Source organism: Thermodesulfobacteriota bacterium, assembly GCA_026415035.1.
In the GTDB taxonomy this organism is placed as follows: Bacteria; Desulfobacterota; BSN033; order BSN033; family UBA1163; genus RBG-16-49-23.
The window spans coordinates 1683-59353 of the sequence record JAOAHX010000019.1; the positions used below are offsets into that span (position 1 = coordinate 1683).

Genomic DNA, 57671 nt, shown 5'->3' on the forward strand with positions numbered 1-57671 from the left:
CAGGCGGCGACCAGCCAGCTTTCCTTCGGGTCAATCTGATATTCCGGTTCAAGGCGCCCGCTACGGATCAGTCTGTAAAAAAACTCGTGGGGAAAGAGACGTTCTCCCCTCCGGTCTGCCTGAAACCACTCTTCCCTTAGATAGGACTCGAGGCGTTTGATAGCTTCCTCGGGGATACAAGTATCCGTGACCCGATTTAAACCCCTCTCGAGCAACTCCAGCTCCTCCTGGGGAGAGAGGGAGCGGTAATGAGGGATCCGTACATAGGAATGGTGGGCGATTAGATTGAAGGCCTCCTCTTCCAGATTGGCGCCGGTGCAGCAGAGGCCATGGACCTTCCCTTTGCGGATCCCCTCGGCCAGGGAGACGCCAATCTCGGCCGTGCTCATCGCCCCTGCCATGGCCACCATCATGTAACCTCCCTGCTCGAGATGGAGGAGGTAGGCCTTGGCCGCATCGAGGAGGGCAGCCGAATTGAAATGGCGGAAATGGCGAATCATAAAAGAAGAGAGCGGTCCGTGATCCATCTTCACTCCCCTTAGGAAACTTTTTTCCCCAAAACGCAGTAGAAACCGGGCTCATCGATAAACCGTTCGACCTTCAATCCAAATCTCTGAAACATCGAACGCATGGAAGGCTCCTCGGGAAGATGATCGTGCATGACCGGCGGACAGGAAGCATGGTGTTTCTTAATCCCTTCGGACGATTCGAAGTGGGCAATAGCCAAAAACCCTCCAGGTTTCAGGATCCGAGAAAACCTCTCCATGGCCTTTTCCTTGTCATGAAAATGGGGGAAGGAGGAGAAGCAGATGATCGCATCGCAAGAGGCCTCCTCCACCGAGGTCTCCTCTGCCTCTTCGACGAGGAATCGGAGGTTGGCTTCCGGATGGAGCCTCCGGTTCACTTCGATCATCTTTTCCGAGTAGTCCAGTTCGATGAGGAGGCCCTTCGAAGTGATCCGTTCGAGGACGTAGGGGACCAGCACGCCGGTTCCACACCCGACATCAAGCACTCGATCCCCTGGCCTCAGAGGCAGAAGGGAGAAGAGCCGCTTAAAGTTCTCTTCATGCTTGTCGTAGCGCCCTGTTGAAGGGTCCTTATACCACATGTCCATCCACTTTTCGGCCTGCTCATCGAAGAATTGCTTTCGATTCAAATAGATTTCATCTGGAGTCATGTTGATCGAGTTCGCTCCTTTCCTTAAGTTTTCCCAAGCGGCGCTTGGGCGAAAAGAGATAGGCAGCAGCGAAAAGGGTTGTGGCCATAAGGACCACGGCCGCTCCGGACGGTAGGTCGAAGAGATAAGAAACGATAAGCCCTGAAACACAGGCGCCGATTCCAGAGGCCGCGGAAAGGATGAAAAAGTGTTTTAAATTATAGGTCAACTGAAGGGCCGTGGCCCCTGGCTGCACCAGCAGGGCGAAAATAAGAAGCCCGCCCACGGTCGTGAGGTTGGAGGACACCACCGCTCCCGTTAGAAAGAGAAGGGCATAATAAATCACCCTTTCCGGCACACCACTGGATTGGGCAAGTCGTCGTTGGAAGAGCACAGAACGGATTTCCTTAAAAAAGAGGAGGACAAACGAAACGAGGATCAGCGTTATGAGGCCCATGATGATCAAGTCGGATCCAGAGAGGCTCAGCAGACTTCCCCACATCAGATTGAGGGCGCTTGCCTTCGTCCTCGTGAGGACCCCCAGGGCAAGAAAGGCAAGCCCCATCAAAAAAGAAAAGAGGATGCCGAGGACATTTTCAAGGGCGATGTCCGTGCGGTCAGACAGGGGGCCGAGCACTGCCGCAACGATCAGGCACAGGGCCAAACCGCTTAGGAAAGGATCGAAATGGAGAAGCATCCCAAGGACGGCGCCTGCAAAAGCTGCATGAGACATGGAGACGCCAATCAGGGGCATCTTCAGAAGCACTACAAAAACAGAGAGAAGGGAACAGCTCAAACCGCAGAGCACACATGCGATGGCCGCACGCTGGAAAGGGATAACCGAAAACATTTCGATCAAATCATCAACCATAAGAAACGAATCTTTTCCCGTTCCGCTCAAACGTCTCCAAAGGATACTGGAACAACCGGCTCAGGGTCTCCCCGGACAACGCCCTGTGGATATCGCCATCAAAAACGATTCTGCCTTGATGAAGCAGCACGGCCCGGTTCACTGAGGTCGGCATCATATTAAAATCGTGCGTGACGAAGAGAAGGGTAAGGGCCTCCCGTCGGTGGATTTCGTCGATAAGGTTGAGGACTTCCTTCTGGACGGCGATGTCGAGGTTGACCGTTGGCTCATCCATGAGAAGAAGATCCGGCTCCTGAAGGATGGCTCGCGCCAGGGAAACCTTCTGCCGCTCTCCTCCTGAGAGTTGCCCCAAGGGTCGCTGGGCGAGATGGCTCATTCGCATCAACTCCAACATTGCCATGGCCTTCTCTTTCTCCCACCTTCCGGGAGAGCGAAAAAGGCCCAATCTCCCAGCGGCACCGGTCAGGACGGCCTCCAAGGCTGAGATCGGAAAGGCCGGTTCGACCTGAAATCCTTGCGGAACGTAAGCGATCCGAAGACGGGTTTTGAGGGACCGACGGTGGGTTTCAGCTTTCCCGAAGAGCTTGAGTGTCCCCTCGAACCGCTCGAATCCTGCGATGACGTTCAGGAAGGTGGTCTTCCCGGCACCGTTTGGTCCGATGATTCCCAGGGACTCGTGTGGAGAAATCTCCAACGAGATCCGGTCCAAAAGGATTCGGTTGGCCTTCCGGACCGTAACGTCCTTCAGCTCGAGGACGCTCTCTCTTTCCATAACCTCCTCAAAAAGGGTTTTCCCCCCTCCCTTTCAGGGTCGAAAGGAGAATCTCCACATTCTCCTGGAGGGTGGCAAGGTAACCCTTCTCCGAAGGAAAATTGGTCAAGACGACATGGGGAACCCCCAATGCCTCGGCGATCCCCTTGCCCGCCTCCGGTCCGGACTGAAGGTTATCCACGACCGCGACGGCCTTCTGTTCCCTCCCGATTTTGGAAAGACGGATCACTTCTCGGGCCGAGATCGATTCTGGCCTTCCATATTCTCCCACCACCCGGAACCCCATCCATTCCAGGAACCCTTTTTGCATGGAGGATGCGATCATCGCTTTTCCGGCCACGCCGGCAGTTTTCATCTTTTCCGTGAGAGCCCGCGATACCTCTTTGACTCGAAGTATCACCTCCCCTTTCCTTTTCAGGATCTCTTCCCGATCTTCCGGGAAATGCGCGACCAGCCCCTCGGCCAAAACCTCCAGCCCAAAGAGGTAAGCGTCGGGAACCATCCAGTTGCGGCCTCCCGTCTCTACCCACAACTGCGCCCTTTTACCCGAACTGACCTTGTGGAAAAAAGACATCCCCTTGAAGGAGATCAGGAGGTCTGCTTTTCCTATTTTTTCAATATCGGAGAGTTTCATATCATAGTGGCCCGGGCACTGGTCGGGCGGAAGGATGGCCTCGACGGCATACCGAATCTGCGGCAAGAGGGAGGCCGCCATGCTCGAAAGGATCGTATCGGAGGTGACGACCCAACGCCTTCCCTCTCGATCGCCTCCTTTCGAAGAAAGGGCGAAGGAGATGTCGGAAGATCCCACAAGGAACGCCAAACTCAATGTTAAAAGGGCCCACCTCTTCGAAAACGGCATTGACAATCCCTCCTTCACCTCAAGAGGAAGCCTCTTGGAAGCCCCCAGATGGCGATATCCCGATGCTCGGAAAGATCCGGTTTCCTCTCCTATTTGAACTTCAGGACCATCCCCGCAAAGGCGGTGATCCCGGGCATGGGGTAGCCTTTGTTATATTCATATTCTTTGTCCAAAAGGTTATTGACGGCTAAAAAGATTTCCGAATCGCGCAACCAGAGGGGTTGGAAATGGAAACGGTAGCTCAAACGGGCGTTGACCAGTGTGATGTCGTCCAATTTGTCGATCCGCGTTAGCGGAGTGAAGTTCAGAGTTCCACTCCTTCGGACCGTACCCTGATAGAGGTCCCTGAGGTGCTGCATATCCATATAGAGCTTGAAATGATCGAGAAAGGTCCACGCCACTCCAGCCTGAAATTGAAACCCAGGGGTGTAAGGGAGATGTTCCTGGGTGACGCCATTATTCCCGGTCGCTCTTGCTTTTAACCAGGTGGCGGCGGCGAAGAGCTCGAGATTTTTGAAAGGCGTCGTGGTACTGGTAAGTTCGAGGCCACGAATCTTGTATTGACCGATCGGGTCGTTCCATAGGGTCGGAATGGGCCCAAACATATAGGCCTGGAAACGGTCTTTCCCTTTGTCGTAGAAGGCGGTGGCTCCCAAGGTCACGATCTTAGGCCACGTGTAGCTGAGGCCCCCTTCGAAATGATTGACCACCTCCGGCTTTATCGTCTCCCAGTACTGCCTGGGATTGGTCACCGTGGAAGTGCTGACCACCAGGTTCATGACCGCTACGGGGGTGGGATAGATGACCCCTCTGGAGTACTGGAGATTGAGGCGAAGATCCTTATATCCGGTGACCACGCCGGCCTGGGAGGAGGGTTTGTCCCGAAACTCGTCGTGTTCAAAATACCGGAAGCCTACCGAGGGGATGAGATAGAACCCATCCAACCGTCCGACCATCTGGCTCACGGCCAAGTAGGGCGAGACAAGCAGGGTGTCGGGAAAATCCCACGTTCTCTTTGCCTGTCCGCCATTGATACCTGGCACGGCCCTTCCGGTGAAGGTTCGCTGAGTATTTTTCAATTCGGTGAAGTCGAGGTCTGTCCCGAGGATCATCTCCCCCCCAGGCCAGAGTTGGAGTCTTTCCCTTCCACGAACTCCGTATAGGGAGATTTCCTGTCTCGACCAGAGGCCGCCCGTACCCTGGCCATATCGACGGCCATTCGTTAACTCCTGGATGAGGTCAAAATCCGTCTCATTCCAGTAGGCCTTGAGATAACCCTGGAACTGTTTATACTCGTGATTCAGGGTCAAGGTGGTCAGGAAGTTTTCAGTGTCAAAACGTTCGGCCATGGGCCAACTTACGCCGTTGGTCGGCGTGGGTTTGACGTCCGGCATGGGAGCTTCGGTTTTACTCCTCACATAATTGGCCAGGAGTCTGAGATTCCATTCTTTGTTGAGTTGATAACCGGTGTTGGCATAGTAGCTCTGCTGCTGCCCTCTGTCCCTGTCGTGCCGGCCCTCGACTTCTGCCCAACGCTGGGGATTGCGATGCCCTTCGGTGTCCACCAAACTCTGAGACAGGTAGACATCAAAAGGTCCTTTTTTAAACCCCCCTGAGAGGCTCTCATAAAAGGTATAATAACTTCCCCCGCTGAAATGGAGAACAATTTCATGGCCCTCCTTCTTCAAATATTTTGGAAGAACATTAACCAAGGCATAGCCGCTTCCGAATTGATGGAGCTGGGGACTCTTGTAAATCTCCATCCCCCCGATGGTGGAGATGGCGATGCTATCCCCCAAGACCTGGCCGAAGATGGCCCCATAGCGAGGCACCCCATCAAATTCGATGGGAAAGTCCGCGCCCGGGTGACTGGCCCCCCGGCCACGAATATAAAGGCTGTGGCTGGTTTGGGTTCCCAAAAGATTCCAGCCGCGGAACATGACCCCTGGGACATTGCGCATCGTCGGCTGGAAATCATAAGTGTTCTGTTCCTTGATCTGTTCTTCGGTCACCAGATTGTACTGGGTGCCATACCGGGTATTCACTGGAGTGACAGGATTGCTGTAAGGCGTGCCGATGACCAGGATTTCCTCCAGCACGGTTTTCTCTTCTTTCTTTTCAACCTCCTGGGTCATTCCAGGGACGGCGGCGAGCAGGAAGAGGATACATAGCAAAAAGATTATTAAAAAGCTCTTTTTTAAGCCTTTTAAGGGCCTCCTCCTCTGCCGATCATTTTCGATACCGCGCGCTTCTGGGACCATGGTTTCAGCCTTTCTTTTCATGATATCCCCCCTTTGGTTTTTTTCTCCTTTCGCAGGAGGGATGAGGTCTTCTTGACCCATTTGGGAAGCAAATAAAAAAAGCCACCAAAGGATATCCCCTTCCTGGGGTGCGCCTTCGTGGCTCCTATCCTGCCTTCAATGGCCAAGGATCGATTTCCGATCCCTTTGGTCACGAATGGCGAAAACTGTCTTCGTTCAAGCCCGTGCGTTTTTCTTGGCCTGAATCAATTCCGTTAGAAACTCCGACCTCAAGCCCTCGACCGTGTAGTAATCCGCCTCAAGATACGTGGCGAGCTGCTGGGCGAGATCGGTTCTCATAAACCCTTTTTTATCCTCCGTATCGACCACGACAATATCGGTACGGGGATTGCCTCTGAGACAAGCGGCTACCTTTTTTATTTCGTCTCCCACCGGCAAATCGGTCAACGCCTGGTTCGCCCTTCCATCCGTGATGAGCACCAGAAGCGTCCTCGTCTCAGGAGCTTTGATCTCCATCCGACGAATCAGTTTGTAAGCCTCGAGGAGTCCGGCTGAGAGAGGGGTTTTCCCTCCAACGGGTAATTCCGTCAATTTCTTCAAAGAGAAGTTTAGGCTTTTGGTGGGGGGGAGGACCAGTTCAGCCCTGTCTCTTCGGAAGACGATCAACGAGACTTGATCTCTCTTCTGATAACAATCCATGAGCAGGGAGAGGATCGCCCCTTTCGTCTCCACCATCCTCCTGCGGGCAGCCATCGAACCCGAACCGTCCAGGACGAAGACCACCAGATGGCCCATCTTTCTCTCCCTTTGCTTGAACCGCAGATCTTCCTCGTGGATCACCAATCTATCCTTCCTCCCCCTCATGGCCTGAAAGGGCGTGGAGGCCCGGATCGTAGCATCGATGGCAATATCGTCCTTTCCCCTGAATAGGCTTTTAAGGTAACGCCCCCCTTTATCCTTTACCCGGGTCTTTGTCCTTCTACCCGAGGCCATCCGATAGATCCTGTCCTTTCTAAAAGACATCCTGCGGATTTTGAAGGCATGGCCTACCTCGAAGACCTCCTCTTTCGGTCTCAACTCCACCCCTTGAACGCTGGTGTTTTGGAGCCCCTCTGATTCTGGCTGCTCTGATCTGGTCGACTCAGGAGTTCGGCCAGGATCCTCTGAAGACCCCTGTCTTTCGTGTACCTCTGGGGGGCGCTCCTTCTGAGCCGGAGGGGGTTCTTCGACGGGTTTCATCTGTTCCAGCATTCTTACCCTGTGTGTCAGGACGAGGGGTAGGACTTCATCTACCCCTTCCTGGGTTACCTCCGGGTGTCCACAATAGGCGGCATAAGCTCGAGCGGCATAGGTCAGGTAAATATCGCCCCTGTGTCCGGGAAGAAGATTCTGCCTGCAGAGGTCAGCAATATATTCCTTCAAAGGATCGGAGATGGCAATTTGTGCAAGAGCGTTCCGAGCCGAGGCGATCTTGTGTTTGAGATGATGGTCGGGGGAAGCTTGACGGAGATGAGGCTGGAGGTCTATGCCTCCGGCCTTCCTGATGACTTCCATTCTCTGTTTTGCATCTCTCAAGCCCTGCCAGATCACACACATTCCAAATCGGTCCAGGAGGTGAGGAGATAGGTTCCCTTCCTCCGGATTCATGCTTGCGATTAGAACGAATCTGGAAGGATACTTCAAAGCAAATCCCTCCCTCTCGATGATGACTTCGCCCTTATCTTGAGCCGCCATGAGAAGAGGGAGTATTTCCGGCGGAAGCAGGTTGATGTCATCCACGTAGACCACTCCTCCGTGGGCTTTGCAGAGGAGCCCTTTCTGTAAGACTCTTTTTCCGGAGGACAGGGTCTTTTCAATGTCGATGCCGCCCATCAATCGGTCTTCGGTTATATTCAGAGGGAGTTCGACGAAGGGGGTGTCCTCGGGAAGCAACTCCTTAAAAAGCCTTGCAAGGGTCGATTTACCGCTTCCTTTCTCTCCGATGAAGAGGACCCCACCGCATCGGAAATCGATGGCATTCAGAATCAGAGATAGCTTGGCATCCGGATGTCCTACGAACTCGCTAAATCTCATCGCCCCATTTGAGAGAGGACGGCTTGAACCTGTTCGTTCCCCTTTTCGATTTCCTCGAAAGGAAGTCTTTTCAACCGATGGCGAAGGGACAACTGGGCCGCCTCCCTGATCTCCTCCGAGTCGATCGTCCTCTTTCCTTTAAAAGCTGAGAGGGCCCTTGCCGATTTCATGATGACGATGTCGGCCCTGTGGCCATCCAGATTCAAGGCCGAGGTGACCCCGACGATCTTTTCAAGAACGTCCTCCGTCACGTTGACGGCGTTTAAATTCTCCTTTGCGCTCATAATCTTTTGAGAGAGGGCTTTTTGTTCTGCCTCCCAGGCCCTGAAAAAGTCCGCCGGCCTGGAATCGAACTCAGCCCTTCTTCGCAATATCTCCATCCTCAACGCCTTGTCCTGAATCGATCTGACCTCGACACATAAACCGAATCGGTCCAGAAGCTGGGGTCTCAGCTCTCCCTCTTCCGGGTTCATCGTCCCGACCAGGATGAATTTCGAAGGATGGGTAAAAGAAACGCCCTCTCTTTCCACGGTATTGACGCCCATGGCCGCCGAGTCGAGCAGGAGATCTACGATATGGTCTTCGAGCAGGTTGACCTCATCGACATAGAGGAAATTCCTGTTGGCTCCGGCTAAAATCCCGGGTTCGAACCTCTTCTCCCCCTTCTTCAAGGCATGCTCGATGTCGAGGGACCCCACCAATCTGTCCTCTGTAACTCCGAGGGGGAGCTCCACCACCCTCATCTTTTTCTTCTCATAGTGGAGATGGCCCTCTGTCTGGATCTTCTCCTGACAGCTCTGGCAGAGGCCCTCCTTCGGATGGCAGTTAAAGGGACAATCTTTCACCCCCTCCATCTCTGGCAGAAGGTCTGCCAGCGCCCTGACCGCGGTGCTTTTCGCCGTTCCCTTCTCTCCCATGATCAGGATGCCCCCGATCGAAGGGTCGATCACATTCAAGATCAATCCTGTCTTCATCTCCTCCTGGCCGACGATGGCCGTGAAAGGGAAAATCATCCTAAGATCTCCTCCATCTTCTTCTTCCAGTACCCGACCTCCTCGGGAGTCAGAATATCGATATTTCCTCCCTGGAAGTCGCCTTTCACTTCTCCCATCCTTTCCTCTACCCAGCCTTCTATCTCCACATAGATCTGTTTCAGGGCCTCTTTTATGTCCGGCGAAGGTTCCCAGAGCCCCCGCTCCGCGGCCTCGATCAACCTTCTGGCGATCTCCTCAAGGGCCCAGGGATTGTTCTGTTCAAAGAACCTTCGATTCTCCTCATCCATCAGGAAGGTTCGAGCCACATCATCAAAAATCGCCCCATCCACGGCTCTGGAGGTTGCTTGCCATCCGTAGAGGCGACCGATTCTCTTGCTGATCTCACTTGCCCCTTTGTAACCATGTTCTTTCATCCCTTCGATCCACTTGGGGTTCAGCAGCTTGGCCCGGGCAACCCGGCGGATCTCCTCGGAGAGGGTCCGGATGGCAATCTCATTTGGGTCGCGGGTGTCCCCGTAATAATTCTTGATCTCCCTTCCTGAGATGACCTTGGCGGCATTGATCATCCCTCCATGGGCCCCGAAATAACAGCAGCAGCCGGTCAGGTCATACTCATCCGTGACCGTTTTGTTGAAGGTCAGGTCAACGAGCTTCAGGTTTTCTTTGAGGCTTTGATGGGCCGACTCTCCGAAGACCTCCTTGCCGTAAGCATATCCGTTCCAGTAGAGGAAGACATCGGCCAGGTCCTTTTCGGTCTTCCAGGCAGAGGCATAGACCGCGAGCTGGGTTCCTGCCTGATACGTGCCCGGCATGCTGCCAAAGATACGATAGGTCGCTTTCCTCATCGCCTCCGGATCGGGCTTTTCCCTCTCCAGCCTCTCCAAGGTGTGTTTACGGATGAAATTGAGGGAGGCCGGTTCTTCCAGGGCTGCCACCGTTTGGACGATTTCGTCCAGCAGTTCGATGACGTTGGGGAAATTATCCCGGGTGATCCCTGACACCCTCACCGTGATGTCGATCCGAGGCCGACCCAGTTGATCGAGGGGGATGATCTCAAATCCCTTCACCCTTCCACTTCCCTCCCAGAGGGGTCTTGCGCCCATCAGGGCCATCATCTGGGCCATCCCCTCTCCATTGGCCCACATGAGGTCAGAGCACTGCCAGTAAAAGGCAATCGTTTCAGGATAGGTTCCCTCTTCGTCCAGATACTTCTGGAGGGTTTTTTCCGCGAGGGATCGCCCGATCTCCCATGCGGCACGAGAAGGGAGGGTTTTGGGATCAAGGCCGTAGAAGTTTCTGCCCGTCGGCAACACATCGGGTCTCCCCCGGGTGATGAGTCCGGAGGGACCGGGTTCGATATAGCGGCCGTTCATTCCCGAGAGCAGGGCACCGACTTCATCCGAGTCGATAATCCTCTGGCGAATCTCGTCGATCTGGGATTGGACCTTCCTTAAGGTGCCGCGATCTGTTTCTGTGATCGGGAATCGATCGGCGAGAGCGACCCATAGGTCTCTACCCCTGACGATGTAATCCCTGCAAAGGTCTCTCGCGATCGTCTCGGCCTTCTCAGCCACGGCCTCTCCTTCCAATGGGGAAGCGCAGGAGACGATCTTCTGAACCACCGATCGGAGAGAATCTTCCCGGGTGTCATACCGGAGGATCGCATAGATGAAATCCGCGCACTCCTCCCCTTCGGGTACTCTTCCAAAGATATGCATGCCTTTTGGAATGTAGGTCTTCTTCAGAAGAGAGAGCTTTTCATGAATCTCCTGAACCTGCTCATCGAAATTGTCGTGGGTCAGGGGTGCCCCATCGAGAAGATTCAGTTGGGTTACCTTATTCATGATCATATGCATCAGGGTGTGCGATTTGTAGGGATCGCTTTGTTTGAAGCGATGGTATTCCTCAAGAAGTTTGTCAACCTCTAAGAGATCCCCATACAGATCGCCCTGGGTCATCACGGTCTGCATATGGTCGACGAGGACCGCATTGCTTCTTCTTTTGGCGATGATCCCTTCCGGAGGATTGTCGGCGTTATAGATGTAGAGGTGAGGAACGGAATCGATCCCGATGTCCGGGAAACAGCCCGAGGATAGACCGGTCCCCTTGCCGGGAAGAAATTCGAGATTGCCATGGGTACCCACATGGATGAGGACATCTGCTCCGAAATCTCTTGAAAGCCATTTATAGGTTGCCACGTACTGGTGGGGTGGGGGCACGGAGGGGTCGTGGAGGATCTTACAGACCTCCCCGTCGCATCGGGCCCCTGCACAGCCCCGCTTCGGTTGAACGCAGACCACCGCGTTTCCGTAACGGATCCCTGTCACCACGATCTTTCCATCATGCACCATCGCAGGAGGGATCCCATTCTTCCTTTCTCCGGGAGGATTCCCCCAGGCTTCGATCATCCGCCTCTGGGTCGTTTCGGGCAATTCATTGAACCATTGTAGGTATCGTTCGTTTTCGAGGAGCGCCAGAGCTCCGCCTTTTTCGACGATCTCCTCCACCGTTGTCCATCGGAATTCCGAAATGGCCTTCTTCGACATGATCTCGTCGATCAGGGCCTTTCCGTTTTCCGGTGGGAGAACCTGATATCCCTCGGCGGCCATCCTCTTTAAGAGATCGGATACAGACTCGAGGGTGTCGAGATGGGCCCCTCCTCCCACGGTCGCCTCCACACTGGCACATGGATTGTTATGGAGGATGAAGGCCACCCTCTTTTCACGGTTCGGTTTTTTTCGAAGGGCGATCCATCGGGAGACCCTCTTGGCCAATTTTTCGACGCGGTCCTCGATGGCTTCATAGGTATCCCCCATGGAATCCTCTACCCCTCGAATGGCTCCGACCAAAATAGGTTCGATCACCCCTTCAAATTCAGGCATGGCCACGCTCCAGCCCACCTGCGATCCGAGCCCTTCTCCATCGGCAAGCCATTGTTCCTTGCTTTTGTAATAGGAGATCACGGGGCAGAAAAGCGGCACGCCCATCTTCTTTAAAAGGGAGACCCCGGAAGGGGTTTCTGATTCCTTGAGGCCTCCCCGAGTGCTGGCGAGGAAGAAGGAGGTCAATTTGATGACCCCCTCGACCCTTGGGGACCGGTCTTTCAAGAAGAACCGCTCCATCACCTCCACGCCGCTCAAGTTTCCGAGATTCTGGTCCTTCAACGAGTAAAGAAAGACAGGGATCACGCCCAATCCCTGTTCTTCGAGCTTCGATACGAGAGAGCGCTCCACCTCCATATTGTTATTCACCCAGTTGGATCGAGAGTAGAGGACCCCTACGAAGGATTCGGGAAGGAAAGAGAGATATCCCCGATAGGCGGAGAGGTATTGATCGGTGTCCTCAAAGGCCGTTTCCATCCCCGGATGAAAAATGCCCTGCCAGGGGACTTCTTCCGGCCCTTCAAAATCCATCTTTTCCCCAAAGAGAAGACGGAGAAGATATTTGAACATATTGACCATGTTCTTCTTGCCGCCAAAGAGGAGATAACGATATACCTGGACCACCATTTCCGGATGGACATTCGAGAAGGCGCCGAAGGAAGGATCACTGCCGATCACGATGAGAGGGACCCTCTCTCGGGCCGGACGGAGGATTTCTTCGATCTCCTCCCAAAAAACATCATGCGTCCGGTAGAGGAGAATCAGGTCGACCTTTTCGACTTCTCCGGCGATCTTTTTGATCCACTCTCTGTTCTTGCTGATCTGTTTTGTCGAAAAACCCAAAAGGTGAAGGCCAAGGTCTTCGGCGGCCTCTTGAAGAAGAGGCAGATAAGAGGCCCACATGAGGGTCAAGACTTTCATGTCCGGTCTCCTCGCAAGGTCATTCATGGTACCTCCTGATGAGATAAGAGCCGTAGGCGAAGAAGACAAAAGCAAAGACCAAGAGGGCTATGAGGGAGACCCCCCCCTCCTGGTCGAGGGCAGTCTTTCTCATGAGGATATTGGTGTGGGTCAGGGGCATCAGATAGAGGATGGGTTTAAGGTAAAAAGGCAATTCATGGACCGGGAAGAAAGTGCCACTGAAAAAGGACATGGGAAGGATGAGAAAGTTGGAATAGGTCGATGTATCCTCATGCGATTTGGTGAGCATTCCGGTGATGATTCCGAGGCTGGCGAACAGAAAGCAGTTGAGGAGTAAAGTGGCCAGGAAGAGGAGGCTCACGGTGAACCGGGCCGAGGAAAGCAAACCCGCAAACAAGGTCAACAAGGATGCGAAGAGGCCCTTGGTCATCCCCGCTAAGACCTCACCCACCATCACCGAGGAGGGCCGGATCGGGGCCTGGATGAAGATCTGAAAGGTCTTGAAATAGAGCCGGTTCAGATTGAGGCTGCTGGCCACCCAAGTATAAGAATTGCTCATAGAGCTCATGGCGACAAGCCCGGGGATCAGGAAATCGAGATAGTTCGCGTTTCCCATCCGGACGCTTCGGCCCAAGCCGAGGCCGAAGGCGATCAGGTAGATCACGGGGATGACCATGGCGGAAAAGAGGTATCCCAATCGAAAGAGCTTCCTCCGGAAAAGGAGCATCTCCCGGAGGTAGATGGGATACCACTCCAAAAATCGGTTCATTCGAGCCGTTCTCCGGTCAACTTCACGAAGAGGTCCTCCAGATTGGCCTTCCGGATGGTGACGTTATTTTCCAGACGGCCGGCCAGGGCATGAGCGTCCGACCGGCTCTGGCAGAGATGCTGTACCAGATGGCCGTTCCCATCCACATATTCCACCACGTAAGGGCCGATTTTGGCCTTGAGATTCTCCGGGCTGTCAAGGGCGATCAGCTCCCCTTTCGACAGGATGGCCACACGCTGGCAGAGGGCCTCGGCCTCCTCGATATAATGGGTGGTGAGGACGACGGTGCGTCCGTCGATCCGGGCCTTCCGGATGAGGTCCCACATCTGGCGCCGGATCTGAGGATCGAGGCCGATGGAGGGTTCGTCTAAAAAGAGGACCTTGGGATTCGTCATCAAGGCCCTTGCGAGCAACAGACGCCTCTGCATCCCCCCAGAGAAATGGGAGACGAGGGAATCTCTCCGATCCACCAACCCCACCAGTTTTAAAAATTGGTCGATCCGGTTCCGGAGGTCTTCCACCCGATGGAGCATCCCGTAGATGAGAAGGTTCTCATGGGCCGTAAGTTCCTTGTCGAGATTGTTCTCTTGGGGCATCACCCCGATGATCTTTTTCAATTCCGCCCCATCCCGCTGCACATCGAAGCCTTCGATCCGGCAAACCCCCGAATCGGGCTTGGCCAGCGTGGTCAGACAGCGGATGAGGGTCGTCTTCCCCGCTCCGTTGGGACCCAGAAGACCGAAGACCTCACCCTTTTTGATCTCGAGGGAGAGACGGTGGAGGGCCTTTACCTGTCCATAATGTTTGGTGAGATCTCTCACTTCGATCATGCCTCGACCCTCGGATAGATGACCTTCGTTCCATTCCAATCGATGATGGAGACATCGATTCCGTAGACTTCGTGCAAACTCTTCTCGTTGATCACGGCATGGGGTTTGCCGTTGGCCAAAACCGTGCCATGATTCATCAAAATCACTTCATCGGAAAAGAGCACGGCCAGGTTTGGATCATGGAGGGTCATCAGGATGGTCAACCTCTGTTCCCGGGCCAGCTCTCTCACCTTCTTTAAGACGTTCACCTGGTTCCTGAAATCGAGGTGGGTGGTAGGCTCGTCCAGCAAAAGAATGGGGGCTTGCTGGGAAAGGGCTCGGGCGATGAGGACGAGTTGCCGCTCCCCCCCGCTGATTTTAGTATAAGGCCGTTCGCGGAGATGAACAATCCCAACCATCTCAAGGGATGCTTCACAAATCCTGTAGTCCTTGGGTGAAGGAGAGGAAAAGAGCCCGAGATGGGAAGCCCTTCCCATCAAGACCACATCCATGACCGAATAGGGAAATGGGGGATCATGTTCCTGTGGCACGACCCCGAAGATCCTCGCCCTCTCCGTGGTGGAGACCCTTGAGATATCCTTCTTTTCCAATAAGATTTCACCCTTCTGGGGTCTCCACAATCCCATCAGGCACTTAAAAAGGGTCGTCTTTCCCGATCCATTCGGTCCGAGGATGGCTGTGATGGTTCCTCCATTCACCCTGAATTCAACTTGCCGCAAAATATCTGGGTCTCTCTTCTGGTGTCTGAAATAGAGATTCCGAACCTCTAACATCTGCGACCTACTTGCCCCAGCTCTCTTTCCCCCCTCGTTTCATCAGATAGATGAAGAAGGGAGCGCCGAGGATGGCGGTGATGATTCCCACTGGAATATCGAAATTGGTGAGATTCCTTGCGATCGTATCTGCAAGGATCATGAAGGCCGCTCCTCCGGCCATGCTGAGGGGGACCAGGGTCCGATGATCAGGGCCGGTCAACATCCTGATCAGATGGGGGACCATCAACCCCACCCATCCGATAATCCCGCTCACCGAAACAGCCACGCTCACCGCCAGCGAGGAGGCCCCGATAAAGATGATCCTCTCACGCTTCACGTTGACCCCGAGCGTTTTGGCCTCCACCTCTCCCATGCTCATCACATTGAGTCTCCACCTCATCAAAAAGAGGGGGAGGAGACCTCCCAGAATCCCTATTCCGGCAACCTTGACCAGCTTCCAGTTGGCAAGGGAGAAACTGCCCATGAGCCAGAAGACAATGCTTTGGAGTTTGTGAGGATCGACGAGAAACTTGATAATGGAGACCATGGCGGTAAAAAAGGCGGAGATGATGACACCCGAGAGGATAAGGGGAAGCCTTGAAACCTCCCCCTGGGCTTTGGCGATGGTGTAGGTGAGCAGGACAGAGAGGATAGCGAAGAAAAAAGACATCAGCTGGATGGGCCACTCGACAAAGAATCCGACAGAGAGAGCACATCCAAGAGCCGCGCCGGCCGAGATGCCGAGAATGAAGGGATCGACCAGGGGATTCCGGAAGATGCCCTGAAGGGTGACTCCGGAGCCTGAAAGGGCGATCCCCACCAATCCCGCGAGGATCACCCGGGGGACCCTGATGTCGAGAAGAATCGCCTTTTCTGGAAGATCTCCAGGAAGGGAATGGGAACCCAATTGGGTCATAAAAATCTTTATAACATCGATGGTGGCGATATGAAAAGGGCCTATAAAAAGGGCGATCCATCCCGCGATCAAAGGCGAGAGGAGGATGGATAAATGAACAAGCCTCCTATTCATCAAATTTATTTAACCTCGCATAGGGGACGCCAAAGACCTTTTTATGAAACTCGTCAGAGACCCGCTCTGGGTCGACCTCCTGAAAACGTTCAGGGTAGACCTTCTTGGCCATCCAGAGGGCAACCGGCGCAAGGCGGGGCGACCACGTGGACCAATCCGGAGCCTTATACACCCTTTTCTCTTTTACTGCCTTGATGGTTCTCCACTGGGGATTGTTCAGAATGTCGGAGCTTTGGTACCTTGCATTCCCCCAGATGAAGATGACGTCAGGATCCCATCCGATGATCCTTTCCAAGGAAACATCCACATTTCTTTGAGGGATGGAGGAGGCGGGATTGGCTCCCCCGATCATCATGAAGATGTCGTTGGTGAGCCCGATCGCCCCTGCGATTGAGGTCGGCCTTCCCCCAAGCCACAAAACCTTCCTCCGCTGGTTGACGGGGATATTCGAAACCCTCTCCCTCACCAGCCTGAAGATCTCCTCCATCCGTCCGATGGTCTCTTCGATTCGTCCCTCTTTTTTAAAGAGCCTTCCATGGAGCCTCATCACCTCGTATAATTCCGCAAGGGTTTCTGGGTAGATGCTGATCACCTTCAACCCCTTCTCCTCCATAAAACGGATCGCTTCCGGCTTATAGGCCCAGGTGATCACGACATCGGGCCTTAACCTCAGGAGGGCTTCGATGTTGATGTCTATGCCGCTTCCTGCAGAGGGGATCGAACGTTCGATATCGGGCCGTGTAGCTTTCATCAGGTCGTTTTGATAGGCATGTCTGCTGATCCCGACGACATTCGTCCAGACGTCCAAAACCGGGATCAACTCATAGGAGATCAAGAATACGGCCCTTTTGACCGGGACAGAGACCGTAACGGGCCTTCCCAGCTTGTCCGAGTAGGTGATGGTAGTGGCATGAACAGCACCCACCATCACCCCCAGGAACAGCAGGCATTCTGAAATAAAGAGATACCTCTTCATCAGAACTTCACCAGAACCTCGCCGAACCAGGAGCGTCCGGGAGCCTTATAGGACCAGAAGTAGTCTTTGTCGAAGAGGTTGTCGATGGACAAGGAAAGAGTAGCAAATTTTAAAACTTTATAGGAGAGTCTGGCATCCACCACGAAGAAGGGATCGTGCGATCCATAGACCCTGTTGACCCTATCCCTGTTCTGGTCATCTGTAAATCTTTTGCTTACATACCTTCCGATCAGGCTGGCGTAGAAAGGCCCCTTTTCGAAATCTGCACCCACGTTGAACATCCGCTCGGGCACGTTGGTCAACTTCTTCCCTTCAGAGGCAGGATTGGCCTCGTTTCGCTTCATCTCCGTGTCGTTGTAGGTGAAATTGGCAAAGAGCTTCAAACCGAAATCGAACCGCTGCTCCCCCTCGAGCTCCACGCCCTTGACCTCGGCCTTCCCTGCATTGTGAAACTCCCGGTAGGTCGGAGTCACCGTCTTACGATAGATTAGGTCTTTGAGGTAGTTCTCAAAGTAGGCTGCCCTCACCCTGGCTCCCTTCCAGAGCCCCTGATCGATGCCCACATCCCAGGAAAGGGTCGTCTCGGGCTTGAGATCAGGATTTGCCGCAAAGGTCGTGCCAGCTGCACTCACCCACGTTCTATAGAGATCGTATGTGGTTGGAGAACGGAAGGCCTTGCCCCCAGAGACCCTAAGCGTCGTCCTCTCAAAGGGCTTATAGACCAGAGCCGCCTTCGGACTCCAGGAACGGGCATCCCTGGCACCGTACCTCTTAGGATAACCCGCTGTCCCCGCCTGATTCACATACCCATCGAAGGTCTCCCAACGATCAAACCGAACCCCAAGATAGGCCGTGAGATTTTCGAGGATCATGATCTCGTCCTGAAGGAAGAAGGCATAGGTCCGATCCTTCCCCTTCGACTGATAGACAAGCCTGGTCTTGGAGTCCTCGTCCTTCCAGTTGATCAGATCGTGCTCCTCGGTGTTGGCCCACCCGTACCGAAAAGAACCCCCGAAGGTGAGAAGGTTCCTCTTGAAAAGGGGAACCGTAACCTGAAGATCCCCATGGTAGTTCTGGGAAAGCGTCTCATTTCTCGTCCCAGGACCTCCGAACCGAGTGGTCGCTGCCGTCGTCCCAGGCGTCACATACCAGTTCTTCTCCACATCCTGAAGCCCCAACGAGAACTTGATCTTCAAAGGAGAGACCTCCGTCTCAAAACCAACGTTGTAATGGTTGAGCACCCTACCTCCCCCTCCCCCAATAAAGGTCCTCTCCCTGACCGTTCCATACGACCAGACCTCCGCCCCCGCGGCATTCCGAAGATAGGTAACCGGATCGTCGTAGTCATATTCGTAACGTTGCCTGAGAAAGGAGAGCCTGAGCTTTGTGACCTTTGAAAAGTCATATCCCGCCCTCACACGGAGGCTGTCGTCCCACCAGGTATTGTCGCCCCGATGACCAATGAGATAACGAATCGCTCCCTGGGTGTCCGTAGTCGGAATCCATCCGGTGATCCCCGCAGGGGGCCGGCTCGATTGGACGTTGTAATCTGTCGGATAACCATCGGTCGCCTGATAGCCATAGCTCACGAAGAAACTGAAGCCCTTGAATCGATCCCCATAGGAGAGATAGCCCTTCCAATAGTCATCCATGGCCTCGTCGCCCTTGAGGTGAGACCCATAGCCTGCCTTGAAGGTGAACTCCCTCTTCTCGGGCATCTTCGAGATGAGATGGACCACGCCTCCCATGGCATAGCCCCCATAGAGGCTCGAAAAAGGGCCCCTCACCACCTCGATCCGCTCTATGTCCTCGGGCATCAACCCTCCATAAACGACATTTCCCACATAAGCATCGTTTAAGGGAACCCCGTCCATCATCACCATCGTCCTCGCCTCTCCGGGGATGCCCCTTAAAGTGACGTTCGACAGCACATCCATCAACCCTTTTCCCCGCCTGTTGAAGACACCGGGCGTCGTGTTGAGGGCACTGTCGAGGGTCTTCACTCCTCTCTTCTCGATCTCTTCCTTCTTGATCACCGTCACGCTGGCCGGCGCGATCTCCAGCTCCTTCTCCGTCCTGGTGGCCGTGACCACCATCTCTTCAAGCTTTTCTTCCTTTTCCTCCGCCCAAACCATCCATGACCCGAACCCATTCAAAGGCAAAGCCAAAAAAATCATCATCGCCCAAAACCTTCTCATCCCAGACCTCCTGAAGTGGATTCCCCTTTCGCAGGAGGGAGGAGGCCTTCATGACCCTTTCGTAAATCTGTCTTTCCATACCGCCCCTCTTCAAGAGGGGATGCCCGGTGCAATTGGATTTTATCTCTCTTTCTGAGTGGTGATGATGCTGAAGTTCTTCGTCCCAGAGCGTCTCACCTCGTCGATCACGCCGATGAGGATCCCCACATGGGCCTCCCTGTCCGCCTTGATCTTCAGGAATTCCCTTTCCCTGTCCCGGATCTGCTCCTCGATGGCCCGCCTCAAATCCCCAAGCTCCACCCTCCGATCCATGAAGTAGATCTCCCCTCCCGAGGTGATGAAGATCGTCTTCAATGGCTCCGCCTTGACCTCCGCCGTGCTCGACTCCGGAAGCCTAATCCGTATCGCAGGCTCCTGTATCCAATGAGAAGTGAGCATGAAGAAGAGAAGCAACAGAAAGACCATGTCCACCAGGGGAGCGATGTTGATGTGGGTATGCTGATGCCTCGTCCTCTCAAACTCCATGGCCCCCCCGCCTCCCCTCCGCAAGAAACCGAAGCACAACCTCCTTCATCATCAGGGCGATCTCATCGGCCTCCTTCTCCAGATAGTGATGGCCGATGTGGATCGGGATGGCCACCAGAAGGCCCGCTGCCGTCGTGATCAAAGCCTCCCAGATTCCCCCCGCAAGCAGGGAAGGATTGACCTGAGGACTCTTCTCGATCACCATGAAGGCCTTGATCATCCCCGTCACCGTCCCAGTCAGACCCAACAAGGGCGCGATCGTGGCGATCAACCCAAGCCAGCTCAACCCCGTCTCGATCTTCCGCACCTGCCGGGTTCCAAGCAGGGATATCTCCTTCTCGTCAGGCACCCCCTTCAACCCCTCCAGGATAGGGGCTAAGATAGGCGGAACCTGCTTCTGAAGGTCTTGGAACGAAACCTCCAAGTCCCTAAATATCCTCCTGTATTGAAGAAATTTATTGACCCAAATCGCCACCCCCACAACCGAACAGAGAAGGATGGGATACATCAAAAGGCCACCCTTCAGAAATAGCTCCGCCATCAATCCCCCCGCAACTGAAACCGAATGGGCAAAAGGGCCCGACAGGCCACCGGCTTGCCATCCCGATAAGCCGGAAGAAATGTCGATTTTTGAACCGCCTCCAAAGCCGCCTCCGTAAACCCATAACCCCCGTTCTCCACCACCTCCACCGACACCAAAGCCCCCCTCTCGTCTATCGTCAACCTCAACAAGACCCGACCCTCCTTGCCCATCCTCCGGGCCATCACCGGATAGACCGGCATCACCCTCTTTAAGAACCTCGGCCCATCCCTGGCCCCAAACTCCAAATCCTGAGGGACCGGAGGTCCCACCTCTTTGACCACGGAGACAGGCTCAGGCGATTCCGCCTTGGGCATTGGATCGGCCTTCGGTGGAGGAGAGGCCTTTTCAGATACCACGGCCTCCCTGGAAGGGGCCACGGAAACAGTGACCGCAACAGAAGGGACTTCCACCACTTGCGGGACAGGGTCCCGTAGAGGATGATCCACCTTCTCGACGACCGGCCTCTCTTCGACCTTCCTGACCTCCTCAGGCCTGGGCTCCTCCTTCTTCTCTATAGTTTCCCGAACCTCCTCCTTCACCCCCAAAGGAATTTTGTAAGGCTCGATCACTTTCTGCTCAATCCTCCTCTCAACCACCCGTTGAGGTTGGATGACCCTCTTTTCCTCGGTCAGGATGTAGAGGTCCAGCTCCTCGTAACGCTCCACCAGAACCACCGAAACAGGGAGCAACATCACCAGACCGTGGAGGATGAGGGAGACGACCAGTCCGGCCCTCCTTTTTCCCACAACCTCCCCGTAAATCTTTTTACCCCAAAGGATCGCCCGACCCATGAAAAAGGAAAAGCCACGAAACCTTTCCCTTCTGGGAATCTGCCTTCGTGGCTTGAATAGGATGAACCCTCTAATGACGACCTGATTGGACCTTTAATAAAAGATCGTTTCCATCCTTGTCAAGACCAAAAAAGAGGAAAAATTTCTGGGACCATGATCTTCGAATTTTTCGAAACTTGAAAAGAGCTTTACGGAGTAGGATGGAGGGCGGGGATAACACCTCCATCGTCGAAAGATTATCGTCCCAAGATCATACCCATCAAGACAGCCATGGGGCTCACTTTCTCCCTTAAATATTTCGCTGAAACCCCAGATCCGAAAAACATCGCATTCCCTGGGGACTTCCCACCAGTGATCTTTAAAACAGTTTGAAGGGCGTCCGCAGAAGGGGCGCCAGGGGAGGATCCTATCGCTGATCGAGAAGATCGAAGCAGGGGATGCAGTAGACCTTCTCGTAGAGCCGCCGGGTGCGGGTCTCCATCACCGGTTCCTTGCAGGATTGGCAGATCAGGCTGGGCACCATCCTCGCCTTTCTCGGAGCCGGCTCCTTTGGTTGCTTCATCTCGAAGAGTTCGGAGGGATCCGACGCCATAATCCGGTTGGTCAGCTCTTCCCGAAGGGTGCGCCAGGTCTTCTCCTCCTCTTCGGTGAGCCCCTCCTCCTGGACCTTTCGATTCAGTCGCCAGAGGGTTTGTCCGGTCGCTCCGAAGACCTCCGGTCGGGTGACCAGGCGGATCGCTTGGCCGTCCCTGCGCCGATAGAAGGTAAAGGCATTCTTTCCGTAATCTTTGTGAATCAGGTTTCCTTTTCCGAAGGTGCAGCCGGTCAAAAATTGAATGGCATCCACCGCGCACATGTCGGTTTCGACCACGGCCACGACCTCCTCATCCGTGGCCTTCCCAATCTCCCTTAAAGCCACTTCTGAAGCCCTTATCCCAATGGCCAAACCCGGACAGGAGTGACCGTGAAACGCTATGGCTTTCTTAATCATCTCTGCATCGGTGCGATAGGAACCCATACTCTCTCCTTCCATCCCGAGTCGCCCTCCGCCTGGAATCTTTCCCTCCCTGCTTCGGAACTCATCGCCGTAAATAGGGGCTTTTCCTTCTCCCCCTTGGAGGAATCTTCATCTCCTCGCTTTGGGCTGCGAGGGCCTTTCGAATCACCCGAACGGCCCGAAGGACAAAGGGATGGGAAAATCCCCGTTGCTCGGAGAACATCAGGTCCAAAAGACTCGATTCCGAAGCCAAGCCCCCCGCTCGAAGAGCCCAAGCCGTTAGAGGTATTCTATAGTGGAGATCCGGTGCTTTCCGATTCATCTTCCGAAATGGCGGTTTTTTTCAAACCTGCTTTGCGGCTATCCAATTTTAATGAGAAATCTTTTATAATTTCAATTGTAAAACCCCCTTCGAAGGACCCCCCATGATTCGAGAAGAAGAACTTGCCAAAGAAGGATGGGAGAAACGGTTTACCATGGAGGAGCCGCGCATCTCCGAGATGGCCGCCCAGTACGAGGAACTCGGCTTCGAGGTGCTTGTCGAACCCCTCGATCTCGCCTCAGAGGGCTGCACCAGCTGTTTCACCGGAGACCTCAGTCGCTATAAGACCCTCTATACGCGTGTTCGGAGAGAGAAACCTTAGATATCGACCCGAGAGACAAATGTGGTAAGGCAGTTCGAAAGGGCAACATAGAAAGGATGGTCCGTGGACTCCTTGATTTTCTCGCAAAAGATCGGGACCCATGGGTTGAGAAGCTTTTTGAAAAACCTTTCCCTCGTCTCCCGGAAGGCGTTCGCCTTCTCCCGTTCTGAATCCTCCCTGGCCTCGGCTTCCTTGTAAAGCAGGTAGTACATGAACTCCAGTTCGATGGCGATATGGTCCGGAGGCTCCTTAAGTCCCTCCTCCAAGACCAATCCGGCCTCTTCGTATTGGCGGAGCACCTCGAGGGTCGAATCCCCCATCAACCTCCTCTCCCCGTCGAGGTAGACGGAGCCATAGGGGGGCGCTTTCAGCTCGTAGGGACCGACGAAGAGCCTGGCGTATTCGACCCTCAATTCCTCTTCGCTCGTCTCGAGAAGGGATCGTTCCATCTCCGAAACAAAAGGGACCGCCTCGTTACAGATCTCGCTAAGAACGGTGGCCAAATTTTTAAAGAGCCCCTCCTGAAGAAACCACTCCCTTCGAGGAAGACAAAAACAGGCCGAAAATAACCGGTAGGCCTCCCCTTGAAGTTTTTCTTTGGAAGGAGGTCGAAGTTCTTCCATCCCCCTGCTCCATCTATTAAACCCCTTGGCCCCAATAGGGGTCGAAAAAAGTATGGGGACGGCCCCTTCTGCTTCGGAGGGACTGTCCCCGTTTAGATCAAAGGATCAGCCCTTCTTTGCCTCGGCCTGGTAACTCCGGATGTAATAGACATTGGGCCGGGTGCCCTTCTCTCCCGGCTTAAGAAACTCGCCCTTGTTGTTCTTCATCTGCCTGGCCTTATACTTCTTGAGCAGCTGGCTTACCTCGCTATTCGGGTCGGCAGCATCTCCGAAGATCCTCGCCCGCGCCGGACAGGCCTCGACGCAATAGGGCAGTTCACCGTGGATCACCCGGTGTTCACAAAAGATGCACTTTTCGACGACATTGGCCCTTCTCACGCTCGCATAATCCGAATGCTTGTAAAGGGTCCGGTGGGGAGGGAGGTCTCCGGCCTTCTTGGCCACCTCTGCGCCCGAAGCGGTCAATCCCTTAAAGGCCTCCGTCGTATCCCGATAGAACCCGTGGGGTTCCCCATCGTTATAGCTGATGACGCTGTAGGCCGCTTTCGCCTTGTCGACATCCTCGACGCTGTAAGGGCAGTTCTGCTGGCAGAGCCGGCATCCGATACACCTCTCCTGGTTGTGCATGGTGATCCCGTTGTCGTGTTTATGCATGGCCTTGGGGCTGACCGGGCAGACCTTCACGCAGGGAGCGTCGGTGCAATGGTTACAGAGGACGGGGTAAATGGTATATTTGACATTGGGGAACGCCCCCTCGACCTTCGTGATGAAATCGGCCCAATTGAAGGTCTGTCCCTTCGCCTTGTCCGGCGTATTGTTCTCGGTTTTGCAGGCCAGGGCGCAGGCGCCGCAACCGACACATTTCAACAGATCTATGACCATCGCATATTGCTTCTTTGCCATCCCTCATTCCCTCCTTTCTCTCAGACTTTCTCGATTCTCACGCCGGTGAAGCCGCCGTTTCGGGCCGTCGATCCACTCAAGAAGTCATAATCATCCGGCATGATCTCGTTGAAGTTCGCCCCACGCGGCTCGAATTTCGAGAGATTCTTCGTTCCGATCCGGCCATAACACCAGTGTCCCTGGCCGAAGCATTTGGCCACCGTTCCAGGTCGCACGCCCTCCCATAGGCGGGCCCGAACCACCAGGCTTCCGACTACCGAGGTCACCTTCACCCGATCCCCGTCCTTGATCCCCAACCGTTTGGCATCCGCAGGGTTGATCTGGAGGACGTCTTCATAATTGAGGTCGCCCGGGTCGCACTGCTTGAAGGCGTAATACCAGGGAGCGTTGGCGCTCCGGCCTTCCCGGTTGAGCCTGGACTTCATGTCGATGAGATCAAAGGGATACTGGCTCCGGTCGCCGTGCCTCCTGGGGGATTCATAGTGGGGCACGAAGGCCTTTTCACCCCTGGCCTCATAAAGGGTGGCCTCGAGCACGCCGTCGATCGTCGTCTTGTTCTTCTCGGCATGTTCGGCCAAGGCCTTCTTGAGGGTCTCGCTATAGAACTCGAACTTCTTCGTCACCGTCGGGAAATTCCCCCACTTTTTGCGGAATTCATACCGTGGGGAATTGACCACACCCTTCTTCCTGAAATCCTCCCATCCCTCGGGCCGATCGCCCTTATAATCCTTGTTCTGGGCCGGATCCCAAGCCCTCCGGCTCCGGATCTTGGTGGCGTAGAGGGCGAACTCCTCGGCGTTGGTGGGGTTCTTTCCCGTTTCCGGGTCCTTGTATTCATTGTAGAGCCAGTCGTAAACGTTTGGGAAACCCTTCGCCTTCAGCTTCTCCGCCAGCAGCCAGACGATTTCGGTCTCGGCCCCCTTCACGTCGAACATCCTTTTAATGACGGGCTGGTGGATGGAGATGTGGCCATACATATTCCCCTGGTTCCGGGAGATCGCCCACTCTTCCGAATGGTGAAGGGCAGCGGGAAGGACGATGTCCGCGAACTGGGTCATCTCGGAGACGATGGGCACGATATGGACGAAGAAGGGGATCTTCGCCATGGCCTGATCCCATCGTTTGGCATCCGTTGCTGAAAAATTGAAGTTGTTGAAGTAGCCGATCGCTACTTTGATGTCGTAGGGGTCGTTGGCGAGGATGGCGTTCGGGACGTTATTCGTGGACACGCCGCTTCCGGGCCTGCCGGAGGCGAGATTGGGGAATTTTAGATAGCCCCGCTGATCGATCTTCTTCTGCTTGACCCCGGCCTTCGCGATCTCGTCCTGGTATTTCTCGAAACCGGGGTAGCTGCTGCTCGGGGCGCTGACGCTCGTCACCACGCCCCCTTCGCTGTCGGTCGCTCCCACGAGCCCGTTGAGGGCGTGCATGGCCAGGGCGGCATAGGTCCCCCGGGGCATCATGGTGGGCCCGTACCAGACCGCGCAGTGAGGAGCGGCCTGGGCAAACCCCTTGGCCACCCGGACGATCTGTTCCTTCGCAATTCCCGTGACGCCGGCCGCCCATTCGGGAGTTCTATCTTTCAACTCGATATTCCACCATTTGACGAGGCCAAAGGTATGTTTCTCGGCAAAGCTCGCCTCGTCCACCGTCTGCCCGGCCTTGAAGAGGTTCTTCCCGTCCTTGAAATCGCCCACGAACTCTCTGTTCCACAATCCCTCGGTCAGGATCACATGGGCCATGGCCGTGGCCAGGGCACCATCCTCCCCGGGCTTGATGGGAAGCCATTCATGGGCCTTGGCCGCGGTAGTGTTCAGCCGCGGGTCGACCACAACGACGGTGCCCTCCTCCAAGAGGCGATTCAACTGGAGGGTGGTGATGGGGATGTTCCGATTGGAGGAGACCGGATCGCAGCCCCAAACGATAAGGTACTTCATCTTCTCGAGATCGTAGATACAGTAACCCCAGTACCCCTCGGTGAAGAAACGCCCCATCTTCTCCACCTCCGCACAGAGGGCGCTGTGGGAGATGTTGTTGGGCGAGCCGATCATCTTGGTGAGGTGGTCGTAGAGGATGGTGTTGTGGTCCGAATAGCGGCCCCGCATCAGGAGGTATTTGTGGGGTTCATTGTTCTTTCGAAGTTCAATGATCTTATCCGCGATGATGTCCATCGCCTCGTCCCAGGAGATGGGAACGAACTTCGGGTCGATCCCCCTCCCCTTTTGAGGGTTCGTCCGCTTCATAGGAACCTTGATCCGGTCTGGATCGTAAATCTGCTGAAGGATCAAGTGACCTTTGACACAACAGTATCCGTTATTGGCTTTGCTGAGGGGGTTGCCGCGCACCTTGACGGCCCGACCCTGCTGGACGAAGATGACGATCGGACACCATTGGGTGCACCCTTGACAGGTCGAGGCGACCCACTCTCCCGGTTCGGTCCCTCCGGTCCCAACCCTCTGATCCTTGCCATTTGCAAAGGCATTCAAGGTCAAACCATTGAAAGCAATGGTCGCCCCCGCCACCATCCCCACCTTCAGAAAATCACGTCTTCTGATCTCCATGTGGACCTCCTTTCCCCTAAATAAAAAGGGAAACATAGATCGATCTATGTTCCCCCCTTTGAAATTTAACTCTTCGCATACATTAACATAACTACATCAAAACAGTCAAGAAATGAGTAAAGGAAGGCCCTTCCCTTATCTTCCCCTCCCATGCCTACGATTGAGACTTCACGCCGTTAACCGAGATTTCGGCCGCCCCCCCATCTAGCTCTTTCATTCTTTTTAATCAGGCCTTAAGGTCCACCCAATTTTTTTGCGATCATCCCCGTCTCGTATTGGGCATGGGTAAATTCACCTGTTTCGATGGGAATGGCCACCTTCATCAGGAGAGTAAAGAAGAGAAACCCGAAGGCCCAGATTCCGAAAGAGATCATCAGCTCAAGCAGGTTGGGAACGTATTCGTGAATCTCGCCCAGTGGGTCAGGGATAAAGCCCGGGATGACGAACCCGGGGCCCTTCTCGATCCAGACCCCCACGATGATCAATAGACAGCCGAGGTTGAGGGTGATTAGACGTTTTCGGGTCGCTGGGATCAAAAAGAGGAAGAAGGCGGTGACGTTCATCGCCATGGCTGTCCAGATCCATGGCACGAGGGCGTTATGGTGATGGAGGCCCTCGAAGAGATACTTAAAGGAAGCCGTATGAACCGTATCCGAATAGTACTCTTTGAAGATCTCCGCACCGAGCAGAAAGAGGTTGAGAAACATGGCGTAGGCGATCAGTTCGGCGATCTTGAAGAGGGCCCGGTCTTCGAGATGGATGGCCGAGACCTTTCGGATGACCTGAAAGATGAGGATGATGATGGCCGGTCCCGAGCAGAAGGCGCTGGCGAGGAACCTCGGGGCCAGGATCGAGGCGTTCCAGAAGGGACGGGCGGCAAGTCCGTTATAGAGGAAGGCTGTGACCGTATGGATGGCCACCGCCCACGGAATGGAGAGGAGGATGAAGGGAAGGATGAACCTCCAGTTGGGTTCTTTCCGGTAGTAGAACTTGACCAGAAGATAGACGGGGATGAAAAGGTTGAGAAACAGGTAGCCGTTGAGGACGATCACATCCCAGGCCAGAAGGGAGGTGGGGAAGTTCATCGACCCGATCCCTGGAAGCATGTGCCAGAACCGGTCGAGCCTGCCGAGGTCGACCATCACAAAGAGGATCGCCATGACGATACAGGAGGCAGCGAAGAGCTCCCCGAGGACGACGATCTCCTTGATCGGCTTGAATTGATAGATGTAAGCGGGGATCACCAGAAGGACGGCCGCCGCGGCCATCCCCACGAGGTAGGTGAAGTTGGCGATGTAGAGTCCCCAGGAGACCTGGTCGGTCATGTTCGTTTCGATCAGCCCCATGTCATGCTGTTTCCAGTAAAAGGCAAACCCGACCAGGATGATGGCGAGAAGCGAGAAACACCAAGCGTAATAAACCTTGCTCCCCCTCGCCACCAAGAACAGGGTCTTCTTATAAAAATGCCAGGTCTCTTTGGCCAATTCTCGATACGATCTCATCTCCCCGCTATGATTCAAAGAAGTAATAGAACTTGGAGTCGGTGTTTAACTCTTCTCTCAATCGAAAGACCCTTTTCCGTTCGATGATGTATCGGATTTCGCTCTTCGGGTCGAGAAGGTTTCCGAACTTTCTCGATCCCGTAGGGCAGGCCTCTACACAGGCCGGGTAGCGTCCCTGTCTCACCCGCTGGATGCAGAAGGTGCACTTTTCGACCGCGCACTTCATCCGGGGTCGGTTACCCAGGTAATGGACCTCGGGGTTGACCTCGTCCTTCGGAAGGTTCGGCTCCGCCCAGTTGAAGACCCTTCCTTTGTAGGGACAGGCCGCGATACAGTAGCGGCATCCGATGCACCAGTTGTAGTCGACGACGACGATGCCATCGGGCTCCTGCCAGGTCGCATGGATGGGACAGACCTTCACACAGGGTGCGTTCTGACACTGCTGGCACTGGACGGGCAGGTAGACGAACCCCTTCTCCGGAACGAACTCCGGGGCATAGTAATGTTCAGAATCCTCGAGGTTGATGAGGTTCCCCCGTTTCAGTCTTAAGACCCTGATCCAGTGAAGCTGACGGGCATATCGGGAGTTGTTGTTCTCCTGGACACAGGCATAGACGCATCGTCTGCATCCGATGCAACGGGAAAGTTCGAGCCCATAACCCCAGAGCGTCTCCGGCAACGCCTCCTGGGTGCTGATCCGAAACCTCTTGCCATACCTTTCGAAATATCTCCGCTCCAGTTTGGCGAGGACCTCCCTCTTCTCCTCCTCCTTCATTTCGAGATAATGTTTCTGTAAGAAATCCTCGATCTCCTCTTGGGTACAGGAGGAGAGAAGGGGAACAAAACCCGCCGAAAGGGCGCCGAGGGACCATTTCTGGAGGAATTCTCTTCGGCTCAGAGCTTTATTTCGCATTCCGCCTATCCGTGGGCTTGAAGGGAGGGGGTTCGGGAACCATCTTCTTGAACTTGGGCACATGGGGGTCGTGACAGTGGGCGCAGAGCAGATAGGTCCTCTTCCCTGGCCCCATGAAATAGCCGGTTCTCTTTCCGTGGATCCCCGCCCGCCAATCCCGGTAGAGGTTTCCGTGACACTCGCCACAAAGCCTGTGGCTTTCGGTGAAGTCGATCAGTTCACCGTTGTAGAGCCGGAGCTTGTCCCGGTTCTTCGCATCGTGACAATCGAGACACCAGCGCATCGTCTCCGCATGCTCCATCCGGATTTGGGTGTGCTCGTCCTTCAAAACCCTCTTTTTTCGGTTGACCTCCATCGAGGCATGACAGTGACTGCAGGGGAAGATTCCTCCGGTGAAGGGCGGGGGCGGGACGGGAAATTCCTGGCCTGCTCCTGGGGCAAGGGAAGGGAGTAGGATCGCCCCGATGAACATGAAAAGGAGGGAGAAGATTAGGGTCTGACTCGGTTGAAAAGTAATTCGCCTTACCATCCTGTGGGTTCTTCTAAGGCGAAAAATTAAATGAAAATTTCTCCCCCCTGATAGGGTTCATAACATTCCACGAGATGAAATTCAAGCATCCTCTCTCGTTATTTCGTCATCGCCCAGGGAATATCGGAGGGGTGGCCCCTCCCCGGGTCATATCCTCGGCAGACCCGCCTCGTCGAAGATCCCTTCGAAGAGGGCTCCCGTCAGGTATCGTTCCCCGGAGTCGGGAAGGATGGCGACGATCGTCTTCCCATCGAACTGGCCGCTCCTTGCCAGTCTCAACGCCACCGCGATGGCAGCACCGCAACTGACCCCCGAGAGGATCCCCTCCTCTCTCGCCAACCTCCTGGCATGTTCGATTGCCTCTTCGCTCGAAACCCTTTCCACCCGGTCGACCATCGAAAGATCGAGCGTATCAGGGATAAAGCCCGCTCCGATGCCCTGGATCTTGTGGGGACCGGGTTTCAACTCCTGCCCGGCGAGTTTCTGTGTAATCACCGGGCTCTCTTCAGGCTCTACCGCCACGCTGAGGATCTTCTTCCCCTTCTCCAGCTTGATGTACCTGGAGACCCCTGAAATCGTCCCGCCCGTTCCGACCCCGGAAACGAGGACGTCGATCCGGCCCTCGGTCTGCTCCCAGATCTCGGGACCCGTGGTCTTGAAATGGATCTCGGGATTGGCGGGGTTTTTGAACTGCTGGGGCATATAATACCGGTCCGGATCGGAGGCCACGATCCGTTCGGCCTCCTCCACGGCTCCTCTCATGCCCTTGGCTCCCGGGGTGAGGATGATATTCGCCCCGAAGATGGCGAGGATCTTCCTCCGCTCCATCGACATGGTCTCGGGCATGGTCACGTGGAGTTTGTAGCCTCTCGCCGCGGCTACATAGGCCAGGGCGATGCCCGTATTGCCACTGGTGGGCTCGACGATCTCCATGCCGGGTTTGAGGATTCCCTGCCTTTCCGCGGTCCAAATCATGTTGGCTCCGATCCGGCATTTGACCGAATAGGCTGGGTTTCGGCCCTCGATCTTTCCGAGGATCGTGGCTTTAAGCCCCTGGGCCATCCGGTTGATCCTGACCATCGGCGTATTTCCGATCGATAGAGAGTTGTCCTCGAAGAATCTGGCCATAGCGTTCTCCTTTCTTTTTGGGATTCTCCCCTTTTAGGACCCCATCGATGGATAGGGTCACTTCACTTCGTAATAGATCCCTGCCGTCCCCTTCTTCTCACCGATTCTGAACAGGAGGAGCACCTGATACCGACCCTTCTCCTTAAGGTTAAAATAGGCGTCGTAACTTTTCATCTCGGCCGCGTACTTGAGGGTCTTGATCTGGTCCTTCCCTTTCGGGTCGATCACCTTCATCTGGATTGTGGCATCCGAGATCTCCTTGTCCGTCTTGGCCTCCCTTAGGGTGACCGAGATATTATGGGTCGTTCCGGCTTCGACCTCCTCCTTCCGCTTCATCTCTTTGAGCATCTTTCTGTGCTCCTCGTTCTCCATGATCCCGAAGATGACCTTCACGCCCTCGACCACCACCGTCCGGGTCTCCATCTTCGCCCCTGTCCCGTGGCCATGCCCATGCTGGGCCATCGATCCGCTCCAAGGAACGAGAAGGCCCGCCAAGAAAATTAGGATCGAAAAATTTCTCCCCAAGCTTCTCATCCGATTCCCTCCTTCTTTTTTATTAGATGTTCATCTCCGAAACCTTAAGCCTTCCCTTCTTTAACGCCCTCTCCTTGACCAGGGCGAAGATGACCGGCGTGATGATGAGGACGTGGATCGTCGAGGTCACCAACCCACCGATGATAGGAGCGGCGATCGGTTTCATCACATCCGCCCCGACCCCGGTGGACCACATGAGGGGCAACAGGCTGATGAGGGTCGTCCCCACCGTCATCAATTTGGGCCGAAGCCGTAAGACCGACCCCTCCACCGTGGCCTCATGGATATCCTGGGGGGTCACCGTCCCTTTCATCAAACGCTTGTTAAGCGCCTCGTGGAGGTAGATGATCATCACCACGCCCGTTTCGACCGCAATCCCGTAAAGGGCGATATACCCCACCCAGACCGCCACGCTGAAGTTGTATCCCAGAAGGTACTGGAGGAAGATCCCTCCGGTCAGGGCATAGAGGACGGCGATCATCAAAATGATCGATTCCGAGACAGAACGGAAGGTCAGGTAGAGCAAAATGAAGATGACGAAGAAGACGATGGGCATCAGGATCTTCAGCCGCTCCCTCGCCCTCACCTGAAACTCATACTGGCCGCTCCAGGTGAGAAAGTAGCCCGTGGGAAGTCCGAGCTTTTCCTGGATCGCCCGCTTGGCCTCTTCCACATACCCTCCGATATCCCTTCCGGCCACATCGATATAAACGTAACCGGCGAGCATCCCGTCTTCGTCCCGGATCATGGCAGGCCCGGTGGTATGACGGATCTCTGCGAGCTGTCCCAAGGGGACGTGGTAAACCGCAGGGGAGGGACCGGCCATCGAACCTTTTCCAGCTGGACCTCCCTTCGGAACCGGGACGAGGATCCTTTTGACCTTTTCAAGGTCGTCGCGAAGTTCCCTTGGATAACGGAGGTTGACAGGATACCTCTCCCTTCCTTCGACCGTCCGCGTGAGATTCATCCCCCCCAGGGCGGATTGGATCACCTCCTGGACCTCGCCGACCGTAAGACCGTATCGGGCGATGGCCTCCCGGTCGATCTTGATGTCGGTGAAGTATCCGCCCGATACCCTTTCGGCATAGACGCTCCGCGTGCCAGGGACCTCTTTCAGGATCTTTTCGATATGGATCCCCACCTCCTCGATCTTCTTCAAATCGGGACCCGAGATCTTGATCCCGACCGGTGTGCGGATCCCTGTCGTCAGCATATCGATCCTCGCCCGGATGGGCATGGTCCAGGCGTTCTGGACCCCTGGAAATTGCATCTGACGATCCATCTCCTCGACCAGCTCCTCGAAGGTGATGGTCCGATGGCTCCCCAAGACCTTCTCCGCCAAAGGTCTCATCCATTCCGGAAGGAAGGTGTAATCCTTCTTCACCTTTCGCCATTCCGACCTCGGCTTGAGGTGGATGGTCGTCTCCATCATGCTCAATGGCGCGGGATCCGTCGACGTCTCCGCCCTTCCGGCCTTTCCGAAGACGGTGTCGACTTCAGGGAAGCCCTTGAGGATCTTATCCTGGATCGCAAGGAGCCTTCCCGCCTCCGTCACCGAGATCCCGGGGCTGGTGATCGGCATATAGAAGATCGTCCCTTCGTAAAGGGGAGGCATAAATTCGCTCCCGATTCTCAGGAGAAGGACGAAGCTGACCGGAAGGAGGAGGAAGTTGATCAGGAGGGCTGTCTTCTTGTACCTCAGGACGAGGTGGATGACGGGTTCGTAGAACCACCGAAAGAACCTGGAGACCGGGTTTTCGGCCTCGGGTTTGAGCCTTCTCCCCCTTAAAAAGAGGGTCATCAAGACGGGCACGAGGGTGATCGCCGAGATCGAAGAAGCGACCATGGCAAAGGTCTTCGTGAAGGCGAGGGGACGAAAGAGCCTCCCCTCTTGGGCCTCGAGCAGGAAGACCGGGATGAAGGAGATGATGATGATCATGAGAGAGAAGAAGATCCCCCGACCCACCTGCTGGCATGCCCGGATCAGGGTGAGGGAGCTATTCTTTCGATCCTCCTCCGTGCCTTCGGAGAGGTGGCGGTAGCCGTTTTCGACCATGACGATCGAGGCGTCGACCAGCACCCCGATGGAGAGGGCGATCCCCCCGAGGGACATGATGTTCGAACTGATCTTCAGGAGGTACATCGGGACGAAGGAGGCGATGACCGAAAGGGGGAGGGCGAAGATGGGCACAAGGGCGGAACGGAAATGGAGAAGAAAGACGATGATGACCAGGCTGACGACGGCGATCTCCGTGAGGAGGGTCTTCTGGAGATTCTCGATGGAGAGGCGGATCAGCTCGGAGCGGTCATAGGTGGGGACGATCCTCACCCCTTCGGGAAGGCCAGGGCTAAGCTCTTGGATCTTCTCCTTGACCCGATCGATCACCTTAAGGGCGTTCTCCCCAGAACGCATCACCACGATGCCTCCCACCACCTCTCCCTTTCCGTTTAGTTCGACGATGCCCCTGCGGATCTCAGGGCCGAGGCCGACGCGAGCGATATCCCTGAGAAGGACCGGCGTTCCCCTGCTTCCCCCGACCACGATCTTCTCGATGTCCTCGACCGACTGGATGTATCCCCGGCCCCTCACCATATACTCCCTTCCGCCCAATTCGAGAAGCCGTCCCTCCACATCCGAATTGGACATCCTCACCCGATCCATCACCTCACGGAGGGAGATGCCGTAGGCGGCCATCCGGATCGGATCGACCTGGATCTGATACTGTTTAACGAACCCTCCCACGCTGGCCACCTCGGCAACGCCTTCCACGCTGGCCAGGGCGTAGCGAAGGTACCAGTCCTGGAGGGTCCGGAGAGAGGCGAGGTCATGTTTTCCGCTCTCGTCTACAAGGGCGTAGGTAAAGACCCATCCCACTCCGCTCGCATCGGGTCCGAGGGAGGGGTTGGCGCCTTCCGGGAGTCTTCCCGTGATCTGCTGAAGGTATTCGAGGACCCTCGATCTTGCCCAATAGATATCCGTTCCGTCCTCGAAGATGGCATAGACATACGAGAAGCCGAAATCGGAGAACCCCCTTACCGTCCTCACCTTAGGGGCTGAGACCAAGGCAGAGACGATGGGATAGGTCACCTGATCCTCGACGAGGTCAGGGCTCCTCCCTTCCCAGGGCGTATAGACGATGACCTGGACGTCGGAGATATCCGGCACGGCGTCGAGAGGGATGTGCTTGAGGGCATAGACCCCTCCAAGGGTGACCAATAACACCACCGTAAAGACCAGAAACCGATTCTTTGCGCAGGCCTCTATCATCTTTTCGATCATATCGCCCTCCATCTCCCTCCCCTCCTCCAAAAAGAGAGGGAGAATGCGGACACGGTCGTAAATCCCATTTAATGCGCATGGCCCATTGCGCCGACCGCCTCTTTGAGCCTCGATTCGGAGTCGATGAGGAAGTTGGCGCTTGTCACGACGCGCTCTCCCACCTTCAATCCCCTGAGGACCTCGTAATAATGATCGACCTTCGCCCCGACTTTGACCTCCCTCGGCTCGAAATAGCCATCGCCCTTATCGACGATGACCATCTGCCTCATTCCGGTATCGATCACCGCGCCCTCCGGAACCACCAGCTTCCTGCCGAGGGGCACCTTGATTTCCACATGGGCAAACATCTCGGGCTTTAATCTTCCCTGGGGATTGGGAAATTCAAATCTCACCTTCGCCGTCCGCGTCTCCGGGTTTAAAGAGGGGTAGATATAGGTCACATGGCCGGTGAGGGTCTCCCCCGGAAGATAGGAGAGCTGGATCGTGGCCAGCTGCCCGGGTCGGATGAAAGGGAGGTCATATTCGTAGAGGTCGGCATAGAGCCAAACGGTAGAGAGGTCCGCCAGCTTGAAGAGGGACATGCCGGGCATCACGTTCATCCCCTTATAAGCCATCTTCTCCAAAACGAAGCCGCCATAAGGGGCATAAAGGGTGATCGTCTTCTTCGGTTGGCCGCTCTCTTCCAAGGCCTTGATCTGATCGTCACTCACATCCCAGAGTTTGAGCCTCCGTTTGGCCGAATCGGCAAGGGAATTTCCACTGGCCGCCACCTCCGGAAAGGAGCTCTTCATCAGATCCCCCTTCGCACGCAGGGCGATGAGATATTCCTCCTGAGCAGAGACCAGTTCGGGACTATAAAGGGTCAAGAGCGGTTCCCCCTGCCTGACGAACCTGCCGGTGAAATCGACATAAAGCTCCTCGATCCAGCCGCCGGTCTTGGACGAAATGGTCACCACTTTTCTCTCATCAAAATCCACCCTCCCGACCGTGCGGATCACCTTTTCAAGGGGCCTCATCTCCACGGTCCCCATTTTGATCCCTATCAACTGCTGACGCTCGGCCGTGATCTGGACGGTCCCGGGCGTCAACTCTTGCATCTTCCCCTCTTTCTGGATCGATTCCATGGTGAGTCCCTTGATGTCGAGATCCTCCACTCTCTTCTCATCCGGTTTGACCCCGGAAAGGTGCTCCTGATGGCTGACCGTCTCTTTCCCGCAACCCGTCAAAATTCCCATGAGAAAGAGCAGACAGATCGAAACGATCCTTTTCATTGGCGACTCCTTAAGGATTGAAACGCCTTCCAACCACCGCTTCGAGGTTGGAAATCGTTTTATGATATTCGGCTATGGCCTGATGATATTCCAACTCATACCGGTAGAGGGTCATCCTGCTATCGAGGAGGGTCATAAAATCGGCCTTCCCCACCCTGTAGGCGCTCAGGGCCGAAGCCACCTGGTGGCTCGCCTGAGGGAGGATACCGGTCTTGTAGAGTTCGATCTGCCTCTTGATCCTCTCCACCATCGAGGCCAGCTCCGCCACCAGGTATAGAATCTCATTCTTCATCGCCCGATACTGGGCCTCAAGACCCTGGAGATCGGCCTTTGCCTCGGCAACCTTCCGTTCCTGTTTGGACTTATAGAAAATAGGAAGATTCATTTCCACCATTCCCGTCAACATATCCCTCCGCTTTACCTCAGGCCCGTTGTCCCTTTGACCATAGGCAACCCTTAACGTGAGATCGGGAAAATACTCCCGCCGGGCCACTTCAAGGGCCTTTCCCTTGGATTCGATCATCTTCTTCATCCCCTTCAAGACCGGGTTCTCCTCCAAGGCCATTTTTTGAAGTTCCTCCAGAGGGAGGGTCAATTTCATAAAGGGGACCTCTTCTGGCCTCCCCATCGGATTTTCCATGGGACGATTCAAAAGGGCTCCCAGCCTTGCCTCGAGGGCTCGTCTCTTCTGGCCCAACAGGATCAGCTCATCGACCATCTTGGAAACTTCGATATGGGCTTTCAGGACGTCCTGCTGTATTCCTGTGCCGAGGCCGTATTGGGTTTCTGCGATCTTTGCGAAACTCTCCAAGACCTCTTTATTTTTCTTGGCGATCTCGATCGATTGGTAGACGAAGGTGAGCTCGAAAAAGGTGGTTTTTACCTCTTTGACGACCCGGTTTGTCTTCTCCTGGATCTCGTTGAAGACCGCCTCGGCCTCTCGCTCGGCCATCTCGGCCATCAGCCGCCTCTTTCCATAAAAAGGAAACGTCTGAGAGAGGGAGATCTCCTTCATCGTCATATCTTCATCTTTAAAACTGAAGTTCGTGGGTAGATTGGTTACCCCAAAAGAGAGCATCGGGTCAGGTAGGCTGCGAGCCTGGGGAATTCTCTCCTTATACACTTCCCATCTCTTCTTCGAGGCTATGATCTCTGGGTGGTTATGGAGAACCTCCTCGATCAACAAGTCCAATTTTAGCCCCCCGTTTTCTCCAAGGCCAGGAGGGGAGGATATAAAAAACTGTAGAAGGATTGAAGATATTAAAAATTTCTTTATGGATTTGATAGCCATGAGCCACTCCTTTTGCCGGAAGGTTCAAATCTTTAAAGGGGCCGCAAACATTTCGAATCTTATCTCTCTTAAAACCAAATCATCGGATGATATGTATTGATTACGACCCCATTCGTCTTATTATCAAACAGAAAAGCTCTTGGCCAAGAGGCTAAACCTTAGGGGGGTGAAGGCTTAGACTTGGGACCTAATCTTTTCGTTAGGTCTAAGGCCAAGAGCTTTTCTTTTAATTTCTATAAGTTACATCAAACCGGTATTTAGAAAATGGCTTTGTTAAATTCCCCGGTTTAATAAACACATGTTCTTGATTATTATTATAGGCAAATCTTATGCCATTCCTTCACCTCCCCGCTCTACTTTCAACCCATTTTGGAGGGTGAAAGAAAAAATAGGGCAGTTTATCCAATAACTTAAATACATTGGGTAGTTCAGCATATCCCAACAAAATAAGGTTCGAAGGGAGGGGGGTTATTCTTTCGGAAACCATGGGACAATGAAAGGCAAATCCACATCCCTTCTCCCATTTTTCCGCGTTTTCGGTCTCCGAGCACCTACTCAGGATTTCCGTTGGGAAGTATGAGAGAAGAAGACCGATGAGGATGAGGAGGTTAAGAATCTTTTTCATGCCGCCCCCTCCCCATTCAAGGAGGTGTTGAGATTCCACCCTTTGATCCCGGTCTTCACCTGACGAAGAACCTCTTCGTGTCTCGGGCAAAATTCATATGCTCCGTCCAACTGGGCATGGATCATCTCCTCTTGCCAATGACTATTAAAGAGGCGACAATCCGGATCGTCACAAAAAGGGTCCCCCTCAAGATTGTACATGAAGGCTTGAAGGACATATCCTTTAAGCACTTCTGTCATCCTCGGATCTCCGTGGTCTATAAATTTCCCTTTATATTCCTCTTTGAGCCATTCGATCGGGATTCCCTTTTGTTTCTTCACATAATACTCTCTCGGCCTTGCCGGCCCTGACACGATCCCCGGGATAGAGATCAGATGGGGAAACCCGTAAAGACTTATCCGAATATGGAAATGCCAATCGTCGGGGTCCCATGTAGCGATCAGTTGGTTCGTAAAGAGGATCGTACACTCCTCCTCGCTCAACCGGCCTTCGAAGACGAGATCGTGAATTAGTTGTTGATAAAGGGCCCCCTCATAAGGGATCCCGTAGAGCTGCCAACCTGGGTCTCTCATCCGATCCATCTCGTATTGGACTTCGACCTCAAAGACCGTTTTGGGCAAAGGCCTTTTGGGATTTTTGATTCTTATCCCGGCAAACTTCCTTGCCAAGATCTCGATCCGGTCCGGTGAAAGGGATTGATAAACATTGCCTCCCCCCAAAACCGGGATGCCCGTCTTTTCTTGGAGATACCCTTTTAAAGATTCTAAGTTTATCCCGCTGAGGTCGCCCTCGATATAAAATTGAATGTGGGAGGGCAGGGGATGAGCATCTCCTTCCTTGGGAATCCCTCTCATTGGCCCAGCTTTTTCAGGATGACCTCCGCCCCTTTTCGGCCTGAAAGCAACATGGCGCCGAAGGTCGGCCCCATTCTTGGAAGGCCGAAGGTGGTCGCCACTGCCATTCCCGTCACCACCAATCCTGGATAGGCCTCTCCCGTATGTTGTACCACGAGATCTTCGGAGGCCTCGACCCACATCGCACCGTATCCGGAGGTCTTGATCAGGCCCCTCTCCTCCAGTTTTTTGACGACGCAGGCATCGTGGCCTGTCGAATCGACGACTACTTTCGCCTCGAGCGCGATAGGGTCAACACAGGTTATTTCCCGGGGAAGCGCTTCAACCGGAGTCCAGTTGACCACCGCCCCCCGGACCCGGTTGCCTTCTTTGAGGACGACGTCATCGAATATGGTCATGTTGGCAAACTTCACCCCTGCATCACACGCCGAGGCGATCAGCTTGGAACAGGCATGGGGACCATCGGCGACATAGAGTCCCTCGGTCACTTTCTCGTAAGGGATTCCCAATTCCCCGAGGATCTTCTGACCCGGCTCCCGGACCGTCAGCTTGTTCATCAGATATCCCCCGATCCAGAACCCTCCGCCGATATAGTTGTTCCTCTCGACGATCAAGACCCTCAGGCCCTTCAAAGCCAGATCCCGTCCGGCCATCAATCCGCTGGGCCCCCCACCGATGATGAGACAATCGCTCTCCACATACTCGATGAACTGTTTGGCGAACCCCTCCACGATGGCTCGGGTCACTTCTTTTTCGCTCACGGGTGCAAAGATCTTTCCTTTCTCCTCGGACATGACCTATACCTCCTCGAGAGATCATCGGGCTGAAGGAGCATACTGGGGGTACTCCTTCGAAAGCCTGATCTTCTGTTTCTCGCAATCGATGCAATATTCCGGATACCGTGCGCCCCCATCGGGAAAGATCGTTACGATCAGACCCTCTCCGATCGCTTCGGCCAGTTTGAGGGAGGCCCAGAAGGCCGCTCCCGAGGAAGGTCCGACCCAGAGCCCCTCCTCCCGGGTGAGGCGCCTGGCCATTTCGAAGGCATCTTCCGTCTTCACGAAGAAGGTGCCATCCAGAAGGCTTTCGTCATAGATGCCCGGCTTGATCGCGGTTTCCATGTGCTTCAAGCCTTCGATCCCATGAAAACCACTGTCCGGCTGTACGCCATAGAGTTTGATGTTGGGGTTGAATTCCCTCAGTCTCCTTCCTGTCCCCATCAAGGTTCCGCCCGTCCCAACCCCAGCCACGAAGTGGGTCACCCTCCCGCCGGTCTGGTAGAAGATTTCGACCCCTGTGGTCTCGTAGTGAGCCTTCCAGTTCGAAGGATTGTTGTATTGATCGGCCTTAAAATAGCGATCCGGGTTGGCCTCGTAGATCTTTCTCGCTTCGATCAGGGCCCCATCCGACCCCAGGATGGGATCGGTATAGACCAACATCACCCCGTAAGACTCCAGCGCCTTCTTCCTCTCCTCGCTGATGTTTGCCGGGACGACCAGTTGAACCCTGTAGCCTTTGACCGCCCCGATCATGGCATAGGCAATCCCCGTATTGCCCGAAGTGGAGTCGAGGATGATCTTGTCCCGGGTCAATAGACCCGATCGCTCCCCATCCTCAATAATCTTATATCCGGCACGGTCCTTTACGGAGCCGCCCGGGTTGAGCCATTCGGCCTTGGCGTAGATCTCAACCTTTCGGAGGTGCCGCGCCAACTGACGGATCTGGATCAAGGGGGTGTTTCCGATCTGGGTGAGAAGGGAGTAACGGTCCTCTTTCCCCTCTCTTTGAACGGATTCCACCGCCTGTTTTAAAGGAAGGGCTTCCATGAGAGCCTCCCATAGTGACAGAAAAATTAAACGATCTCGATCTCCTCGGGATGAACCGTTTCTTCTTTAATTTTATAAGCCCTCACGAGGGGTGGATCCTCTTTCAGGGAAACGATCACCGTGGTCACTTCCGGATAGAAGGCCAGTTCGATGTCCGTTTTCGACGGATAGGGATCCGTATGGGTATGGGAATGGTAGATGGCCACCATCTCCAACCCATCCTTCTCCATTTCGTCGAAGACCTTCAACTGATCCAAAGGCGAAAGGGAGTACCGCGTTGGACTCTGTTCTTGGTTTCGCATTTCGAAGGCCCTCTCGACCCTTCCGTCCCGGCCGGCCAGAATCCCGCAACATTCGAGGGGGGCCTCCCTTTGGGCATGGGCGATCATCCTTTCGTAGATCGTCTTTGGAATCTTCAACACGTTCCGCTCTACTTTTTCGGAGGACCCACTTCGATGGGTTCTTCGCTCCGGCTCCATTCGATCCATGAACCGTCGTAGTTTCTCAACCTCTCCAGGGGGAAACCGATCAGATAGAGACTCACCAAACTGTGAGTCGAACGGACCCCGGAGTGTCAGTAAATATGGACCTCTTTGTCCGGGGTGACCCCGATATCGGCAAAGAGTTTCCGAATCTCCTCGGCCGGCCTCCAGAAGCCCTTGTAAGGCCCTTCCTTGACGAGCACCTCTCTCCACTCGATCCATTTCACGCCTGGGATCCGTCCGGGTTTGGCCGCACCCGTCAGCGCCTCCTCTCCGAGGTATTCCTTGCTCGCCCTCACATCGAGGACCACCTTTTTCGGGTCTTTTAAAGCCCCCCTTACCTCTGGCAAACCGCAGAGAAGGGGCTCGGTCGTGCTGGTCTTTCCCGGGAGTTTGAATGGAGCCGGGCTCGTCGAAGGGGGGACCATCTCGGTCGGATAACCCTTGGCCTTCCATCCCTCCACGCCCCCATCCAATAATTTCATCCGGGAGATCGGGAAACCATAGTAGGCCAAGATCCACCAGAGACGGGCCGCATCCGGTCCATCCGAATAGATCACCAAGGTGTGATGGTTGCTGACCCCGAGCCTAGCCATCAGCTCCTCGATCTGGCGTTGCGGGGCCATCATTCCCGGAAGGGGGTGGTCTTTGTCGGTGATATCGGGCCTCCAAATGTTCACGGCCCCAGGAATATGGCCTGCGAGATACTTTATTTTTTCTCTTACATCGATGATTCGAAGCTCAGGGACCCTCCGATCGATGAGGGCCTTCAATTCCTCGGGCTGAATGATCAGCTCGGGTCGTGCATAGCCACCGTTTGGGACGGCAAAGGCCGAGGATCCCAAGGGCCCCGTTCCAAAAAAGACAAGGGAAAAAAGGATGAAAGGTTTTCCGAAACGCTTTAATAAACACCTCCAATGAGCCATCTTCTTCCGTCCTTTCTCCCCCCATTTAAACCGTGGCCTGTGGATGGCCATCCAACCCACAGGCCTCCTGATAACTGGCGAGCTCTTTGATCACCGGCTTCTCGTTGCAAAGCGGGCAAGAGGGATTCTTCCTGACCGGAAATTGTTTGAACTCTACATCGAGGGCATTGTAAATGAGGAATTGACCGATCAGGGGTTTCCCTATACCGAGGATCAATTTGATCGCCTCCGTGGCCTGAAAAAGTCCAACCTGCCCGGGCACAACTCCCAGGACACCGGCCTCGTTTCAGCTGGGCACGAGCCCTGCCGGAGGAGGCTCGGGGAAAAGACAACGAAGGCAGGGGCCTCCCCGGTTGGGTGCGAAGACGCTCACCTGGCCCTCGAACTGGAAGACCCCTCCGAAAACGAAGGGTTTGCCGGAGAAGAAGGCGGCGTCGTTGACCAGGTATTTCGTGGGGAAGTTGTCCGAACCATCGACGATGATATCGTAGTCCTGAAAGATCCTCATCGCATTCTCGGCGGAGAGCCTTTCCTGATAGGTGATGACCTTGACATCGGGGTTGAGCCTGGCGATGGCCTCTTTCGCGGACTCGGTCTTGGGGCGGCCCACATCCGAGGTGCGATGAAGGATCTGCCGCTGAAGATTCGTCAGGTCGACCCGATCGTCGTCGATGATCCCCAATGTTCCCACTCCGGCCGCAGCCAGATAGATGGCGATCGGACAACCCAGACCTCCTGCTCCGATCAGGAGGACCTTGGCGTTCAGAAGCTTCAACTGCCCCTCCGCTCCCACCTCTTGCAATAGGATGTGGCGGCTATATCGGGAAAGCTGTAAGGAGGTCAACCCCGTATCGCTGGCCACGTCATATCCGGCCTTCTTCCACCCTTCGATCCCCTCCCTCATCGAGGCAACCCGCTTGTAGCCCATCTCTCTCAGCGTCTTGGCCGCCAGGAGGGAGCGGACACCTGCTGCACAATAAACCACCACCGGGGTTTCTTTGTCGGGCAAAAGGGCCTCCGCCTTTTCGGGGAGCTGGGCCCTCGGGATGAAGATCGAATCTTTGAGATACCCCAGGGCCAGCTCCTCCTTTTCCCGGACATCCAAGAGGGCCACCTTTTCCCCCCTCTTGAGCAGTTGGTGGACCTCCTGGATGGACAACTCGGACACGTCTTTGTACTTCTCCTTCAGGGCCTTCCGGAGGAGAGGCCCCGCCACTTTCCAGAAAAGATCTTTGATGGACTGGTTCATATTTTTTTCCTCCCACCGGTGACCCCGGACTCAGACCACGACATCCTTTTCGACGGGCTCAACCTTGACCCCAATTCCCTTTAAATATTCGAGGGCCTTTAAGTACTCTTCCTCCTCTCCGTCGATCTCCAGGGTGACCCAACCCACGTTCTCGGTGACGTTGGCACTCCGAATGTTCGTGACGATTTTGAAAAGATGGCCGATCTTGTAGATAACAGGCTCCTGGATCTTTTCGGGAGGAAAGGTGAGCGTGACCTTCCTTTTCAGGGTGGTCCCTCCCGCGATGGCCGGGATGATGGAGATCTGATCCCCGTCTTTGACAGGGGTCTCAAGGTTTTGGATGAAGCGGATATCCTCTTCGTTCACATAGATATTGATGAACCGCCTCAGCTCCCCTTGCTCATCCTTCAGCCTCTCTTTGAGGCCGGGATAGGTCTCAATGAGCCAATCGATCACCTCACCGACGGTCTTCCCGTCGGCGGAAAGAACGTCCTGTTCCCCGGTCAACCTCTTGAGTGGGGTGGGTATTCTCACACGGATGCTCATCTCTCCCTCCTCTTTAAATCGAAACCTGAATCGGGTTCTCTCGCCCCTTTTTCTGCTGGGGTTCCACGATCTTCTCAAATTCGGAAAACTTGGCCGATATGACGACAGGGCGACCTACCCTGTCCTGGATCGCCTCCTGGGTCTTTAACCCATTTCCGGTGATGGAAATGAGGATCGACTCGTCTTTTGGGATGACCCCCTTTTCGATCAACTTCTTCGTGACCCCCACCGTCACGCCTCCTGCGGTTTCGGTAAAGATCCCCTCGGTGCGTGCCAACAGTTTCATGGCCTCCACGATCTCTTCATCGGTGACGTCTTCGGCCATCCCGCCCGATTCCCGGATGGTCTTCAGGGCGTAGTAGCCATCTGCGGGGTTCCCGATGGCGAGGGATTTGGCGATGGTTCTTGGCCTCTGAGGCCTGATCCAATCGATTCCCTCCTTGAAGGCGGCGACGATCGGATTCGACCCGGCTGCCTGAGCCCCATAGATTTTGCACTGAACGGAATCGATCAGGCCGAGCGTGGCCAATTCATTGAAACCTTTCCAGATCTTCGTGATAAGGGATCCGCCCGCCATCGGCACGACGATATGCTTCGGGGTCTTCCAGCCCAACTGTTCCGCAATTTCGTATCCGTAGGTCTTCGACCCCTCGGCATAGAAAGGCCGCAAATTGATATTGACGAATGCCCATCTGTAATTTTCGCCGATCTCGCTACAAAGCCGGTTCACCTCGTCATAACTCCCTGTGATTCCGATGAGGTTTGTCCCGTAGACCAAAGTGCCGAGAATCTTTCCCTGTTCAAGGTCATGGGGGACGAAGATGTAACTGGTCAGCCCCCCCTCCGCGGCAAGGGCGGCTACGGAGTTGGCAAGATTCCCGGTCGAGGCGCACGAAACCACCTCAAAACCGAATTCCTTGGCCTTGGAGATGGCCACCGCAACGACCCGGTCTTTGAAGGAAAGGGTGGGATGATTGACCGCATCGTTCTTCAAATATAGCTCCTTTACCCCGAGGACCTCTGCCAGCCTCTCCGCCCTTTTTAAAGGGGTGAAGCCAACCTCGAGTCCAACGGAGGGTTCCGAATTTAAAGGAAGGAGCTCTCTGTAACGCCACATCGTCTTGGGTCTGGATTCGATCATCTTTCTGTCGAGGTTTCTTTTTATACTTTCATAGTCGTATTCGACCTCCAGGGGACCGAAGCAGAATTCGCATACGTGAACCGGGGCCAACGGAACCTCCCTTTTACACTCCCTACATCTCAATCCTTTGACGTATCCCATATTGTCCACCTTATTAATAAAAATTTTTCTATGAGTTTGTTTATTATTTTTATCGGGTTTTTTTATAAAAATTTGGGGATCCAGGCATACCACCCCGGATCCCCTTTTACATTATCATTGAAAAATTGATACCTTTCCTTCTTCTTGACGGCATGTTACCCCCTCTTTGAAAATGAGGTTAATATAGTTTATAAATTTTGTCAAGATATATTGGAAAAAAATTTTTAAATGTAATACATGACATTTCGGGATTGCTCCTTCTTCAATCCCATCTCCTTGGCTTTTGTACAGAGGTCCTGAATGGTAATTGAATCGAAATACTCCTTCAATCGATCGCCCGCCCCTTTCCATATGATCTCAGTGATGCACTCCCCAGATCTCTTGCAGGGCCTGCTCGAATCCTCAGGATCGACACAGGCGACCGGGTTTATCTCCCCTTCGGTGATTCGGATGATATCCCCGATCGTGATCTCCTCAGGCTTTTTCTTTAAAAAATAGCCTCCGGATGGCCCTCTTTTGCTGCTAATGATCCCCCCTTTTTTCAGCTTCTGGAAGATCTGCTCAATATATCTCGGAGAGATCCCCTCCCTCCTCGAAATGTCCTTGACCTGCGTCTCTAACCCGTCAGAATGATAGGCAATATCGAATATCGCCCTCACTCCATAACGGCTCTTAGTCGATAGCCTCATATTTACACCTTTTTTTGCGTGATTCTAATATAACTTTGTTTATAATATTTGTCAAGATATCCTTGAAAATTTTTAGATGGGGATCAGGCCGGACCTGATCAGCCGCTCGTAATCTTCGAGACGATCCACGTCCCATTTTACAGAAAGCCCCTTCCAAACCCACCCCAACCTGCTTAACCTCTTTTCTGTCTCTTCAAAGACCCTCTCGGATCCCCAATTTATGCCTTCAAAAAGAGCGGGGCTAAACCTGCTCAGCCCGATCAAGACGTATCCCCCATCTTCTGCCGGGCTGAGAACCGCGGAGGCACCCGTTGCCAATAACCGGGCAGCCTCCTTCAAATCCTCCTTGACCAAGGAAGGACAATCTGACNCGATCAGAATGGCCGTGGACCAACTCGTGAAGGTCTCGCGAAATGCGTGGGCCATCCTCTCCCCCAAGTCTCCCCCAACCTGTTGAAAAAGGTGGATGCCAAACCTCTTTTGACACTGATAGAAGAAAGGATGGTCTGTCGTAGGGGTACACCAAAGATCGACGGGTCCCACCTCCGATTCGACAGCCATCTCCAGGGTTTTTATGAGGAGTTTTTCATAAAGCTCGGTTGCGGATTTGACGCCTATAGAGGGGATGAGCCGTGTCTTGACCGACCCTGGGATGGGCGCTTTCGCAAAAACCATCACCTTGCACTTGGTTTGGCATCGGACCATGAGGACCCTCTCAGATCCGGGTAATAGAACCTCACGAGGCGATCGGGGTCCACTCCTAAAAAATAGGCCAACCTGAGGGACCACATCAGGAGGACCGTTCGGAGGTATCCCTTCTCCTCCCATCGCCGGCTCGAGGTGATCACCTTTGTCCTGAGGCAGATGGGCCTGCTCCATTTCTTCAACCTCTTGCTCAGGGCAATGTCCTCCATCAAGTCGATCTCCGGATAGCCTCCGATCGATTCGAAGACCTCCCGCTTCACGAAGATGGCCTGATCGCCGGTGGCAATGCCCGAAAGGCGGGAGCGCCAGTTGATGAGGCGTTCAATGATTCGAAGGACCGGATGGTCACCCGAAAGCCTGAGATCGAAGCGGCCCCAGGGCTTTCCACTCCTCGAAATCGCCTCTTGGATCACACGGTCCGCCCCATCGGGGAGGAGGGTGTCGGCGTGGAGGAAGAGGAGCACCTCTCCGTTGGCCCGTCTTGCTCCTTCGTTCATCTGCCTGCTCCGTCCTCGCCTCGCCACCTCCACCCTGTCGGCCAAAGGAGCGGCGATCTCGGGAGTTCTGTCCTCGCTCCCGCCATCTACGACGATCACCTCGTGGCCAGCTTGGCGGAGGGGTTGGAGGGCCCCGAGCGATTCGGCGACCCCCTTGGCTTCGTTGTAGACAGGGACGATGACAGAAAGCTTCACCTCAGGCTTCCCGTGCAACTGCTCCCCTGGCCTGCGGTACAACCGAAGCAATGTTCTCCGAACCGAATGGGGAGGCCACGGAGGTCCGAATCCTTCAGGTCGGAGAGATGGACCCTCTCCTTTCCCTCCCACTGGATCGGTAGACCCAGGGCCTGGTTGAAATCGCAATCGTACACATACCCTTGATAATCTACGCTGATCAAGCTTCGGCACATCACGGAGGCGAGGTTCTCTTGGCAGTGGCTTCTCCGAAGGAGGTCCAGATAATCTGACCGTACCCCTTTCGCTGTGAGCAGGCCGTTGAAGCGGCGGATGGGCATGTTGGCCAGGGCGTAGAGGCGGTTGAAGACGATCCCGTAACGGTCCCACAACGCCTTACGGTATTCCTGTTCAAGGAGGGTCTGGGAAGGAGGGAGGAAGGGACCTAAAGGGTTGTAGACCAGATTCAGGGCCAATCCCGATCCCTCCTTGCCATACCCCAGATGATTGAGCCTCTTCAGGGCCCGGAGGCTTTTCTGGAAGGTCCCTTTCCCACGCTGATGGTCCACGTTCTCCTCCAGATAGCAGGGGAGAGAGGCAATGATTTCGACGCCTTGCTCGGCCAGAAAGAACTCCAATCCTTCGGCCTCCGGTTCTTCAAGGACGGTGAGGTTACAGCGGTCGATGACGTGGACGCCCAAGGCCCGAGCCGAACGGATTAGGTGACGGAAATGGGAATGGAGTTCTGGCGCTCCGCCCGTGAGATCCAGGGTTTTGACCCGGGAGGTGAGGAGAAAATCGAGCACCTGATCGACGGTGGTTCGATCCATCATCTCCGTCCTCTCCGGCCCGGCATCGTGGTGACAGTGAAGGCATCTCTGATTGCATCGGTAGCCCAGGTTGACCTGCAGGACATCGAGATCGGTTCGGTAGAGAGAAGGAAAATCAACCATCGGTTGCTCCATTCTTCATCGCCTTGAGGGGTCGATATCTTTTGACCAATACGGGAAAAAGCGCGAAGAGGCCCAGGAGGAGGAAGGCGCTCAGGGTTTTGAAGGAGAGGAGCTGGTCGGGAGAGTCGATCTGGCCGAGCGATCGGCCTAAGTTGGTGAAGACGAAGGCCCCGGGGAGGATGCCTATGGCCGTGGCCAGCACATAGGTCTGGATTTTGATGGGCGTGAAGGCCGTGGCGAGATTGACGAGCCAGAAGGGAAATAAAGGGACGAGTCGCATAAAGAGGAGGTAATGGAAGTCGTTCTGATGGAACTCAGAGACCATTCGTTGGAGTCTCCTCCCCATCCTCCTCTGAACGAAGTCGGCCAGGACATAGCGGGCCGCCAAAAAGACGAGGGTGGCCCCCAGGGTCGCGGAAACGAGGATGATCGCCACTCCGACCCAAAGGCCGAAGAGAAACCCGATCGCAAGCGAGAGGGGCGTAGCGACGGGGAGGCTCAAGGCGGTCGAAACCGTGTAAAGGGTCAGGGCGCCAAGGAGCAAGGGCCAGTAATGGTGTTGGGTGTAGAAAAGGAGCCTATCCCGGTTGGCCTTGATCGTGGAGAAGTTCAAATACCGGTCGCCTCCCAACAGGAAGAAGGCCAAAAAACCACCTGCGAAGAGTGAAAGGACGATCCATTTTTTCCATGGAATGGGTGGTTTCATGCCCCCTGCCCATCGACCAGCCGGCCATCCCGGAGCCGGATCGTCCTCGAGCAATAAGCCGCATTCTCGGGGTTGTGCGTGACCATGACGATCGTCTGCCCCTCTCCATTGAGGCCCTTGAAGATCTCCATGACTTCTTTCCCGGTTCTCGAATCGAGGTTGCCCGTCGGCTCATCCGCCAGGAGAATGGGTGGAGAGTTGACCAGCGCCCGGGCAATGGCCACCCGCTCTTGCTCCCCTCCCGAAAGCTGATCCGGAAGCCTCTTCTCTTTTCCTTTCAACCCCATTCGGATTAAGATCGCCTCCGCCATCTTCTCCTGCTCACGATGGGGCCTCCCGGTGATGGACAGAGGGAGCATCACATTCTCGATCACATTGAGATAAGGGATTAATTGAAAGGATTGAAAGACGAAGCCCACATACTCCCTCCGGAAATCGGCAAGGCCCTCTTGGGAGAGCCGATGGAGATGAATCCCATCGACCACGACCTCTCCCGTTGTGGGGTGGTTGAGGCCTCCCAGGATCGTCAGCAAGGTCGATTTCCCAGAGCCCGAAGGACCCATCACGGCGACGAACTCCCCCTTTTCGATTCGGAGATGAATGTCCTGAAGGGCGTGAACCTTCTCGGCTCCGCTCTCGTAACGTTTGGAAAGACCTCGGACCTCGATCAGGCTCACCTCGCCAATCTCCCTTGGGACCCTTAAAGCGCCCTCAGGGCTTCTGTGGGATCCATCTTTGAGGCCTTGAGGGCGGGGTAAAGGCTTGAAAGGACGCCGATGAGTCCGGAAAACGAGATGGCCCCGGTGAGCAGGACGGGGTTAAAGGCCCCACCGATCTCCTTCAGACCGAGGACGGAGGGACCGACGGCCCGAGAGATCCCGGACCCTATGAGGTAACCGATCGCGCCGGAGATCATTCCGACGAGGAGGGCCTCGAAGAAGATCATCCGAATGATATGGGACTTTCGAAAGCCGATCGCCCGAAAGATTCCGATCTCCCTTCTCCGCTCGTTGACCGAGGCCATCATATTCGTAAAGACGATCAACGCACCGATGAGAAGGACGAGGAAGGAGAGGCCCACGGAGAATTTTTTGAAATGATCGAGGGTCTCCATCTTCGTCTGCAGAGTCTGTTTGATCGCCATCACTTTGGCATGGGGCAATTGCTTCGATATCTGATTCACGATCTCCTCGATCGGGCAGGTGTTGCAAAGGGCGGAGACTTCGATCAGGCTGAGGCCCTCGGGCTGATTCAGGACCTCTTGGACCAAACGGAGAGGTCCGTAGATGAAAAAGTCGTCCTTAGAGCCGGTCTCCTCAAGGATTCCCGAAACCCTCAGCTTCCGCTGGTGGAGGGCCAATTCATCGCCGGGAGATTTGAAAAGTCTAACGGCCACTTCGCTTCCGAGCAGGACTTCCCCGTCCTGTTTGGGCAGTTCCCCCCTCACCTTCCACCACCTTTTGATTCGTCGTTCCTCCAGGAAATCGACGCCCATCAGAGGGAATCTTCTCCCTTCCATTTCAACATGGCCCGCCAGTTTCGGAGAGACCGCCAAGAGGCTCTCCCTCTCCTTGATCCCCCAGATCTGCGGAACATCGGAATTCTTCAGAGGATGGACGTCCACGGCCAACCCTCCGATGACCATCCCTCCGTAGGAGAGGGAGAGGTCCTCCGACCTGGGGAGGATGAGGATATTGGCCCCGAATTCATCCAGTTTTCGTGCGATATCGCCCTCCATCAACCGGGTCACCGAGATCAGGGTGACCACGGTCGTCACCCCGATGGACAAACCGAGGATCAGGAAGAAGACCCTCGCCTTTCGCCTTCTGAGATTGTTGATAGCAATGTCCCTGAGCCTCATCCCCTCAGACCCTTGGTCTCCATTCCAAAATGGCCTTCTCCTCGATCACGATCCAATCCCCTTCCAGGGAACTTGGAATGATCTCCGGTGGATATTCCATACATCCCCCACGGATCCCCCTGTGGGTCCCGATCTCCCACTCCGTATCACAGGCATTGCAGACGAGCTTCTGGTCCTGGATCCGAAAGCGCGTCGATCGGCAGGGCTCGCACAGGCTGATCCCGGTCACCACCCGGCCCGCCATCGTCAGATAAGCATAGAGGGGGACCCTCAGCCCATTTCCCTCATATTCGAACCAGACCATCTTCTTCTCCTTCAACGTCTGGAGGGGAAGGAGAATCTTTCCATTTTCCACTTTCACTTGAACCTCTGCCATCCGGATCGTCTGGCCGCGATAGTCAAGCTTCTCGGTTACCCTGGGTTGAGAAGGACCGGGGTCGCGTCTCCCCGATAAAATGCCGTAAGCCACCCCCGTAAGAAGGAGGGCGGCCCCGAGCAGGAGGAGATAGGTCCATGCCGGTCTTCTCCTCTTTTTTCCCAGGACCTTCTCCCTTTTCTCTTGAAAGATAGATTCGTTCTCCATCCCTTTCCCTTCCTTCCTCCCCCCTATCGTCGGTGAAGATCATTCGGAAATCATCAGCCTCTGAATCTCATCTCCTCCAAGGGGTGAGACAGAGAGTTGACCTCTCTCTTCACCCTTCACTCTCCAAAATTGGACCTCACCCCTTTCCAAATCCCTTCCCTTGCTGTATCGAAGGGTAATGGCAGCCGCAAGCTCGATCTCCCTTCTTTCCGGCCCCCCCCTCAGCAACGAGAGCGGCCCTGGGAACCTTACGGTCTTCAACAGGAGATCCCCCGGCAGGGAAAAGGTCTGGACCTTCTGATTCTCCTCTTCGTTCCGTCCGACCACCAGCTTCACCTTCGGGGAGAGCCGAAAATGCCTTCCGAATTTGAGCAGGTGGACATCGTTGAGGGTGAAATCAGGATCGCAGGCCATCAGGTCCCTCAGCCGTTTGGAGAAGATCGGGTCGGTCAGAAGACAACCCCCTGCGGGACAGGGATAATCCTTGATCCGATACTGATCGGCCAATTGGATTTGTGGCTTCCTGGAACGGCCCTGGATACTCAACAGCTTCTGCCGATCAACCCATCCCTCCCTCTCCGGAATCGTGACGGGCAAGAATTGGGCCGAGAGGGGACGGAGGATCAGCCCTTCCAGGCCCGCTTCTTTTTCGATTAAACGCATGGCCTCCCTTCGCTGAGACATGGGCCTCTGGCCGAGGACCTCGCCGGTGACAATGAAAGAGGCCCCCGCCTCGGCCATGTAGGCCTTCGCCTTCTTCAACATGAAGATGCGACAATCGATGCACGGGTTCATGTTGCTTCCGTATCCGTGCTTGGGATGCCGGACGACCTCTAAATACTCTTCGGAGACGTTAAAGACCTTCAACGGAATACCCAAGGTCTCGACCGCCTTCTGGGAGGCCAGGCAGGTGGCCCCCCTGTTCGTGCAGGTGCAGAACACGGTCATAAAGTTGAGGGCCTCCAGCTCGATCCCTTGATCCAAAACGATCCTGGCGGCAAGGGTGCTGTCGAGCCCTCCGGAAAGGAGGGCGATCGCCTTCATTTCAATACCTCGTTCATCGAACCTGAACGAAACCCCTGCAAGTCGAGGGTCACATAACGATACCCGAGCCCTTTGAGCCGTTCGACCACTCGATCCCTGAAGGTCTCGTCCAAAAAGTTTCCGATCTCCTCTCTGTAGACTTCGATTCTTGCAAGATCTCCGTAATGTCGGACCCGCACCTGTCTGAAGCCCAGACCGATCAGGAACTCCTCTGCCTCGCCGACCCTCCTTAGGCCCTCTTCGGTGATCCGCTCGCCATACGGAAATCGTGAGGCCAGGCAGGCAAAGGAGGGCTTCTCCCAGGTCGGCAAACCGAGTTGTTTGGAGGCCTCCCTCACTTCCGATTTTGTGAAGGAGGCCTCGAGGAGAGGGCTTCTTATATTCAATTCCCTGAGGGCCCTCTTGCCAGGCCGGTGGTCGGCTTCGTCATCGAGCGTCGAACCTTCGACGATGTGACGGATCTCAAAATTTGCGGCCACCTTTTTCACCTCTTCGAAAAGTCCCTTTTTACAAAGATAACAACGATCGACCGGATTTTCCACGAACCCCTCGATCTCCAACTCATTCGATTCAATGAGGAGATGCATCACGCCCATCTCTTTGGCAAGCGCCTCCGCGGCCCGTCGCTCCCTCTCCGGATAGAGCGGGGAAAGGGCGGTGATCGCAAGGACATTCTCCTTTCCCAGGACATCCCTTGCCATCCTGAGGAGAAAGGTGCTGTCCACTCCCCCGGAAAAGGCCACGGCCACCCTTCCCAAGGAACGCATCCGCTCGGCCAACTTCTCCAGTTTTCCCTTAAGCTCCGTTCCCATCCCCCTAAACCCCTAACTTCGAACCTCCTCGATCCATCCTCCCCCCAGCACATAGTCCCCTTCATAAAAGACTGCGGCCTGGCCCGGGGTGATGGCCTTTTGGGGCCTGCTGAATTTCACCTCTGCCGAATCTCTGTTTCGGAGGCGGACCGTGGCCTCCCCCCCTGGGTGATTGTATCGGATCTTGACCTGACAGCGGACCGTAGAGGCCATCTCTTCCGACCGGATCCAGTTGATGGAGCCCGTTAGAAAGGCGTCGTTGAACACCTCCTCTTCCTCTCCAACGATCAGGGCGTTCCTCTCCCGGTCGATCCCTATGACATAGAGGGGTCTCCCTTTGGCCAAACCGAGGCCTCTTCTCTGACCGATCGTATAGAAGGCGATCCCCTTGTGCGTCCCCAAAACCTCTCCCTTGCGATTGAGGATCGGCCCTGGGCCGGCCGCCTCCTTCAGCCTCTCCTTCAAAAAGGGATGGTAGGTGGTGTCTCGGATGAAGCAGACCTCCTGACTTTCCGGTTTGTCATGGACCCGGAGCCCTGCTTCGAAGGCCATCCTCCTCACCTCCTCCTTCCGAAACGATCCGAGCGGAAAGAGGATATGGCGCAACTGCTCCTGCTTGAGACCGAAGAGGACGTAAGACTGATCCTTCTTTTGGTCCACCCCCCGTTTCAGGAGGTGGCGCCCCTCCTTCTCGTCGAATTCCAACCTTGCATAATGGCCCGTGGCGAGATAGTCGGCCCCCATCTCCAGGCCTTTTTCCAACAAGGCCCCGAACTTCAACCTCTCGTTGCAGAGGATACAGGGATTGGGGGTCCTCCCCTCCTGGTACTCCCGGCAGAAGTAGTCGACAATCTCCTTCTCGAACTCCTCCCTCAACGGGATGACGTAAAAGGGGAACCCCAACTGAAGGGCGACCCTCCTCGCATCCTCGATATCGGAAAGGCCACAACACCTGGAGGGGCCCGTCTCCCTTGTTTCGAGCGAGCCGATACACATCGTGGCCCCGATCACTTCATATCCCTGCTGTTTGAGAAGCCATGCCGCGGTGCTCGAATCGACCCCCCCGCTCATGGCCACCAGAACTCTCCTCTTCAAAACAGGATCTCCATCGCCTGATAAGGGCAGACCGGGATGCAGAGTTCGCAGGCAATGCACTTATCCCGGTTGAAGAAGACCTCCATCGTCTCCCGGTTCACGTCCAAGGCCTTCGGAGGACAGATCGAGACGCAGGCCGTGCAGTGGGTGCAGCGATCCCCGTACCACCGGACATCCTGGGCCAGCGGTTGTACCTCGACGCCGATCTCCTTCACATAAGCAAGGCCCGCCTCTATGGAGGAGCGCTTGCCCTCCATCTCGAGGACGAGGCGGCCCTCTTCCTTCGGAGTGATCCTGGCCCTCAGGATGTTCACCGTGAGGTCGTACTCCTTGACCAGTTTTGAGATGACCGGCTGGTCGACTAAATTGGGCGGATAATTGAAGACGACTCGTTTCTTCTGCATCGCACTCCCCTTTCCCAGGATGAACCCCCCGTCCTCTTTGGCTTCCTCCCGCTCATCTCCTCTTGATCGGTCTCTCTTTAAAAGGTTTGAAGACGATCCCGGAATCCACCGAAGGGAGAAGCTCCACCGGTTGGGTCAAAAAGAACTTGCCCGAGGCGATCCACTCCTTCAGGATCCGGGCGATCTCCCTTGCCTTGAGATAGCTCGATAGTCCCGAGGTGGGGACTTCCTTCCCTTGAACCACGATCTTTCCGCTCTTCAACTGTTTATAGTTGACCTCGCCCAGACTGCCGGGGATCATCTGAGGATAGGCCTCGCTATAATCGACCACCGGAGCCCAGATCTCCTCGTCCTTCACCAGGGTATAACTTAAGATCTCCTCGTCGAGGATAGGGATGGGAATGCCGAGGCCCACGGTGAGCGTCACCCCGTATCCGGTAAAGGAGGTTCCCCTGAGCCATCTCGGACTCATCATCTTCAGATCCCCTTTGACAGATAGGGTGCCGGCGGCCATCCTGGGAACCCCTTTCTCTGTTCTGGGGACATTGGGATTGTGCTGGGTTCCGCTCCCTACCACATACCCGATGCCTCCTCCCAAGAAGATCCGGGTGCCGATCCCGATCGTCCGGTAGTACGGATCGTTGAGGAGAGGACTCAGCTGACCCGCGCTGCAGTAATTGGCGTTTCCCAGTTTGGGCTGAAGCACCCCCATATAAGTGTAGATCACCCGGTCGGAGAGGTTGACGGCCACATTGTAATTCTGATAGGCATTCCTCATGTTGAAGAGAACGGCTTCATTCATATCCTTCAGGGAGACATAGGTCTCCAGGGTCTTCCTGGGATAGCAGTCCGTGCCGTAAGCGGTCGCGGTCAACCGAACATCCTTTCCCGCCACCAGTTCTTCGATGACGTGGCCTCCCCCATACGAAAATTTACCCGGATAGATCCTGTTCCTCGGATCATCATCGGGCATGGCCGTCGCGCCCAAATAGAAGTCGACCGCGGCCAGACCGGTATAGACCGGCACGTCGTTCAGATAGGTCTTCCCTCCGCCCAATTTGATCCTCGGCTTCGTATGGCCCAAATTGAAATAGGCGCCGGAGGAGCACATCGGGCCGAAGGTTCCCGTGGTCACGACGTCCACCTCCTGGGCCGCCCGCTTCACCCCTTTTTCGGCGGCATAGTCGATGATCTCCTCCGCGGTCAAGACGACCACCTTCCCCTTCCGAATCTTTTCGTTGATCTCTTCGATGTCCTTCGCCATAACCCTCCTCCGGTCGGTCTATTTTCGGCCGACGAACCCCCTGGTGCTGAGATATCTCTCCCCGGTATCCGGCAGGATGACCACGACCCTCTTCCCTCGAGATTCGGGCCTTCGGGCCACCTCGATGGCCGCCCATGCGGCCGCCCCCGAAGAGATCCCGGCCAACACCCCTTCCTCCCTGGCCAGCCGTTTCGCGAAATCGATGGCCTGTTCGTCCGATACACGGATGACCTCGTCGATGAGATCGACCCTCAAGACCTCCGGGATGAACCCGGCTCCAATTCCCTGGATCTTATGCAATCCCGGTTTGCCTCCCGAAAGCACGGGAGAACTCTCCGGCTCAACCGCGATCGCTTTCAATTCGGGGTTCTTCCCTTTCAGGACCTCGGCCACTCCGGTGATCGTTCCCCCTGTTCCCACACCGGCCACGAAGATATCGATTCTCCCCTCCGTATCCTCCCAGATCTCCTGGGCCGTCGTCCTACGGTGGATCTCCGGATTGGCGGGATTCTTGAATTGTTGGAGGATGAGATATCGGGGGTCCTTCTTCGCCATCTCTTCCGCCATCCTCACCGCCCCGGCCATGCCTTCGTTACCCGGAGTCAGGATTACCTCGGCCCCAAACAACCTGAGAAGATGGACCCGTTCTTCCGACATCGTTTCGGGCATGGTCAAGATCAACGGATATCCTTTCGAGGCACAGACGAAGGCCAGGGCGATACCGGTATTTCCGCTGGTCGGTTCGATGAGGATCGTATCCTTCTGGATCAACCCCGCCCTTTCGGCCGCCTCGATCATCGATATGCCGATGCGGTCCTTTACGCTCCCACAGGGATTGAAGGACTCCAATTTGGCCACCACCTCGGCCTCGCACCCCTCGGCGATCCTCTTGAGCCTCAATAAGGGGGTACGGCCTACCAATTCGGAAATGGAATCGGCTATTTTTGCCATCCTCCCCAAAGCTCCCTTAAATTCGATTTCCTTTTTCCCCCTCGGAAAAGACTCATATCTGGTACATGGGAGGAGACTTCTCCTCTCTCTCCTTTCTCCTCCTGAGCATCTCCTCAAAGGTGATCGCGCTGAAGACCTTTTCGAGGGCCTCCGATGCCTCTTTCCAGATGTCCCGGGTGATGCAGGTGGAAGATTTCGGACAGCTGTCCGGGTCCTTGATGCACTCCACCAGATCGACCGGTCCGTCGAGCACCTTCACCACATCGTTGAGGCTGATCTCCGAAGGGGGCTTTGCAAGCGAATAGCCTCCCTTTGCCCCGCGGATCGCCTTAAGAAGCCCGGCCGATTTGAGCGGGATGATCACCTGCTCCAGATATTTAAGGGAGATGTTCTCTTTTTTTGCGATCTCCTTAAGATCGACCGGCCCCTTTCCGTAATGGGAGGCAAGCTCGAGGATAGCTCTCGTTCCATATCGAATTTTAGTTGATATTCTCATAAGTTAAAAAACTATACTTTTTCTATAGGAATTTTCAAATTCTTAACTCAGAAGTGGCGGCTTGTCAAGAAAGAGGGGCAGGGGCGATGGGAAAAGAGAGGATTAAGCCTCCGACCGTTTGATGAGCGTCAATCTTAAAACCTTTTTGGTCTCTGGGGACACCTTGAACCGTTCATCGATGCGGTGGCCCCCAACCCAGGCAATCGCATGATCGCCTGTGA

57 protein-coding genes and 1 pseudogene (1 of these 58 only partly in view) are annotated in these 57671 nt (G+C 55.0%); 1 reads left to right on the plus strand and 57 read right to left on the minus strand.

Going from position 1 to position 57671, the window contains the following annotated elements; all coding sequences use genetic code 11:
• The 19 genes from N3G78_10985 to N3G78_11075 form a co-directional block, all read right to left on the minus strand.
• The coding region (locus N3G78_10985; GenBank protein ID MCX8118443.1) for a deoxyhypusine synthase family protein at positions 1-527 on the minus strand (527 nt) is incomplete at its 3' end.
• 11 nt (positions 528-538) lie between these two features.
• Positions 539-1156, minus strand: coding sequence for a methyltransferase domain-containing protein (locus N3G78_10990; protein MCX8118444.1), 618 nt, complete (start codon positions 1154-1156; stop codon positions 539-541).
• A gap of 7 nt (positions 1157-1163) precedes the next feature.
• The gene (locus tag N3G78_10995) at positions 1164-2006 is read right to left on the minus strand and encodes a metal ABC transporter permease (protein MCX8118445.1); all 843 of its coding nucleotides are present in this window, start codon (positions 2004-2006) and stop codon (positions 1164-1166) included.
• A 13-nt stretch (positions 2007-2019) separates the two neighbouring features.
• On the minus strand, positions 2020-2799 hold the full coding sequence (locus N3G78_11000) for a metal ABC transporter ATP-binding protein (protein MCX8118446.1): 780 nt from the start codon (positions 2797-2799) through the stop codon (positions 2020-2022).
• A 7-nt stretch (positions 2800-2806) separates the two neighbouring features.
• On the minus strand, positions 2807-3610 hold the full coding sequence (locus N3G78_11005) for a zinc ABC transporter substrate-binding protein (protein MCX8118447.1): 804 nt from the start codon (positions 3608-3610) through the stop codon (positions 2807-2809).
• A 140-nt stretch (positions 3611-3750) separates the two neighbouring features.
• Positions 3751-5760, minus strand: a complete 2010-nt coding sequence (locus N3G78_11010) for a TonB-dependent receptor plug domain-containing protein (protein MCX8118448.1) — start codon at positions 5758-5760, stop codon at positions 3751-3753.
• Between the two features lie 378 nt (positions 5761-6138).
• Positions 6139-7995, minus strand: a complete 1857-nt coding sequence (locus N3G78_11015; protein MCX8118449.1) for an AAA family ATPase — start codon at positions 7993-7995, stop codon at positions 6139-6141.
• The gene (locus N3G78_11020) at positions 7992-9008 is read right to left on the minus strand and encodes an AAA family ATPase (protein ID MCX8118450.1); all 1017 of its coding nucleotides are present in this window, start codon (positions 9006-9008) and stop codon (positions 7992-7994) included. The genes N3G78_11015 and N3G78_11020 overlap by 4 nt, the downstream gene beginning before the upstream one ends.
• Positions 9005-12793 (minus strand): cobaltochelatase subunit CobN, encoded by a 3789-nt coding sequence (cobN, locus tag N3G78_11025; GenBank protein MCX8118451.1) that lies wholly within the window; start codon positions 12791-12793, stop codon positions 9005-9007. The genes N3G78_11020 and cobN overlap by 4 nt, the downstream gene beginning before the upstream one ends.
• A gap of 19 nt (positions 12794-12812) precedes the next feature.
• On the minus strand, positions 12813-13562 hold the full coding sequence (locus tag N3G78_11030; protein MCX8118452.1) for an ABC transporter permease: 750 nt from the start codon (positions 13560-13562) through the stop codon (positions 12813-12815).
• Entirely contained in the window at positions 13559-14392 is an 834-nt protein-coding gene (locus N3G78_11035) for an ABC transporter ATP-binding protein (protein ID MCX8118453.1), read from the minus strand. The genes N3G78_11030 and N3G78_11035 overlap by 4 nt, the downstream gene beginning before the upstream one ends.
• On the minus strand, positions 14389-15165 hold the full coding sequence (locus N3G78_11040; GenBank protein MCX8118454.1) for an ABC transporter ATP-binding protein: 777 nt from the start codon (positions 15163-15165) through the stop codon (positions 14389-14391). The genes N3G78_11035 and N3G78_11040 overlap by 4 nt, the downstream gene beginning before the upstream one ends.
• Before the next feature lie 7 nt (positions 15166-15172).
• Complete coding sequence (locus N3G78_11045) at positions 15173-16177, minus strand: iron ABC transporter permease (GenBank protein ID MCX8118455.1); 1005 nt, start codon at positions 16175-16177, stop codon at positions 15173-15175.
• Positions 16170-17153, minus strand: a complete 984-nt coding sequence (locus N3G78_11050; protein MCX8118456.1) for an ABC transporter substrate-binding protein — start codon at positions 17151-17153, stop codon at positions 16170-16172. Before N3G78_11050 ends, N3G78_11045 begins: the two co-directional genes overlap by 8 nt.
• Positions 17153-19351 (minus strand): TonB-dependent receptor, encoded by a 2199-nt coding sequence (locus tag N3G78_11055; protein MCX8118457.1) that lies wholly within the window; start codon positions 19349-19351, stop codon positions 17153-17155. The genes N3G78_11050 and N3G78_11055 overlap by 1 nt, the downstream gene beginning before the upstream one ends.
• A gap of 120 nt (positions 19352-19471) precedes the next feature.
• Positions 19472-19876, minus strand: coding sequence for a biopolymer transporter ExbD (locus N3G78_11060; protein MCX8118458.1), 405 nt, complete (start codon positions 19874-19876; stop codon positions 19472-19474).
• Complete coding sequence (locus N3G78_11065) at positions 19866-20417, minus strand: MotA/TolQ/ExbB proton channel family protein (protein MCX8118459.1); 552 nt, start codon at positions 20415-20417, stop codon at positions 19866-19868. The genes N3G78_11060 and N3G78_11065 overlap by 11 nt, the downstream gene beginning before the upstream one ends.
• Positions 20417-21205, minus strand: coding sequence for a TonB family protein (locus tag N3G78_11070; protein MCX8118460.1), 789 nt, complete (start codon positions 21203-21205; stop codon positions 20417-20419). The genes N3G78_11065 and N3G78_11070 overlap by 1 nt, the downstream gene beginning before the upstream one ends.
• Positions 21206-21656: 451 nt before the next feature.
• Positions 21657-22283 (minus strand): FmdE family protein, encoded by a 627-nt coding sequence (locus N3G78_11075; GenBank protein MCX8118461.1) that lies wholly within the window; start codon positions 22281-22283, stop codon positions 21657-21659.
• 389 nt (positions 22284-22672) lie between these two features.
• On the opposite strand from N3G78_11075, the gene N3G78_11080 reads away from it, so the two are divergent.
• Positions 22673-22891 carry a hypothetical protein gene (locus tag N3G78_11080; protein MCX8118462.1) on the plus strand — a complete coding sequence of 73 codons (219 nt, stop codon included), beginning with the start codon at positions 22673-22675 and terminating at the stop codon, positions 22889-22891.
• Here the strand turns inward: N3G78_11080 and N3G78_11085 are convergent.
• The 38 genes and pseudogenes from N3G78_11085 to tilS form a co-directional block, all read right to left on the minus strand.
• Positions 22888-23514, minus strand: a complete 627-nt coding sequence (locus N3G78_11085; GenBank protein MCX8118463.1) for a molecular chaperone TorD family protein — start codon at positions 23512-23514, stop codon at positions 22888-22890. The genes N3G78_11080 and N3G78_11085 overlap by 4 nt on opposite strands.
• Positions 23515-23619: 105 nt before the next feature.
• Positions 23620-24417 (minus strand): 4Fe-4S dicluster domain-containing protein, encoded by a 798-nt coding sequence (locus N3G78_11090; GenBank protein ID MCX8118464.1) that lies wholly within the window; start codon positions 24415-24417, stop codon positions 23620-23622.
• 20 nt (positions 24418-24437) lie between these two features.
• The gene (locus N3G78_11095; protein ID MCX8118465.1) at positions 24438-26978 is read right to left on the minus strand and encodes a molybdopterin-dependent oxidoreductase; all 2541 of its coding nucleotides are present in this window, start codon (positions 26976-26978) and stop codon (positions 24438-24440) included.
• Positions 26979-27211: 233 nt separating this feature from the next.
• On the minus strand, positions 27212-28480 hold the full coding sequence (nrfD, locus tag N3G78_11100) for a polysulfide reductase NrfD (protein MCX8118466.1): 1269 nt from the start codon (positions 28478-28480) through the stop codon (positions 27212-27214).
• 7 nt (positions 28481-28487) lie between these two features.
• Positions 28488-29393, minus strand: coding sequence for a 4Fe-4S dicluster domain-containing protein (locus N3G78_11105; protein ID MCX8118467.1), 906 nt, complete (start codon positions 29391-29393; stop codon positions 28488-28490).
• Positions 29383-29922 (minus strand): hypothetical protein, encoded by a 540-nt coding sequence (locus N3G78_11110; protein MCX8118468.1) that lies wholly within the window; start codon positions 29920-29922, stop codon positions 29383-29385. Before N3G78_11110 ends, N3G78_11105 begins: the two co-directional genes overlap by 11 nt.
• 147 nt (positions 29923-30069) lie before the next feature.
• A complete protein-coding gene (gene cysK / locus N3G78_11115) occupies positions 30070-31050 on the minus strand; it encodes a cysteine synthase A (GenBank protein MCX8118469.1) in 981 nt (326 codons plus the stop codon).
• Between the two features lie 57 nt (positions 31051-31107).
• Complete coding sequence (locus tag N3G78_11120; protein MCX8118470.1) at positions 31108-31584, minus strand: hypothetical protein; 477 nt, start codon at positions 31582-31584, stop codon at positions 31108-31110.
• 22 nt (positions 31585-31606) lie between these two features.
• Positions 31607-34864, minus strand: coding sequence for a CusA/CzcA family heavy metal efflux RND transporter (locus N3G78_11125; protein ID MCX8118471.1), 3258 nt, complete (start codon positions 34862-34864; stop codon positions 31607-31609).
• Between the two features lie 68 nt (positions 34865-34932).
• The gene (locus tag N3G78_11130; GenBank protein MCX8118472.1) at positions 34933-36135 is read right to left on the minus strand and encodes an efflux RND transporter periplasmic adaptor subunit; all 1203 of its coding nucleotides are present in this window, start codon (positions 36133-36135) and stop codon (positions 34933-34935) included.
• 10 nt (positions 36136-36145) lie between these two features.
• Complete coding sequence (locus tag N3G78_11135) at positions 36146-37426, minus strand: TolC family protein (protein ID MCX8118473.1); 1281 nt, start codon at positions 37424-37426, stop codon at positions 36146-36148.
• Positions 37427-37766: 340 nt separating this feature from the next.
• Positions 37767-38051 carry a hypothetical protein gene (locus tag N3G78_11140; GenBank protein ID MCX8118474.1) on the minus strand — a complete coding sequence of 95 codons (285 nt, stop codon included), beginning with the start codon at positions 38049-38051 and terminating at the stop codon, positions 37767-37769.
• The gene (locus N3G78_11145; protein ID MCX8118475.1) at positions 38048-38905 is read right to left on the minus strand and encodes a hypothetical protein; all 858 of its coding nucleotides are present in this window, start codon (positions 38903-38905) and stop codon (positions 38048-38050) included. The genes N3G78_11140 and N3G78_11145 overlap by 4 nt, the downstream gene beginning before the upstream one ends.
• Positions 38902-39699, minus strand: coding sequence for a sulfide-dependent adenosine diphosphate thiazole synthase (locus N3G78_11150; protein ID MCX8118476.1), 798 nt, complete (start codon positions 39697-39699; stop codon positions 38902-38904). The genes N3G78_11145 and N3G78_11150 overlap by 4 nt, the downstream gene beginning before the upstream one ends.
• A 21-nt stretch (positions 39700-39720) precedes the next feature.
• Positions 39721-40731: a cysteine synthase family protein gene (locus N3G78_11155; GenBank protein ID MCX8118477.1), complete on the minus strand. Its 1011-nt coding sequence runs from the start codon at positions 40729-40731 to the stop codon at positions 39721-39723.
• A gap of 26 nt (positions 40732-40757) precedes the next feature.
• On the minus strand, positions 40758-41219 hold the full coding sequence (locus N3G78_11160) for a M67 family metallopeptidase (GenBank protein MCX8118478.1): 462 nt from the start codon (positions 41217-41219) through the stop codon (positions 40758-40760).
• Positions 41220-41305: 86 nt separating this feature from the next.
• Positions 41306-42058, minus strand: a complete 753-nt coding sequence (locus N3G78_11165; protein ID MCX8118479.1) for a rhodanese-like domain-containing protein — start codon at positions 42056-42058, stop codon at positions 41306-41308.
• A gap of 106 nt (positions 42059-42164) precedes the next feature.
• Entirely contained in the window at positions 42165-42401 is a 237-nt protein-coding gene (locus N3G78_11170) for a hypothetical protein (GenBank protein ID MCX8118480.1), read from the minus strand.
• Positions 42402-42425: 24 nt separating this feature from the next.
• Positions 42426-43388: a ThiF family adenylyltransferase gene (locus N3G78_11175; GenBank protein MCX8118481.1), complete on the minus strand. Its 963-nt coding sequence runs from the start codon at positions 43386-43388 to the stop codon at positions 42426-42428.
• A 30-nt stretch (positions 43389-43418) separates the two neighbouring features.
• Positions 43419-43685, minus strand: coding sequence for an NIL domain-containing protein (locus tag N3G78_11180; protein MCX8118482.1), 267 nt, complete (start codon positions 43683-43685; stop codon positions 43419-43421).
• Positions 43662-43934: pseudogene (locus N3G78_11185) on the minus strand (MoaD/ThiS family protein). Before N3G78_11185 ends, N3G78_11180 begins: the two are co-directional and overlap by 24 nt.
• 13 nt (positions 43935-43947) lie before the next feature.
• A complete protein-coding gene (thrC, locus tag N3G78_11190) occupies positions 43948-45216 on the minus strand; it encodes a threonine synthase (protein ID MCX8118483.1) in 1269 nt (422 codons plus the stop codon).
• A 224-nt stretch (positions 45217-45440) separates the two neighbouring features.
• Positions 45441-45905: an Rrf2 family transcriptional regulator gene (locus N3G78_11195; GenBank protein ID MCX8118484.1), complete on the minus strand. Its 465-nt coding sequence runs from the start codon at positions 45903-45905 to the stop codon at positions 45441-45443.
• A 72-nt stretch (positions 45906-45977) separates the two neighbouring features.
• Positions 45978-46610, minus strand: coding sequence for a TIGR04282 family arsenosugar biosynthesis glycosyltransferase (locus tag N3G78_11200; GenBank protein MCX8118485.1), 633 nt, complete (start codon positions 46608-46610; stop codon positions 45978-45980).
• Entirely contained in the window at positions 46580-47302 is a 723-nt protein-coding gene (locus N3G78_11205) for a TIGR04283 family arsenosugar biosynthesis glycosyltransferase (GenBank protein MCX8118486.1), read from the minus strand. The genes N3G78_11200 and N3G78_11205 overlap by 31 nt, the downstream gene beginning before the upstream one ends.
• Positions 47299-48234: an arsenosugar biosynthesis radical SAM protein ArsS gene (gene arsS / locus N3G78_11210; GenBank protein MCX8118487.1), complete on the minus strand. Its 936-nt coding sequence runs from the start codon at positions 48232-48234 to the stop codon at positions 47299-47301. Before arsS ends, N3G78_11205 begins: the two co-directional genes overlap by 4 nt.
• Complete coding sequence (locus N3G78_11215; GenBank protein ID MCX8118488.1) at positions 48227-48880, minus strand: TVP38/TMEM64 family protein; 654 nt, start codon at positions 48878-48880, stop codon at positions 48227-48229. The genes arsS and N3G78_11215 overlap by 8 nt, the downstream gene beginning before the upstream one ends.
• A 56-nt stretch (positions 48881-48936) precedes the next feature.
• Positions 48937-49617: an ABC transporter ATP-binding protein gene (locus N3G78_11220; protein MCX8118489.1), complete on the minus strand. Its 681-nt coding sequence runs from the start codon at positions 49615-49617 to the stop codon at positions 48937-48939.
• Between the two features lie 23 nt (positions 49618-49640).
• Positions 49641-50801 (minus strand): ABC transporter permease, encoded by a 1161-nt coding sequence (locus tag N3G78_11225; GenBank protein MCX8118490.1) that lies wholly within the window; start codon positions 50799-50801, stop codon positions 49641-49643.
• A gap of 4 nt (positions 50802-50805) precedes the next feature.
• Positions 50806-51384: a DUF2318 domain-containing protein gene (locus tag N3G78_11230; protein MCX8118491.1), complete on the minus strand. Its 579-nt coding sequence runs from the start codon at positions 51382-51384 to the stop codon at positions 50806-50808.
• Between the two features lie 39 nt (positions 51385-51423).
• Positions 51424-52428 carry a hypothetical protein gene (locus N3G78_11235; protein MCX8118492.1) on the minus strand — a complete coding sequence of 335 codons (1005 nt, stop codon included), beginning with the start codon at positions 52426-52428 and terminating at the stop codon, positions 51424-51426.
• The gene (larE, locus tag N3G78_11240) at positions 52425-53240 is read right to left on the minus strand and encodes an ATP-dependent sacrificial sulfur transferase LarE (protein ID MCX8118493.1); all 816 of its coding nucleotides are present in this window, start codon (positions 53238-53240) and stop codon (positions 52425-52427) included. The genes N3G78_11235 and larE overlap by 4 nt, the downstream gene beginning before the upstream one ends.
• Before the next feature lie 12 nt (positions 53241-53252).
• Positions 53253-54335, minus strand: coding sequence for a tRNA 2-thiouridine(34) synthase MnmA (gene mnmA / locus N3G78_11245; protein MCX8118494.1), 1083 nt, complete (start codon positions 54333-54335; stop codon positions 53253-53255).
• Positions 54332-54739, minus strand: coding sequence for a 4Fe-4S binding protein (locus tag N3G78_11250; GenBank protein MCX8118495.1), 408 nt, complete (start codon positions 54737-54739; stop codon positions 54332-54334). Before N3G78_11250 ends, mnmA begins: the two co-directional genes overlap by 4 nt.
• Before the next feature lie 52 nt (positions 54740-54791).
• The gene (locus N3G78_11255) at positions 54792-56003 is read right to left on the minus strand and encodes a homocysteine biosynthesis protein (protein ID MCX8118496.1); all 1212 of its coding nucleotides are present in this window, start codon (positions 56001-56003) and stop codon (positions 54792-54794) included.
• Positions 56004-56021: 18 nt separating this feature from the next.
• Positions 56022-56954, minus strand: a complete 933-nt coding sequence (gene cysK / locus N3G78_11260; GenBank protein MCX8118497.1) for a cysteine synthase A — start codon at positions 56952-56954, stop codon at positions 56022-56024.
• A 52-nt stretch (positions 56955-57006) separates the two neighbouring features.
• Positions 57007-57450, minus strand: a complete 444-nt coding sequence (locus tag N3G78_11265) for an Rrf2 family transcriptional regulator (protein ID MCX8118498.1) — start codon at positions 57448-57450, stop codon at positions 57007-57009.
• Positions 57451-57552: 102 nt separating this feature from the next.
• Positions 57553-57671 carry the final stretch of a tRNA lysidine(34) synthetase TilS gene (gene tilS, locus N3G78_11270; GenBank protein MCX8118499.1) on the minus strand. It continues 1306 nt past the right edge of the window, so the window shows 119 of its 1425 coding nt (coding positions 1307-1425); the start codon falls outside the window, past its right edge; the stop codon is at positions 57553-57555.

Bases quoted from the DNA above. Each gene is read 5' to 3' on its own strand.
- N3G78_10995 (MCX8118445.1), bottom strand. From the start codon at position 2,006: ATGTTTTCGGTTATCCCTTTCCAGCGTGCGGCCATCGCATGTGTGCTC.
- N3G78_11000 (MCX8118446.1), bottom strand. From the start codon at position 2,799: ATGGAAAGAGAGAGCGTCCTCGAGCTGAAGGACGTTACGGTCCGGAAG.
- N3G78_11015 (MCX8118449.1), bottom strand. From the start codon at position 7,995: ATGAGATTTAGCGAGTTCGTAGGACATCCGGATGCCAAGCTATCTCTG.
- N3G78_11020 (MCX8118450.1), bottom strand. From the start codon at position 9,008: ATGATTTTCCCTTTCACGGCCATCGTCGGCCAGGAGGAGATGAAGACA.
- cobN (MCX8118451.1), bottom strand. From the start codon at position 12,793: ATGAAAGTCTTGACCCTCATGTGGGCCTCTTATCTGCCTCTTCTTCAA.
- N3G78_11030 (MCX8118452.1), bottom strand. From the start codon at position 13,562: ATGAACCGATTTTTGGAGTGGTATCCCATCTACCTCCGGGAGATGCTC.
- N3G78_11035 (MCX8118453.1), bottom strand. From the start codon at position 14,392: ATGATCGAAGTGAGAGATCTCACCAAACATTATGGACAGGTAAAGGCC.
- N3G78_11040 (MCX8118454.1), bottom strand. From the start codon at position 15,165: ATGTTAGAGGTTCGGAATCTCTATTTCAGACACCAGAAGAGAGACCCA.
- N3G78_11045 (MCX8118455.1), bottom strand. From the start codon at position 16,177: ATGAATAGGAGGCTTGTTCATTTATCCATCCTCCTCTCGCCTTTGATC.
- N3G78_11050 (MCX8118456.1), bottom strand. From the start codon at position 17,153: ATGAAGAGGTATCTCTTTATTTCAGAATGCCTGCTGTTCCTGGGGGTG.
- N3G78_11055 (MCX8118457.1), bottom strand. From the start codon at position 19,351: ATGAGAAGGTTTTGGGCGATGATGATTTTTTTGGCTTTGCCTTTGAAT.
- N3G78_11060 (MCX8118458.1), bottom strand. From the start codon at position 19,876: ATGGAGTTTGAGAGGACGAGGCATCAGCATACCCACATCAACATCGCT.
- N3G78_11065 (MCX8118459.1), bottom strand. From the start codon at position 20,417: ATGGCGGAGCTATTTCTGAAGGGTGGCCTTTTGATGTATCCCATCCTT.
- N3G78_11075 (MCX8118461.1), bottom strand. From the start codon at position 22,283: ATGGAAGGAGAGAGTATGGGTTCCTATCGCACCGATGCAGAGATGATT.
- N3G78_11080 (MCX8118462.1), top strand. From the start codon at position 22,673: ATGATTCGAGAAGAAGAACTTGCCAAAGAAGGATGGGAGAAACGGTTT.
- N3G78_11085 (MCX8118463.1), bottom strand. From the start codon at position 23,514: ATGGAAGAACTTCGACCTCCTTCCAAAGAAAAACTTCAAGGGGAGGCC.
- N3G78_11090 (MCX8118464.1), bottom strand. From the start codon at position 24,417: ATGGCAAAGAAGCAATATGCGATGGTCATAGATCTGTTGAAATGTGTC.
- N3G78_11095 (MCX8118465.1), bottom strand. From the start codon at position 26,978: ATGGAGATCAGAAGACGTGATTTTCTGAAGGTGGGGATGGTGGCGGGG.
- nrfD (MCX8118466.1), bottom strand. From the start codon at position 28,480: ATGAGATCGTATCGAGAATTGGCCAAAGAGACCTGGCATTTTTATAAG.
- N3G78_11105 (MCX8118467.1), bottom strand. From the start codon at position 29,393: ATGCGAAATAAAGCTCTGAGCCGAAGAGAATTCCTCCAGAAATGGTCC.
- N3G78_11110 (MCX8118468.1), bottom strand. From the start codon at position 29,922: ATGGTAAGGCGAATTACTTTTCAACCGAGTCAGACCCTAATCTTCTCC.
- cysK (MCX8118469.1), bottom strand. From the start codon at position 31,050: ATGGCCAGATTCTTCGAGGACAACTCTCTATCGATCGGAAATACGCCG.
- N3G78_11120 (MCX8118470.1), bottom strand. From the start codon at position 31,584: ATGAGAAGCTTGGGGAGAAATTTTTCGATCCTAATTTTCTTGGCGGGC.
- N3G78_11125 (MCX8118471.1), bottom strand. From the start codon at position 34,864: ATGATCGAAAAGATGATAGAGGCCTGCGCAAAGAATCGGTTTCTGGTC.
- N3G78_11130 (MCX8118472.1), bottom strand. From the start codon at position 36,135: ATGAAAAGGATCGTTTCGATCTGTCTGCTCTTTCTCATGGGAATTTTG.
- N3G78_11135 (MCX8118473.1), bottom strand. From the start codon at position 37,426: ATGGCTATCAAATCCATAAAGAAATTTTTAATATCTTCAATCCTTCTA.
- N3G78_11140 (MCX8118474.1), bottom strand. From the start codon at position 38,051: ATGAAAAAGATTCTTAACCTCCTCATCCTCATCGGTCTTCTTCTCTCA.
- N3G78_11145 (MCX8118475.1), bottom strand. From the start codon at position 38,905: ATGAGAGGGATTCCCAAGGAAGGAGATGCTCATCCCCTGCCCTCCCAC.
- N3G78_11150 (MCX8118476.1), bottom strand. From the start codon at position 39,699: ATGTCCGAGGAGAAAGGAAAGATCTTTGCACCCGTGAGCGAAAAAGAA.
- N3G78_11155 (MCX8118477.1), bottom strand. From the start codon at position 40,731: ATGGAAGCCCTTCCTTTAAAACAGGCGGTGGAATCCGTTCAAAGAGAG.
- N3G78_11160 (MCX8118478.1), bottom strand. From the start codon at position 41,219: ATGGATCGAATGGAGCCGGAGCGAAGAACCCATCGAAGTGGGTCCTCC.
- N3G78_11175 (MCX8118481.1), bottom strand. From the start codon at position 43,388: ATGAACCAGTCCATCAAAGATCTTTTCTGGAAAGTGGCGGGGCCTCTC.
- thrC (MCX8118483.1), bottom strand. From the start codon at position 45,216: ATGGGATACGTCAAAGGATTGAGATGTAGGGAGTGTAAAAGGGAGGTT.
- N3G78_11195 (MCX8118484.1), bottom strand. From the start codon at position 45,905: ATGAGGCTATCGACTAAGAGCCGTTATGGAGTGAGGGCGATATTCGAT.
- arsS (MCX8118487.1), bottom strand. From the start codon at position 48,234: ATGGTTGATTTTCCTTCTCTCTACCGAACCGATCTCGATGTCCTGCAG.
- N3G78_11225 (MCX8118490.1), bottom strand. From the start codon at position 50,801: ATGAGGCTCAGGGACATTGCTATCAACAATCTCAGAAGGCGAAAGGCG.
- N3G78_11230 (MCX8118491.1), bottom strand. From the start codon at position 51,384: ATGGAGAACGAATCTATCTTTCAAGAGAAAAGGGAGAAGGTCCTGGGA.
- N3G78_11235 (MCX8118492.1), bottom strand. From the start codon at position 52,428: ATGAAGGCGATCGCCCTCCTTTCCGGAGGGCTCGACAGCACCCTTGCC.
- larE (MCX8118493.1), bottom strand. From the start codon at position 53,240: ATGGGAACGGAGCTTAAGGGAAAACTGGAGAAGTTGGCCGAGCGGATG.
- N3G78_11250 (MCX8118495.1), bottom strand. From the start codon at position 54,739: ATGCAGAAGAAACGAGTCGTCTTCAATTATCCGCCCAATTTAGTCGAC.
- N3G78_11255 (MCX8118496.1), bottom strand. From the start codon at position 56,003: ATGGCGAAGGACATCGAAGAGATCAACGAAAAGATTCGGAAGGGGAAG.
- cysK (MCX8118497.1), bottom strand. From the start codon at position 56,954: ATGGCAAAAATAGCCGATTCCATTTCCGAATTGGTAGGCCGTACCCCC.
- N3G78_11265 (MCX8118498.1), bottom strand. From the start codon at position 57,450: ATGAGAATATCAACTAAAATTCGATATGGAACGAGAGCTATCCTCGAG.